This window comes from Mycobacterium sp. 3519A (genome assembly GCF_900240945.1).
In the GTDB taxonomy this organism is placed as follows: Bacteria; Actinomycetota; Actinomycetes; order Mycobacteriales; family Mycobacteriaceae; genus Mycobacterium.
This window is the reverse complement of sequence record NZ_OESG01000011.1, coordinates 55,986-112,190: the sequence shown is the minus strand read 5'-3', so window position 1 is coordinate 112,190 and position 56,205 is coordinate 55,986. Positions and strand designations below refer to the sequence as shown.

The window sequence follows — 56,205 nt, the reverse complement described above, 5'->3', positions numbered from 1 at the left end:
GGACATGGAGGTCAACCTCCTGATGGGCGGGCGCGGCGAGAACCCCGGCCTGTCGCAGGTGCAGGACGATCCGCCGACCCGCATGCTACGCGCGGTGGGCAACGCCAGGCGCACGCTGCGCGCGGGCTTCACCACTGTGCGCAACCTCGGATTGTTCGTCAAGACAGGCGGTTACCTGCTCGACGTCGCGCTGAGCAAGGCGATCGACGCAGGCTGGATCGACGGGCCGCGGGTGATCCCCGCCGGCCATGCGATCACCCCGACCGGTGGGCATCTCGACCCGACGATGTTCGCGGCGTTCATGCCAGGCGCGCTTGAACTGACGGTCGAAGAGGGCATCGCCAACGGCGTCGACGAGATCCGCAAGGCCGTGCGCTATCAGATCAAGCACGGCGCGCAGTTGATCAAGGTCTGCGTTTCAGGTGGGGTGATGTCGCTGACCGGTGAGGCCGGCGCACAACACTATTCGGACGAGGAACTGCGCGCCATCGTCGACGAGGCGCACCGCCGTGGGCTCAAGGTGGCAGCCCACACGCACGGTGCCGAGGCGGTCAAACACGCCATCGAGTGCGGCATCGACTGCATCGAGCACGGCTTCCTGATGGACGACGAAGCCATGAAGATGATGGTGGACAACGACCGGTTCCTGGTCACCACCCGACGGCTGGCGGAGGCCATGGACGTATCCAAGGCGCCAAAAGAGTTGCAGGACAAGGCCGCCGAAATGTTTCCCAAGGCGCGCACGTCGATCAAGGCAGCCTACGAGGCGGGCGTGAAGATCGCCGTCGGCACCGACGCGCCCGCGATCCCGCACGGCCGCAACGCCGACGAACTGGTCACGCTGGTCGAGTGGGGCATGCCCGCCGACGCGGTGCTGCGCGCCGCCACCGCGGTCGCCGCGGACCTGATCGACAAACCGGACCTGGGCCGCATCGCCGAGGGCAATCTCGCCGACATCATCGCGGTGCCCGGCGATCCACTGGCGGATATCAGCGTTACACGGGATGTCAACTTTGTAATGAAGGGCGGTAAGGTCTTCAAACATGAGCAGTCGAATTGAGGATCTGGTCGAGATCCAGCAGACCCTCGCCAAGTACGCGGTGACGATCACGCAGGGCGATATCGACGGGCTGATTTCGGTGTTCACCCCAGACGGCACCTACAGTGCGTTCGGCTCCACCTATACGCTGGCCCGCTTCCCCGAACTGGTCGACGCCGCGCCCAAGGGGTTGTTCATGACGGGCACCGCGCTGATCAACCTCGATCCCGACGACCCGGACGCCGCCACCGGAACCCAACCGCTGTGCTTCATCGAACACTCCAAGCACGACATGCGCATCGGCTATTACAACGACACCTACGTCCGCACCGAAGACGGCTGGCGGCTGAAAACCCGTGCCATGACCTTCATTCGGCGTAGCGGCGACCACGACTCCGGCCGCCCCCACGCGATCGGTAGGCCGGAAGCAGGATGACGGGCGACCTGTACGACCCCGTCGCATTCCGCACCGCACTAAGGGAATGGCTCAACGAGAACGACCTCACTCCCCCGCCGGGTGACGACTCCCTCGACGCGCACCAGACACAGCACCTTCGCGTGCTGAAGGCGTTGTACGACGCGGGTTGGATGCGGTACGGCTGGCCGGAATCGGCAGGCGGCCTGGGCGGCCCCGACATCCTGCGCGCGATCGTCGGCGAAGAGATCGTCGGACGCGGAATCGACCATCCCGGGCCGTATTCGATGCTCGACGTGCTGACCCCGACAATGATCGACTACGCGCGGCCGGAATTGGCCGCCGAGATGGTGCCGCGGCTGCTGTCCGGCGAGGAATCGTGGTGTCAAGGCTTCTCCGAACCGGGCTCCGGCAGCGATCTGGCGTCGCTGAGCACCCGCGCCATCCAAGACGGCGATCAGTGGATCGTCAACGGCCAGAAGGTGTGGACCAGCTTCGCCCAGTACGCCACCCGGTGCATCCTGCTGACCCGCACCGGTGACGCAGACACCCCCAACCACGAGGCACTCACCGCGTTCTTCGTCGATCTGGACAGTCCCGGCGTCACGGTGCGTCCATTGCGCACCATGCACGACGTCGACGAGTTCTGCGAGGTGTACTTCGACGACGTGGCGGTGCCCGCGAACCGGATGCTCGGCAACCCCGGCGACGGTTGGCGGCTGGCCATGGATTTGCTGCCCTACGAGCGCTCGACGTGCTTCTGGCAGCGCGTCGCGTACCTCTACTCGCGGTTCGACGCGCTGATCGACGAGGTGAAACGGCAAGGGCAGAGCGTGGATTCGGATCTGGGCGAGACGTATCTGGCGCTGCACACCCTGCGCTGCCGGTCCAGGGCCACCCAGCACCGACTCGGCGACGGCCACAAGCTCGGTCCCGACACCTCGATCGACAAGGTGTTACTGGGCAGCGCAGAACAGCGACTCTTCGACACCGCGCGCGATCTGCTGCCCGGCGCCGTTGAACTCGACGAAACCCCATGGCGCACCGAGTATCTGTACTCGCGGGCGGCCACCATCTACGGCGGCACCGCCGAAGTGCAGCGCAACATCATCGCCCGCCGACTGCTGGACCTCGGGAAGGAGTGAAGGTGACCGAGAACTCCGAACTCGATCTCCTCGAGGACGGGCTGCGCAAGACCATGCTCTCAGCGTCCGGCACCGATCTGGATGCCGCCCTGGCGGACATGGGCTGGGCCGACATGCTGTCCGACATGCCGGACGCAGCGATCCCGCTGGTGTTCCGGCTGCTCGGCGAAACCGGTTCGCACGCTTCGGTTATCAACGACGTGCTGCTCGAGACCATCGGCGGTCTGCCCGGCGGGACACCGCCCATGCCGTACGCCGGCGGCGGATGGGTGGTGTGGGAACGCTCGAACAGCGTCGACTCGACACTTGGCGGGCTGCCGCTACGACGCGTGCCCGACGGCGAGTTGATGCGGATGGGCGAAGCCCGCCGGGCGCTGGGCTGGTGGCTGGTGGGCTCGGCGAGGGCGATGCTGAGCCTGGCCCGCCAGCACGCGCTCGACCGGGTTCAGTTCGGTCGGCCGATCGCGTCGTTCCAAGCGGTCCGGCACAGGCTGGCCGAGACGTTGGTGGCCATCGAGGGCGCAGAAGCGACGCTGATCCTGCCGGGCACAGAGAGTCCCGACCTGAGCGCGATGCTGGCCAAAGCGGCCGCGGGCAAGGCCGCACTGACCGCCGCACGGCACTGCCAGCAGGTGCTCGGCGGCATCGGCTTCACCGCTGAACACGACCTGCACCGGCACGTGAAGCGGGCGCTGGTGATCGACGGATTGCTCGGCAGCGCAAAGGAACTCACCCGCCGGGCCGGGGCGGGGCTGCGGGCGCGCGGATCGGCACCAAGGCTGGCCGAGCTCTAACCCGTGATGTAACCCTTCCTGCGCGCGAGTGACCGTGTCTGTACGGCGACACGCCGGTGAGCGCGTACATTTTGGGGTCGCTCGGCGGGAGGGGCGAGGCTATTTGATGTTGGCCTTCATCTCGTCGAGGTTCACCAACACCGGCCACCCGCCGACACTCAGCGCGTTGCCGTGGCCGGTCTGGTGAATGTCGAACACCGACTGGATGGCCGCGTAGAACCCCTGCACATCAAGAGTCTGGTTGACGGCGCGCTTGGCCTGGCGCAGCGCGAACGGCGGCATCTTGGCGATCTGCTCGGCCAAGGCGCGGGTCTCGGAATCGAGCTCGGCCCGCGACACGACACGGTTGACCATGCCGGTGCTCAGCACCTCTTCGGCTGTCATCGAGCGGCCGGTGAACAGGATCTCCTTCGCCTTTCGCGGCCCCAATTCCCAAGTATGCCCGTGATATTCGACGCCGCCGATGCCCATCAGCACGACCGGGTCGGAGAACTGCGCGTCGTCGGCGGCGATGATCAGGTCACACGGCCAGCACAACAGCAGTCCACCTGAGATGCACCGGCCCTGGACCGCGGCGATCGACGGCTTGGGGACGTTACGCCAACGCAGGGTGTACTCGAGATACCGCTTGGCCTCGTGCTGGATGATGAAGTCGAGCGTGATCTTGTCCGGCACCGGCCCGCCGCCCCGCAGATCATGTCCCGCAGAGAAGTGCTTTCCGTTGGCGCGCAGGATGATCACCGCGACATCGGGGTCCTCGGCAGCGCGGGTCCAGGCGGCGTCGAGTTCGTCGAGCAGTTCCGGATTCTGCGCGTTGGCGGCTTCCGGCCGGTTCAGTGTGATGGTGCCGATGCGATCGGCGACCTCGTAGTCGATGTACACGGTCATTCCTCAATTTCGGGGCAAGCCCAGCCCTCGCTGGGCGATGATGTTTCGCTGGATTTCCGAAGTGCCGCCGGCGATGGTGCCGCCGAATGACCGGACGTAGCGCTCGAACCAGCCGCTGCGGTACAAGTCGAGATGGTGCGCGCTGTACGGGCCCGACATCGCGGGATGCACCAGGGCGTCAGCGCGCGAGGCGCTCATAGCGTGTTCGGACGCCGTCTGTGAGGCTTCCGACCCGAACAGCTTGAGCACCGACAGCGCGGCGGGATCCTCGTCGCCGCGCGCCGCGCGCGCCAACGCGATCGACCCCATCAACCGCAACGCCTGGTTGTCCATCACCAGCGTGGCGTACCGGTCACGGTTGAGGGCAGTGGCCGGCCGGAAGTCCTCCACCAACTCCTGCAGTCGGTCGGCGTAACTCAGCCACAACATGTTTCGTTCGTGCCCCAGCGAGCCGCTGGCCACCCGCCAGCCCTCGTTCAGCGGTCCGACCAGATTCTCGGCGGGCACCCGCACGTCGTTGAAGAAGACCTCGTTGAAGTCCAGATCGTCGCGGTCGCACGCGGACGCGAACGGGCGACGGACCACACCGGGTAGGTCCGTCGGAATCATCAGTGCGCTGATCCCCTTGTGCTTGGCGGCATTCGGATCGGTGCGAACAAAAGTCAGCAGCACATCCGCGTCGTGGGCACCCGACGTCCACACCTTCTGCCCGTTGACGACGAAGTGGTCGCCGTCTGACTCGGCCCGCGTGCGCAGCGACGCCAGATCGGAGCCCGCCCCGGGTTCGCTCATCCCCAGCGAGGCCGTCATCTCCGCGCGCAGGATGGGCACCGCCCACCGTTGTTGTTGTTCCGGCGTGCCGAAGGAGATCAGCGACGCGGAGATGATGCCGACGCCCTGCGGATTGAACGTCAGATATACGCGGCGACGTGCCAGTTCTTCCTGGTGCACGTACTGCTGCAACAACGTTGCGTTTCGGCCGCCGAACTCGGGTGGATAGCCGGGCAACAACCAGCCGTGGTCGAACATCAACCGTTGCCAGCGCCGCGCCCACTGCGGCACGTGACTGCTCGATCGCGACCGCGCCAGCGCCTCGGCCTCGGAGGGAAGGTGCTCGTCCAGGAAGGCCGCGAACTCCGCGCGGAAGGCCTCGACGTCAGCGTCGAAGGTCAATTGCACACGGCGCTCCCGGGAAGAAAAATCCAAAGGCTACTGTTATCTCCAAAATGAGAATACTATTCTCATGATGAGAAAGTTACAATCTCTGGCACGTAAACCGCGAGGGGGTCGAGGACCGCGATGGCAAGGCGTTCTCCGGTACAGTCAGTGCATGTTCTCCCCAATCGGCCTGGATCCGAGCCGCCGGTGACCAGTCCCAGCGAAGAACCCGCCTGGAAGCAACGCGCGGTCGAGCGATCGATCAAGACAGCGAAGCTCCGGGCCGCACAGCGCGTTCAGCGGTTCCTCGACGCCGCCCAGGCGATCATCATCGAAAAGGGCAGCACCGACTTCACCGTCCAAGAGGTCGTCGACCGTTCGCGGCAGTCCCTACGCAGCTTCTACCTGCAGTTTGATGGTAAGCACGAACTGCTGCTCGCGTTGTTCGAGGACGCTCTGAGTCGCTCCGCCGATCAGATCCGGGCCGCCACATCGAGCCAGAAAGACCCCCTCGAACGCCTCAAAGTCGCCGTCCAGCTGCTGTTCGAGTCCTCGCGGCCCGACCCGACGGCAAAGCGGCCGCTGTTCACCGACTTCGCACCCCGGCTACTTGTCTCCCATCCGTCCGAGGTCAACATCGCCCACGCACCGCTGTTGGCGCTGCTCACCGAGCTGATGGAAGCGGCGGCCGAGGCCGGCCAATTGCGCCAGGGCATCAATCCCAAGCGGATGGCCGCGATGACGATGCAGACCGTGATGTTCGTCTCGCAGCACAGCGGCGAGCCTGAGGACGGCGCCGGCCACCCGATCACCGCGGACGAAGTCTGGGACTTCTGCTCCCACGGATTCGCCGCCAGCTAGCGCGAGAATTACGTTCTCATAGCCGTAGAATCGGGCTTACACTGGCGTGCGTGTCCGATCTCTGGCCCGATCTGCTCGCGTGCCTTGATCTTGACCCGGTCACCGGCGGCGACGGGGTCACCGAGTTCGAGGGCCGCAATCAGCAGCTGGAATACCACCGGATTTTCGGCGGGCAACTGCTCGCACAGTTCATCCGGATCGCGTCGACGGTATGTCCGGACAAGGTCGTCAAGTCACAGCACGCGGTGTTCGCCCGCGAAGGCACCGCCGACGAACCCGTCCGCTATCAGGCCACCCGGCACCACGAGGGCCGCTCTTTCGCCACCGTGACCATCACCGCCCGGCAGAGCCGCGGGGTGGTCGCGACATCGTCGGTCTGCATGCACGTCGTGGAGGACGGCCCGTCCCGCCAATCCGTCGCCGACGCACCCGAAGTCCTGGGCCCCGAGCATCGAATCGCGCTCGACCTCATCCCGTGGGAAAGCCGAACGACGGTGGACCTCAACGCCACAACGACCGGTCCGCCGGAGTTCGAAGTGTGGATGCGCACGCCCGCCGTTGACACGGACCTGGCGCAGGCGCTGGCCGCCTACAGCACCGACCTCACTCTCATCGGCACGGCCCTGCGGCCGATGGCCGGGGTCAGCCAGCGCGGCAACGGAACATGGTTCACCTCCGCGGTCACGTCCCACACCATGTGGTTTCATCGCCCCTTCCGCACGGATTCCTGGTTCCTGCTGCGGCAGCACAGCCCGGTGCTGGCGCACGGGCGCAGCTTCGGCAGGGGCGACATCCTGACCGAGGACGGCACACTGGTCGCCTCCTACGGCCAGGAAGCCCTCCTGCGTTTCCCAGGCGAATAGGCGAACCCGTTGCGGCACAACACAACCCCCGATCACCCTGTTGAGAAGCGAATTCTTCTAAGCGGAGAGCTTAAGTTGCGAAAAAGGAGTCCGTTGTTGACACCCGCGGGGACCCGGTGCCAGAGTTGTGAGACAAATGCAGTACATATGTCTTACGCCTCCGGGATGCAGCGAAAGGCAACACCGTGACGATCAGTGCGGAGAACTCCGACGTGCAGGACACCGCGACAGCGGACGAGTTGTATTACGACCCGTACAGCGTCGACCTCAACATGAACCCGTACCCGGTGTTCGCCCGCATCCGCGAAGAAGCGCCGCTGTACTACAACGACAAGCACGACTTCTACGCATTGAGTCGTTTCGACGATGTCAACAAAGCGCTCATCGACCACGAGACATTCATCTCCGGCCGCGGCGCGTTGCTCGAGATCATCAAGTCCGGCATGGAAATCCCGCCCGGCACATTGATTTTCGAGGATCCGCCGATCCACAACATCCACCGCAACCTACTGTCGCGGATGTTCACCCCCCGCAAGGTGCTAGCCCTGGAACCACAGATCCGTGAGTTCACCGCCCGGTGCCTGGACCCGCTGATGGGCACGGGCCGTTTCGATTTCGTCAACGACCTCGGTGAGCAGATGCCCATGCGGGTGATCGGGATGCTGCTCGGCATTCCGGAAGAAGACCAGCGCCGGGTCACCGACCACGGTGAAGCCACCCTGCAGAACAAGGAAGTGGAACTGCTGGCCACCGGCGAGGTGTTCGCCGAGTTCATCGACTATCGCACCGAGCACCCCTCTGACGACATCATGACCGATCTGCTCAATGCCGAATTCACCGACGAGACCGGCACTTTGCGGCGACTACGGCGCGACGAACTGCTGATGTACCTGACCGTCGTCGCCACGGCGGGCGCAGAAACCACCACCCGGCTGATCGGCTGGGCAGGCAAGACGTTGGCCGAACACCCCGACCAACGTCGCGAACTGGCCGAGAATCCCGCGCTGATCCCACAGGCGATCGAGGAGATCCTGCGCTGGGAACCGCCCGCGCTCCAGATCGCGCGATACGTCACCCGCGATGTCGAGTACCACGGTCAGACGGTGCCGGAAGGATCCGCAATGCTGATGCTGGTCGGTGCCGCCAACCGTGACCACCGCCGCTTCCCGCCGGACGGCGACGTGTTCGACATTCATCGAGAGCAGCACTCGCACATGACATTCGGGGCTGGGACTCACTTCTGCATGGGCAATGCGCTGGCCCGTCTCGAGGGCCGTATCGCGCTCGAGGAGATTCTCAAGAGGTTCCCGACCTGGGAGGTGGACTGGCCGAACGCTCGTCCGTCGCAGACGACCGCCGTCCGCGGCTGGGAGTCCATGCCCACTTTCATTTGACAACCGACAGAAAACAACCATCAGTAAAGGGACGACAGACATGGCAGGACGTGTAGAGGGCAAGGTCGCTTTCATCACCGGTGCGGCACGTGGGCAGGGCCGCGCGCATGCGGTGCGGTTGGCCCAGGAGGGCGCCGACATCATCGCCGTCGACATCTGCAAGAAGATCGACACCGTCGACCTGATCGCCGCCTCCACGCCGGAGGATCTGGCCGAGACCGCCGATCTGGTCAAGGGCCACAACCGGCGTATCTATACCGCCGAGGTCGACGTCCGCGACTACGACGCGCTCAAAGCCGCCGTCGACACCGGCGTCGAACAACTCGGCCGCCTCGACATCATCGTGGCCAACGCGGGCATCGGCAACGGCGGCCAAACCCTGGACAAGACCAGCGAAACCGACTGGACCGCCATGATCGACATCAACCTGGGCGGGGTATGGAAGACCGTGAAAGCCGGTGTGCCACACATCCTCGAGGGCGGGCGCGGCGGCTCCATAATCTTGACCAGCTCAGTGGGTGGGCTCAAGGCCTACCCGCACACCGGCCACTACGTCGCGGCCAAACATGGTGTGGTGGGCCTGATGCGCACCTTCGCCGTCGAACTCGGTGCGCAGAACATCCGGGTCAACTCGGTGCACCCGACCAACGTGAACACCCCGCTGTTCATGAACGAACCCACCATGAAACTGTTCCGCCCCGACCTGGAGAACCCGGGCCCCGACGACATGAAGGTCGTCGGCCAGCTGATGCACACGCTGCCGATCGGCTGGGTCGAGCCCGAGGACATCGCCAACGCGGTGCTGTTCCTGGCATCCGACGAAGCCCGCTACATCACCGGCGTCACCCTGCCGGTCGACGGGGGCAGCTGCCTCAAATAACGTGCGACTAGCTCGCTGAAAGCGACACGATCTTGCCCGTCGCGGTGCTTCGATAGACCGCGGGGGGTGGAACGTGAAGCGACTCAACGGCATGGACGCCATGCTGCTGTACAGCGAAACGCCGAATCTGCACACGCACACGCTCAAGGTGGCCGTCGTGCATGCCGCCGAGTTCGACGGCGAGTTCACTTTCGACGTCTTCCGCCGCACCATCGCGCGGCGACTGCACCTGCTGGACCCGCTGCGCTACCGACTCGTCGACATCCCGTGGAAGCTGCACCACCCGATGTGGCTGCAGGACTGCCCGGTCGACCTCGACTACCACCTGCGACGCGTCCCGGTGCCCGCACCCGGCGGGCGCAGAGAGCTCGACAAGGTGATCGGTGAGATCGCCAGCACCCCGTTGGACCGATCGAAACCACTGTGGGAGTTCCATTTCGCCGAAGGCATGACCGACGACCGGTTCGCACTGATCGGCAAGGTGCACCACACACTGGCCGATGGAGTCGCATCGGCCAACCTGCTGGCCAGGCTGATGGACCTGGCAGGCCCGTCGCAGGACGAGCACGACGACTATCCCGTCTGCGAACCGCCCACCAGGCGCCGGTTGCTCTGGGCAGCGCAACTCGACCACTGCCGCAACATCGCCGCATTACCTGCGCTGCTGCGCGATGCGGCGCAGGGGGCGACGCGGGTCCGTCGAAGAGCACGCGAGCGCGACGACGATGCCGATATGGCCAAGATGTTCAAGGCCCCGCCGACGTTCCTCAACCACATCGTCTCCCCCGCACGGACATTCGCAACAGCATCGCTGTCGTTGGCCGACGTCAAGGAGACCGCCAAACACCTCGGCGTCACCTTCAACGACGTCGTGTTGGCGATGGCGGCAGGCGGCCTGCGCGAGTTGCTGCTGCGCTACGACGGACGCGCGGATCAGCCCATCCTCGCCTCCGTCCCCGTCAGCACCGACCGGTCCCCGGACCGGATCACCGGCAACGAGATCAGCGGCCTTGCCGTGTCGCTGCCGGTGCACATCGACGATCCGCTGCAGCGGGTGAAGTTGACCGCCCTCGCGGCGACCAGGGCGAAGGAAGACAACGAGTTGTTGGGACCGCGTCTGCACGGCCGGCTGATGGAGTATCTGCCGCCGCCGCTGACTCCAGCCCTGTTCCGATGGCAGTCGAGACGCGCGTCGCGCAACAAGATCATGAACGTCGCGGTGTCCAACGTGCCGGGGCCGCGACAGCGCGGGCACATCGGCGGCGCGCCGGTCAGCGAAATCTATTCCGTCGGAGTGCTTTCCGCGGCCAGTGCATTCAACATGACGTTCTGGAGCTACGTCGACCAACTCGACATCGCGGTGTTGTCCGATGACCGCACCTTCAACGACACGCACGAGGCGACGGACGCGATGATCCACGCGTTCGGCGAGATCCGCCGCGCGTGCGGACTGGCCGACGCGAGAACCGTCGACACCGCAATGGCCCCTGCGAAGGCAGGCGGCTAACCCAGCACCGGGAACCGGCGCTCGCGGGCGAGTTCGTCGAGCGCCTGCTGCATCACCGCGCGGACGTGCAAATCCACCTCGTCGATGTCCGGGTCGTCACCGAACTCGGCGGTGATGTCGATGGGATCGAGTACCCGCGTGACGATCTTCGACGGCAGCGGGAGGTTCGGCGGGAAGATCGCCGACAATCCGAACGGGAAGCCGAAGCTGATCGGCAATATCGCCATGCGCGCCTTTGTCAGACCCAACCGACGGGCAATGGAATCGCCTCTGGCGAGGAACAATTGGGTCTCCTGCGCGCCGATCGAGACCATCGGCACGATCGGCACCCCGGTTTGGATGGCGGTCCTGACGTAGCCCGTGCGGCCGGCGAAGTCGATCACGTTCTCCGTGAACGTTGGCCGGTACGAGTCGTAATCACCGCCGGGGAACACCAATACCAGGGCGCCGTCGCGCAATGCCTTGGCCGCGTTCTCCCGACTGGCTTCGATGACTCCGGCACGGCGCAACCAGTCCCCGATGTTGGCGATGAACACGCCGTAGTGCGCCAGCGTGTACACCGGCCGGTCGAATCCGAACGCGTCGTAGAACGCCGGCGCGAAGATCAGTACATCGGGCGTGAACATGCCGCCGGAGTGGTTCGAGACCAGCAGCGCCCCACCGGCCTTCGGGATCGACTCCAGACCACGCACCTCGGCCCGGAAGTACCGCTTGACCAAAGGCCCCAGTCGACTGGCGATCTGCCGAGTGAACGTCGGGTCCCACTTGGCGGTCTCTGGCTGGTTCCCCCGGCTGCTGCTCATGCCTGACCTGTTCCCCAAGTCGTTCCCCCAGAATCCGAGTATGCTACTCTCGCAAAAAGAGAATACCATATCCGCAGCTAGGAGCGCATTTGCCTGACACAGTGCTGGTCACGGGCGGCTTCGGACTGGTGGGCTCGGAAACCGTCAAGCGCCTGGCCGCAGACGGCCGCCGCGTGGTCGGCGCCGACCTCGATACGCCCGCGAACCGCAAAGCGGCCGCCAAGCTGCCCACCGGCGTCGAGGCCCGTTGGGCCGACCTGACAGACCCGCAGCAGGCGCAGCGCCTCATCGCAGACGTCGCCCCGGCGGCGATCATCCATCTGGCGGCGATCATTCCGCCTGCGATCTACCGCAATCCGAAACTCGCGCGACGCGTCAATGTCGATGCGACCGCCACCCTCGTCCGCATCGCCGAAGCGCAGCCGACGCCCCCGCGCTGGGTGCAGGCGTCGAGCAATGCGGTGTTCGGCGCGCGCAACCCCCATCGGTTCAGGGCGCCATTGGGCGCGGATGAACCCATGAAGGCGTCAGATCTCTACAGTGCGCACAAGATCGAGGCCGAGCAGATCGTCCGGTCATCGCGCCTCGACTGGGTCGTGCTCCGACTCGGTGGCGTGATGTCGGTCGACCCGTCCGCCATGCCGCTCGACGCCGACGCGGCGTACATCGAGAGCGCTCTGCCCGCAGACAACCATGTGCACATGGTCGACGTGCGCGATGTCGCGTTCGCGTTCGCCGCGGCGACCACCGCCGATGTCGTCGGCGAGATCCTGCTGATCGCCGGTGACGACTCGCACAAGATGCAGTACAGCGACGTCGGGTCGGCGCTGTCCGAAGCGCGCGGGATCAAGGGCGGTCTGCCCAAGGGTCGGCCGGGCAACCCCGACAACGACGACGACTGGTTCGTCACCGAGTGGATGGACACCACGCGCGGGCAGGAAGCCCTGCAGTTCCAGCATCATTCGTGGCCGGACATGCTCGCGGAGATGCGCGCGAATGCCGGATGGACGCGGTACGTGCTGCCGTTCTTCGCCCCCCTCATTCGGGCGGTCCTGCAGCGGCTCGGCGCCTACTGGAAGCAACCCGGGCAGTACGCCGATCCGTGGGGCGCGATCCGCCGCAAGTTGGGAGAGCCGGGCCCCGACAAGCCGTAGTGTTCGCGGCGTGGAGAGTTTCGAAGGGCGCGCAACAGTAATCACCGGTGGAGCGAACGGCATCGGCTTCGCCACGGCGCGAGAGTTCGCCCGTCGCGGCGCGCGGGTGATGATCGCCGACATCGACCGGGGCGCACTGGACAGTGCGGTGTCGACGCTGCGCGGGGACGGCGTCGACGCCCACGGCGTCGTCTGCGACGTGCGCAAGCTCGACGACGTGACCAATCTCGCCGACGAGGCGTTCCGCGTCTACGGCGAAGTGCACGTGGTGTTCAACAACGCCGGCATCGCGTACGCGGGCCCGATCGCCGAAACCAGCCACGACGACTGGCGGTTCGTCATCGACGTCGACCTGTGGGGCCCGATCCACGGCGTCGAGGCGTTCCTGCCCCGGCTGATCGCCCAAGGCGGCGACAGTCACATCGTGTTCACGTCGTCGTTCGCCGGGTTGATTCCCAACGTCGGGCTGGGACCGTACTGCGTGGCGAAGTACGGCGTCGTCGCGCTCGCCGAAACCCTGGCTCGCGAGGTGCGGCCGAACGGCATCGGGGTGACAGTGCTGTGCCCGATGATCGTGGAGACCAACCTGCTGGCCAACACCGAACGCGTGCGCAGTTCGGATTACGGCCCGGCCACGCCCTCGGCCGCCGAGTCGGTTCAGCAACTCGCCTCCGATCCCACCGACGACTCGGTGCTCGCCGTCGACGACGTGGCGCGGTTGACGGCCGACGCGATCCTGACCAACCGCCTCTACGCGCTACCGCACCGCGCGGCGCGAGACTCGATCCGGCGGCGCTTCGAACGCATCGACCGCACCTTCGACGATCAGAACGCCGACGGCTGGTCGCACTGACCTGATCCAGATCCCAAGCGCTGCACCGTTTTAGGGCCCGCAGCGGGTGGCACACCAGCGCGCGCATCGGGGACCGTCGTTTACATCGTTGAAACGATTTTCGTCGATTTTTGCGCTGTGAATGCTTGTATTCGACTTACCACGGTGTTTAGATGCCATAAATCGACCTACGAAGGGACGTTGCCCATGGCATCCGCCGCCGACCTGGCCACGACACTCGCAGCACAAGGCGTGCGATACGTGTTCGGCTACTACGTCGATATCCATGGCGTCCCGAAGAGCAAGTGCGTCCCCGTGACGTCGCTCGAGTCGATGGCAAACGGTTCGGAGCTCTACACGGTGGGTGCGCTGGAGGGCATGGGCGAGCTCGGACCACATGAAGACGAATGTCAGGGCTTCCCCGACCTCGACCGGCTCGTCGTGTTGCCGTGGGATCCGCAGATCGCACTCGCCCCGGCCACCCTCAAGTTGGAGAACGAGCTCTATTCGCAGGACTCCCGCAACGTGCTGCTCCAGCAGGTCGAGCGGGCAGCCGATATGGGCTTCGTCGCCAACGTTGGCATCGAGCCGGAGTTCTACGTTATCAGGGAGACGGAAACCGGTTGGGAGCCACTGGTTCCCAGCGACCGGCTGAACGAGCCGACGCGCGGCTACGACCTCGAGGCGACCATCCTGGCGCGGGACTTCCTCGACCCGATGGCCCAGTACATGGCCGATCTGGGGTGGGGCCTGTACTCATTCGACCATGAGGGCGGCGACGGTCAGTACGAGTTCAATTTCAACTACGCCGACGCGCTGACGATGGCCGACAGGATGGTGATCTTCCGTCTGATGGCCAAGCAGTGCGCGCGCAAACTGGGCTGCATCGCCACCTTCATGCCCAAGCCCTTCCAGGACGATTTCGGATCGGCTGCGCACATCAACATCAGCCTTGCCGACGCCACCTCGGGCCGCAACGTGTTCGCGGCCGCCGACGGCGGGGGTTACAGCGACCTGGCGCGGCAATTCACAGCGGGCGTCCTCGCTCACGGTGACGCCATCACTGCGGTCACCTGCCCGACGGTGAACTCCTACAAGCGGTTCACCAGCAAGGGCTTCATGGACGAAATCTCCTGGGCGCCAATCTATCGGGCGTGGGGCAACAACAACCGGACGCTGATGTGCCGGCTGCCGGTGAACCGGCACTGCCTCGAGGTGCGCACCGCCGACGCCGCGGTGAACTACTACCTGGGGATCGCGATGGCGCTCTCGGCGGGCCTCGACGGCATCGAGAACAAGCTCGATCCCGGTGAACCGCTGAACGTCGACACGTACAAGCTGGACCCCGCCGAGCTGCGGGATATGGCTCTGCCGAACACATTCGAGCGCGCGCTGGCGGCATTCGAATCGGACGACCTGGCGCAACGCACGTTCGGCAAGGACTTTCACCGAACGTTCTTCGACTACATGAGTCGCGAGTGTCACGAGTACCAGTCGGTGGTCACCGATTGGGAAACCCGCACCTACCTGCAGCGGGTCTGACGGCGATGACGACAGAAACGATGCCGCTGCCGTTGACCGAGAACGCCGAACTGCGGCGCAGTCGGGCGAATGCCACTGCGCTGGAACGCCTGTTGTCGGCCGAACCTGTGCTCGTCGACGTCGCCGCGGCCCGCGACGTCGTTCCCGGGATGACCGATGCGACGATCCTGACGTCGGGAGCGCCGCTCGAGTGGCCGCAGTACACCGGCGGGCAACGCCGGTCGATTCTGTATGCCGCGGTGTACGAGGGACTCGCCGATTCGCTCGAGGCGGCCGAGAAGGGACTCGACAGCGGCCGCATCGTCGTGCGCAGCACCCAGCAGCATCACTGCATCGGATCGGTCGCGGGTATCTACACCGCCTCCATGCCCGTGCTGGTGGTCCGGGACGACACCTACGGCGGCACCGCGTTCTGCAATCTCTACGAGGGCAAGAGCAGGCACCGCCTGAACTACGGTTCGTACAACGACGAGGTCCGGGACGGCCTGCGGTGGTTGGAGCACACCATGGCCCCGGTGCTGTCCGAAGCGCTGAAACTGCACGGGCCGCTTCCTTTGAAACCGATCATGACGCGGGCGCTGCGCCTCGGTGACGAGCTGCACAGCCGTAACACCGCCGGCACAATGATTTTCGAGCGTGAGCTGACGTCGTCCTTCATCAAAATGGGCAACACGCGCAGTGCGACCGCGGTATCCGACGTACTCGACTTCTTCCGGGAGAACGACTACACGTTCCTGCGGATGGGGATGGCGGCAGCAAAGGCCATCGCGGATGCCGCGCACGGCGTCCCTGCCAGCACACTGCTCACCGGAATGAACATCAACTGCCTCTCGTTCGCGATCCGCGTCAGTGGGTTGGGCGATCAATGGTTCACCGGTGTGCATCCGCGCCTCGACGGCAAGTTCTTCGACGGATTCGGCCCGGACGACGTCGAATGGATCGGCGGCGAGAGTTGCTTCACCGAAGTGGCGGGACTTGGCGCGTTCGCACAGGCCGCCGCGCCAGCGCTGCAGGCCTACCAGGGCGGCAGCTTCGAGAAGATGATGGCGAACAACGTTGCGCTCTACGACATCACGCTCGCCGAGCACCCGGAGTTCGCGATCCCCGCGCTGGGATTCCGCGGCACCCCGGTGGGCATCGATCTGATGGAAGTCCTGCGGCTACGACGAACACCGATGATCGACGGTGGACTCGCGGGCAGCTCCGGCGGGCAGATCGGCGCCGGCCTGCTGATCCCGGACCTCGACTGCTTCGAGTCAGCGTTCGCCGCCTACCGCGCCGAGTACGACACGGACGGTGCCCGATGACCGAGACCTCGCCGAAGCCCAAGCTGGATTCGGCAACCGGCCAGAGCTCCGCCCGGCCGAAAGGCATGGGACCGCTCGAACTGGCGTTCTTCGTCATCGCCGCCGCCGGCCCCCTGCTGGTCGTCGCGGGATACACGCCGCTGTCGTTCAGCATCGGCGGAATCGGCGCGCCGGGAGCGCAACTCGTGGCCAGCTTGGTGCTGCTCTTCTTCGCCGTCGGGCTCACCAAGATGGCGCTGCGCATACCGAATGCCGGCGCGTTCTACGCCTACATCGGTCAGGCTTTCGGAAAGATGGCCGGTGGCGGGGCCGCGGTCCTGGCCATGGTCTCCTACTCGACCATCGCCATCGGCGAGATCGCCGTCGTTGGGGCGTTCGCCGCGACACCGTTGGACAGGGTCACCGGCGCCGACATCCCCTGGTGGGTTTGGTCTTTGGCGGCACTGGCGATCGTGGCGTTTCTCGGCCACCGCCAGATCTCGATCAGCGCCAAGGTTCTCGGCGTGGCACTGATGACCGAGGCCGGTGTCCTGCTGATCCTCGGCATCTGCGTGTTGTTCCGGGGCGGCCCGGAAGGCATCGATTTCAGTTCGTTCGCGCCGTCGGCCATCTTCGCGGGCGGCGGCACGGGCGCCATGTTCGCCATCGTGTTCGGAGCGTTCATCGGATTCGAGTCGACGGCGATCTACGCCGAGGAGTCGCGGCAACCCGAGAAGACGGTGCCAAGGGCGATCTACCTTGCGGTCGGGTTCCTGGGTATCTTCTACACATTCATGGCGTGGATCATCTTCACGGCGTACGGCAAGACGCAGATCGTAGCGGCAGCAACCGCCGATCCCGTCCGACTCGTCTTCACCGCCATGGAGAGCTACGTCGGGCACCCAGCCGTCGTGGTCACCGAGATTCTGTTGGTCACCAGCGCGTTCGCGTCAGCATTGGCATTTCACAACACCGCAATTCGCTATCTGCACACGCTGGGCCGTGAACGCCTGCTGCCTGAGTCCACCGCGCGCGTGCATCCGATCCACCGCTCGCCGCACCGTGCGAACGTCGTGCAGACGGTTTTCGCGTTGTTGGTGATCGGCGCTTTCATCATCGCGGGCGCCAAGGATGCCTATCTCAACGTCTTCCTGCCGGTGGTCTCCGGCGGTGTGCTCGCAGTGATCGTGTTGCAGACCCTGTGTTCGGCTTCGATCCTGGTGTACTTCAACATTCGGCACACCGACCATGGACTGTCGCGGTGGAGCACGTTGGTCGCGCCGCTGCTCAGCCTTGTGGGTCTGCTGATCGCCTCGTATCTGGTGGCCAAGAACTTCGCGCTGCTGTCCGGGCAGACCGGCTGGATCAACACCGTGCTGCTATTGAGTCTTCCCGCGCTGGTTCTCGTCGGCGTGCTGCGTACCTACTGGTTGCGCATCCACAATCCTTCGCAGTACGAGCAACTGACGAAGATCAACGTCTACCGGATCGAGCAGCCTGCCACGGAATAGCGGACTACCACTCGAACGAGAATTTCTCGATCTTGAGGATCAGCGACGTCTCCACCGCGGTGATACCCTCCATCGCGCCGAGCACATCGGTGGTGAAGCTGAGCACGTGCGCCTGATCGGCGAAGAAGGCCTCGATGATGAGATCGAAACGGCCGGTTGAGTATCCGCAGTAGCGGACCTCGGGCAGCGCCGCGAGGTTTCGGCACACGGTGCGCAGACTGTGCAGTTCGGTGGAGATCCCGATGATCGCAGACAAGTTCAGTCCGGCCAGGCTCGGGCTCGGGATCGCGACGACTTCGATGGCACCGGTGGACAACAGCCGGGCGATGCGTTTGCGGACGGTGGTTTCGGTGACACCGATGGTTTTGGCGATGTCGACATTGCTGGCCCGTCCGTTTGCGCACAGCAAGCGGATGATCTGGCGGTCGGTTTCGTCGACGGTGGAAACCGAGACCTCGTCCGTGTCGGCGATCGCGGGATCCAGTGGGGACGTTCGCCGGCGGGCCGGACGCTTTCCACTTGCAGCCATGCGCCCATGATAGTTTGCCGCTTTTGCGCTCAGACCTTCGCGCCGCCCATTGCCGGCGCTGTGCCGATCACGCCCGTGGCTTCGAGATCGTCGATTTCCTGGTCGCTGAGTCCCAGTTCCGACAGCACCTCTCGGTTGTGCTGCCCGAGCAGTGGCGCGGGCCGGACATGGACGCGCTCGGGCCCGCGGGTCGACCGGAACGGCAACGTGCTGTGCGGTGTTGCCTCGTTCACCGGGTGCGCCACGTCCTCGAAGAAACCGCGCGCGGCCAACTGCGGCAGCTCCGATTGCCGGTGCGGTTGCATGACCTTGGCGACCGGAACGCCGCAGTCCCACAGCGCGTCGACGATCTCGTCGCCGGTGCGGGTGTCACACCATGCATTCAGCTCCTCGTCGATCAGGTCGTGGTGTCGTCGCCTGCCGTCTACCGTCGCCAGCGCGGGATCCGTCGCCCAGTCCGGATCACCAAGTGCTGCAGACAATCCCGCCCATTGCGCATCGGTGGTGACCGCGACGGCGACCCAACAGTCGCGCCTGCCGAACTCGTCGATCTCGTTGGTGCGGTAAAGATTTTGCGGCGCGGCCGTCGGACCGCGATTCCCGTCGCGCTGCAGCAGCGCGCGGTATGCCGAGTGCTCGATCACCTGCTCGGCGGCGACGTTGAGCGCGGCGTCCACCATCGCCGCCTCGATGTGCACACCGTGACCGGTCCGGCGGCGGTGCTCGAATGCGATCAGCAACGCGTTGAGCGCGTGCACGCCCGCGTTGGGGTCGCCCACGGAATACGGTTCGTACGGATTGCGGTCACGATAGCCGGTCAGCCAACTGATTCCGGATGCCGCCTCGATGACGTAGGCGAACGCCGAGTTGTCCCGCCACGGGCCGTCGAGGCCGAAGCCGGGCATCCGCAGCATGATCGCGTCGGGCCGGACCGCCTGCACGGCAGCGAAATCCAGCCCCATCTGGTCAAGCACGCGGGGGGTGAAGTTCTCGACGATGACGTCGCAGGTTTCGATCAGCCGCATCAGCAGTTCGCGGCCCGCTGCGCTCTGCAGGTCGAGCGTCAACCCCTTCTTGTTGGTGTTGAGCCCGGAGAAGATCGGCGACTTCTCCCACCACTGGTCCTCGGTGATTGGGATGCCCGCGATCAACCGGGTGCCGTCCGGGCGCCGCGTCGACTCGACATGGATCACCTCGGCGCCGAGCATGGCGAGCATGTGCGTGCACGAGGGCCCGGCCCAGAACGTCGTCATGTCGACGACGCGCAACCCCTCGAACGGCAACGCCGAAACGGACATTTGGGTGTGATTTCGGGCCTTTCTTCGACCCATTTGTCCGTTTCGGCGGTAGTGGTCGGTGTGCTCGCCGAGGCGGGGCGCCGGTTGCGGCGCTCGCAGCACGTCCGGCGTGGTGCGATACGGCGGCGCGGGTTGGGTGAACCCATCGCGCGGATTGCGCACGAACGACTTGCGCTCGACGAAATGGTCGAGGGATTCGACATTGGCACCGTTGGCGACCGGCGCGTTGGGGATCCGGAACGCGGTCGCGAGATCGCGGATCTCGTCGACGGTCTGGCCCTCGACCCAGCCATACAGTTCGTCGGCCTTCTCGTTGGCCTGTTCGGTGATCGACAGCGGCGACTCCTCGTCGATCCAGTCCTGGTGGCCGGTCATCGCGCACAGGTCGAACCACTGCTGCGCGGTTCCACAGCCGATGTCGATCAGCCCGTCCTTGGCCCGCGCGATACCGGGCACCGTGAGCCTGCGGGCGTCACGCCACGGCCTGCCGAGCATCTCGAAGTAGCTCACCGGGTAATAAGTGAGGCCGAGGATCTGGGTCTCGAGCATCGACAGGTCTATCAACTCGGCGGCGCCGCGCCTCCTCGATGCCAACGTCGCTGCGCTGGCATGCGCGCCCGCGAGGTATTCGCCGACCTGACCGCCGACGAAAACCGGTGCGCGGTCGGCCGACCCGCGCCCGAGTCCCACGATGCCGCCGGACCACGCCTGCAGGGTGAACTCGGTGGCGGGCCGGTCCGCCCACGGCCCGTCCAGACCGAACGGCGTGATGGACGTGACGGTCAGGTGCGGATGCGCCCGGTGGATCTCAGCGGGAGGCAACGCTTCAGCGACTGCCGAACCCCGCGACCACACCACCGCGTCAGCGTCGGCGAGCAACCCGTTGACGAAGTCCAGGTCGGTGTCGACGTCCGCGACGACGCTGCGCTTCGAACAGGCCAGGAAGCTGAACAGCGCACCGTCGTCACCCGATCGAATGTCGGCTCCCGAGGCCGACCAACGGCGCAGCGGGTCACCCTGCGGAGACTCCACTTTGACGATCTCCGCACCGCCGTCGGCCAGCAGCTTGGTGCAGTACGCGCCGGCGATGCCGCTGGAGAGGTCGACGACGATGAAACCGTCGAGCGCCGTCACTAGCTCTTCTTCTTGCGGTTCGACTTGCTCAACCGGAATTCCGGCGGGAACTTGCCGTCGTTGTCGTTGACGGCGTCGGCCAGTCCGCTGTCGATGGCATCCATCATGTCGAGGTCGTCGGTGTCGTCGTTCGCGACGCCGCTGCCCATCGACTCGAAGAACGCGGACAACAAGCTGCCCATGTACTCGCCCTGATGCTGCTTGTATATCTCGAAGAACATCTTCTGCTGAAAGACGGTGTCAACAGGCCGGTTCCGCGCGCAGGCCCGGGCGTACTTGTCGACCTCCGCCTCGAGCTGATCCCGCGGCACCACCTTGTTGAGAAAATTGCAGTCGTACATCTCGGCGGCGGTGAACGGCCGTCCGGTGAACACCATCTCCTGGAATTTCCGCAGCCCCATCATCTGCACCCACGTCCACATCCGCGGGCCCCAGCCGTAATAGCGGAACGACGGATGACCGAAAAGGGCATCCTCGGACGAGATCACCAGATCCGCGTCGGCGCACTGGTAGAAGTGCCAGCCGTAGCAGTAGCCCTTGGCTTCGACGATGCTGATCTTCTTGAGTTCCTGCAGCGGCCGGTTGCCCGCCTGCACATTCGCATACCACGCGCTGATGGTTGCCCCGCTGCGGAACGTGCCCGCAGGCGGGTAACTGACCTCCCCGACGCCCTCGTCCTCGAGCCGTAGTTCGGCCAGCCGGAGATCGGTATCGTCGTAACCCTCCATGAATTCCGGCAGATCGGCGCCGCTGCCGAGGTTGTCTCCGACGCCTCGTATCACCACGACCTTGACGTCGTTGTCGACGGTCGCCGCGCGAAGCAGATCCGCGTACCGCAGCCTGGCCGCCGAGGTGGGCGCATTGAGGAACTCCGGACGGTTGAAGGTGATCGTGGCGATCTTCGTCTTCGGATCCTTCTCGTAGAGAATGATCTCTTCGGGCTTGGGCCGACTTTTGCTGTCTGCCATCAGAACTCCTTCAGCTGATTGCCGCGCCGGCGCGACTGCTCCACGACGGGCTCGACGTCAACAGCTCCGGGCCGTCCGGCGTGATGAGCACCGCCTCGCGCCCGAACACCGCACCCAGCCCGTCCTGCGACACGTAACCGGTGACCGACAGCACCATTCCCGGCTCCAGAATTTCCTGCGCCGCGGTGGCCTGCAGTTGCGGTACCACGACGGGTGGGTCGAATCCCAGCCCCAAGCCATGGGCCACTGGCATCGGCGGCAGCGGCTCACCGGCGTCGTCATACGCCGTGAGCAGGTCCACCGCGTGCCGGCCCGGTTGACATGCCGCTGCGAGCTTGTCCCACAGCGTATTCCACCGGTCGTACAGCGCCGACGGATCGACCTCGCCGACCGGCCACGTCCGACCCACCTCGCCGACATAGCCGTCGCGCAGGACGCCCGCCGAGAGGGCCACCAGATCGCCGCTTTCGATCGGCCCACCGGCGCGCCGCGACGTGATCCACGCGCCGTCCTGGGTGGCGGGTGTACTCACCCCGCCTGCGGCCTGCGCCTCAAGCAGAATCGCCGTCAAGTCCTTTTCGGTGGCGCCCACCGCAAGCGCGCCGACCGCGGCGGCAAGGGATTCCTCAGCGACCTGCAGCGCCCCGCGCAGCGCGATCACCTCTTGCGGTGTCTTGATCCGCCGCGCGGTGCGCATGGCCAGTTCGCCGTCGACGAACTCGGCGTTCGGGAACGCCAGCGGAAGCAGGTTGGCGAATGACGGTGTGAGCGCGTCGGTTCCGACCCGACGTGCTGTCGACGCGCCGGGGATGGTTTTGAGCACCTCGATCAGCGTCATCGGGTTCCACGCCAACCCGTAGAGGTGGTCGTGCGGGATGTCGTCGGGCATGCCCTCGTCCCATGTGCTGTTCAAGTGGATGTCTCTACGCGAACGCACGACGGTACAGATCGGCCCGAACGGCCGGGTGCCTGCGACCCACAACTGCGGCGCGCCCGAGAAATACCGGACGTTAGCCTGTCTGCCGAGCACGAGCACATCGAGGTCGTGCGCTTCCATCTGGGCGAAGGCACGTTCGCGCCGACCGATTCGCAATGCCCGCTCGTCGGGCACGATCTCAGTCGCCATAGGGAGCATATGGGTAGTTGGTCAACGGCACGTAGCCGTCCTCGGTGATCACCACAATCTCCTCGCTTCGATAGCCGCCGGTGCCGTCCTCCCAGACCACCGGCTCGAGCACCAGCACCATGCCGGCCGGGAAGACGAAGTTGTCGTCGAATTCCTGGCCGAGATCCGTTCCGATCATCGGCATTTCGGCTGCATTGGTGCCGATGCCGTGGCCGAGATAGAAGTGGGGCAGCCACGGCTTCTGACCGCCGTTGGCAGCGATCGCGGCACGCGCCAGGTCGCCCGACGTCGCACCCGCCTTGGTCACCTTCAGCACCGCTTCGAGGATGCTGCGCCACTTCCGGAACTGGTCCTGCTGACGTTCGGACGGTGTTTCCCCGACCAGCCAGGTCCTGCCGAAGTCCGAGCAGAATCCCGTGTAGGTGATGCTGACGTCCGTCCACAGGACGTCGCCCTTGGCCAGTTCGCGCTCCGTGCTCAACAGCGGAAGCGCCAGGTCGCCGTGTGTGGTCCAGGTGCCCTCGGCCTTGGTGGCAGGCATGACCTGCCAGATCGGCTCCAGCATGCTGGCGGTGGCGCCGAGTTCAAAAGCGCGGCGGACGAATTCGGCCGACAGGTCGATCTGGCGGACACCGGGGGTGAGGGCCTTCTGCACGTCGACGGCTGCTTCGTCGGTGATGCGGCACGCCCGCCGGATACAGGAGATCTGGTCGGCCGTCTTCACCAGCTTGGCCGCACCCACGACAGGCGCGGCGTCCACCGGTGGGCCACCAGGGAACAACCGGTCCGCCGCCCGGCGCATCGCGCCGGTCAGTTCATCGACGCCGACCGTCGCTCCCGCCGGGATGAGCTCGGCCAATACCCGGCCGAAATGCTGCACCCCCTCCTCAAATTCGAGGTACAGCGGCGGATGCAGGTGATCGGATGGCACCTCCGTCTCCGATGCGTCACCACCCCGCTGCGGCATGAACAGGTGCGGATGCTCGTCGTCGGCCAGCACTATCGCGACGGGGCGTACGACGTGGGACAGTCCCGCATCCAGCAGCGGCCAGCTTGCGCCGGTGGCATACACCACGTTGCCGTTGCCGAGCAGTATCAGCGCGTCAACCCCGTTGTCCGCCATGGCTGCCCGCAGCCGGGCGCCGCTCTCGCGGTACATCCGGTTGCGGTCGGGCCAGTCCGGGATATCCAGCGCGGAGGTGACCGCGGTCAAGGATGCGGTCATCCGTCGAGTCCCAGGAACTTCTTGATGTTCGTGCTGACGATCTTGACCGCGTTCTGCTGGCCCACGGCGTCGACGACGGCCGCCAGCGACTTTTCCGAGTAGCCGAAGGTGCTTTCGTTGTGCGGATAGTCCGACGACCAGAACACGTTGTCGACACCGATCCGGTCGATCAACTGCAAACCGAGCGGGTCGACCATGAACGACGCCGCCATGTGGTTGTCCCAGTAGTACTGGACATCGTGGGCGAGTTCGTGGTTGAACATGTGCCGGTAGGAGGCCAGCATGTGTTCGGCGTCCTGCAGCGCCGTTGGCACCCAGGCGATTCCGCCTTCGAACCAGCCGATCTTCAGGCTCGGGTGGCGGTCCAGGATGCCGGAGAACACGTACTTGGCGAACTGCTCGCGGAACGAGTCGACGTTGATCATCATGCCGACGACGACGCTGTTGTTCTCACACGGGGTCTTCGGCGGGGTCTCGCCGATGTGGTGGGTCACCGGCAGCCCCGCCGCCTCGATCTCGTCCCAGACCGCATCCATCGCCGCGCCGCCGTAGTCGTAGACGTTGCCTTCGTCGTCCTTACCGGGATTCAGCGGCAGCAGGAACGTCTTGAGCCCCAACGCCTTCAGCTCCTCGAGCGTGCTTCTGGTGCCCTTCGGGTCCCACCAGTTGATCAGCCCGACGCCGTAGAAGTGGCCGTTCGACCGCTCCTGCAGATCGGCCATGTACTCGTTGTAGATGCGGAACACGCGTTCGCGCAGTGCCTTGTCCGGGTAGTGGAACAGCGCCAGCACGGCGTTCGGGAACGCCAGCTCCTTGTCGATGCCGTCCTCGGCGAGTTCCTGGATGCGCGCCTCGATGTTGTTGGATGCGGCGCCCGCGAGGTCGTCGTACTGCATCAGTACGCGACCGAAGTCGCCGCCGACCCACGACTTGCCTTTCATGCCGACCATGTAGGCGCCGTCCTCGTACCAGATACGTGGCGCTTGGCCCTTCAGGTCGTCGGGGAATCGCTCGAAGAAGATGTCGTCGGCGACCGAGATGTGGTTGTCGGCCGAGAAGATCTCGGTGCCCTCGGGAATTCCAGTGAGGCCGGCCTCCAGGGCGTGTCCCCTGCGGTTCTTGGGCGCGCCCCAGCCCTCGGCGGGATAGAGGGTGGCTGTTTGAGTTGGCATGGTCGACGCTCCAATCACCAGGTAACGGGAAGTTCGTAGACGCCGTACGCGAGGCGGTCGTGTTTGAACGGCACCTCGTCGAACGGGATGGCAAGACGCAGCGTCGGAATGCGCCGCAGCAGCGTGTGAAAGACGATCTGAAGCTCGGCCCGGGCGAGTTGCTGGCCCACGCACTGATGGCGGCCGTAGCCGAAGCCCAACTGCTGACCCGCGTCGCGGGTGAGGTCGAGCTTGTCCGGCTCGGCATAGGCGCTGGCATCCCAGTTCGCCGGAGCGAGGTCCAAGATGATGCCCTCGCCGGCGCGGATGGTCTCGCCACCGATCTCGATGTCCTCGATGGCGACCCGGCGCTGCCCGTTCTGGATGATCGACAGGTAGCGCATCAGCTCTTCGACGGCGTTGGCGATGAACTTCGGATCGTTGGAATCACGAAGCAACGCAGCCTGTTCGGGATTCTCCAGCAGCGCCAGCACCCCGATACCGATCATGTTGGCGGTGGTCTCGTGCCCTGCGATCAGCAGGCCGGTGCCCAGTTGTGCGGCTTCCTTGACGTCGATCTCACCCGCGTTGACCCGCTCGGCCAGGTCCGACACGGCGTCCTCGGACGGGTTTTCCATCTTCTTCTTGACCAGATCGATCAGGTAACCGGCCAGGCTCATCGCGCCCTTCTGGCCGTCCTCCGCGGTGGCGTACCTGGCCAGTCCGACGTTGGCGTGATGCTGAAAGAACTCGTGGTCTTCGTATGGCACGCCAAGCATTTCGCTGATCACCCGGGTTGGCACCGGCAGCGCCAGCTTGGTGACGATATCGGCGGGTTGCGGTCCGGCCAGGATGGCGTCGATGCACTCGTCGGTGACCTCCTGGATGGCGGGCCGCAGACCCTCGACCCGTTTGAAGGTGAACGGCTTTGACAGCATCCGCCGAAACCGGGTGTGCTCCTCGGCGTCGGAGGTGAACACCGAACGCGGCCGCTTGTACACCGTCGAGAGCATGTGCTCGTTCCAGTGCGGGAAGCCCTCGCGGCGGTCGTCGACACTGACCCGCGAGTCGGCGAACAGCGCCCGCGCGACCTCGTGTCCGGTGACCAGCCACGGCGTGCTGCCGTCCCAGATGCGCACCCGCGACAGCGGTTTCTCCACACCCATCTCGAGTACCTGCGGCGGCGGTGCGAACGGGCAGCGCGCGTCGCGGTCCATCGGGTATTCGGGAATGTCCAATTGGGTCAGGGTTTCCGACATGTCAGTCCTCGATGTCGATGGCCATGGCGGGGCAGGCCGCCGCGGCCCTACGGGCGTTCTCGGCCTGGTCGTCAGGCGGGTTGGCGGTCACGAGGATCACGACGCCGTCGTCGTCACGCTGCTCGAACACCTCACTCGCGTTCAGCACACATTGGCCCGACGAGACGCATTTGTCTTGGTCGACAGTCACTTTCATGTCAGTCGTGCTCCGAGACGGGTGCGCACCACAGCCCGACGATCGCGTCGATCAGGCCGGATCCAACAGCGTTCCAACTCATCCGGGGGACCTCGGCGCCTTCGGCGAACGCGCGCTCGAAGTCGGCGCAGGTGTGCATCATCAGGTTGCGGGCCATGATGTTGCGCTCGGCGACCACGGCCATCGGCAGGTTCGGCAGACACCGGGTGATGCCGTCGACGACCCGCGCCAGCGACGGCGAGGCCAGCGCGTCCTTGGTCACGATCTTGTGATACGCGGGGTCGGCCATCACCTGAGCGGCGAACCGCGCGTACCACGTCGGGTTGCCGAGTCGGGCCAGATGTTCGGTGAACGACTGCACCAGACATGCGATCCAGTCGCGTAACTCCGTCGAGTCACCGGTCTCGGCGACCATCGCGTCGAGCAGTCCCTCGATCGACGCGCGGTGCTTCTGCTCGATGGCCCGCACCAGGTCGGTCTTCGTCCCGAAGTGGTAGCCGACCGCGGCGTTGTTTCCCTGTCCCGCCGCCTCGCTGACCTGCCGGTTCGACACTGCGTAGACGCCGTGTTCGGCGTACAGGCGCTCCGCGGCCTTCAGTATCGCTTCTTGGGTGGAGCTGGCCCGATCGGCGCGCACGGTCCTGGCAGTGGTCACCTGCCTAGTCAAGCCCGTCGCCCGTCTTAAGTCAAGCGACTGATTTAAACATGTCACTTGCGCCGGATCACCTTGCCCGCGACGGTGCCGCCGTCCACCGGCAACACCGTGCCGGTGACGTACCGCGACCGGTCCGTGGCGAAGTAGAGGGCGGCTTCGGCGACGTCCCCGGCGGTGCCCTCGCGTTTGAGTGGGCGGTCGGCGCGCATCTGGGCGCGGATCTTCTCCTCGAATTCCGCCAGCTTCTCGCGGTCCTCCCCCGCCGCCGACTTGCGCACGATCGCGGTGCGGATGTTGCCGGGCGCGATGGCGTTGACCCGAATCTCGTAGTGCGCCAATTCGATTGCGGCCGACTTGGTGAACTGGATGACCGCGGCTTTCGATGCGCGGTAGGTCATCACGCCGCCGCCTGCCTGGATGCCACCGATCGAGGTGATGTTGATGATCGACCCGCCGCCGTGTTCCGACATGTGTCGTGCGGCGTCGCGAGTGCCCGCCATCACGGCGCCGACGTTGATCGCCATCACCTTGTGGAAGTCGGCGAGGTCGTCGTCCATGAAGCTTCGGTGCATGGTGCCGGATACGCCGGCGTTGTTGACCATGACGTGCAGGCCGCCGTAACTCTCGACCGCCGTCGACACCAGTCCCCCGACCTGGTCGAAGTCGGCGACGTCGGCCTCGACGAACGTGGCGTTGTCGCCCAACTCCGCCGCCAGCGCCTTACCACTGTCGACGGCGACGTCGCCGATGACGACCTTGGCGCCTTCCGCGGCGAACCGTCGCACCAGTCCTTCACCGAGGCCCGACGCACCGCCGGTCACGACGGCGACCTTGCCGCTCAGCTCGTTGACCATCGCATCGTCCCCTTACGCCGAAACGGACGTATCGCAGGAAAAGTTCGAGAGAAACGCGCCGAAACGTCGATCTCGGCGGAAGTACTTCATCCCCATGACGCAGGCACCTTTCGTTGCACCTCGTTCAGGAAGTCCACCAGCACGTGGTTCACCACCGATGGTTGCTCAATCTGAGGGCAGTGACCGGCTTTTGGCACTACACAGGACCGGCCGCCCGGGATCTTGGCTGCGATCTCCGCCGCCCACCCCGGCGCAAGGAGTTTGTCGCACTCGCCTTCCACCACCAGCGTGGGTACCGCGATGCGTTGATACGGCCGGTCACTCGACGGCAATGCAGGCGGCTCCAGTCCAGGGCGGCGGAAGCGTGCGGCCGCGAGCGCTTCCCATGCGCCTGGTGCGATGCTCGACTCGTAGCGCCGCCGGACGTAGGCGTCGTCGGCGGGGTATGCGGGGTCGTAGAACAGCGCCTCGACGATGCGTCGCATCCCGGAAAGCGTTGCGTCGTAGTCGTAGAGCGCGGCGGAGTGCTCGTTGCGCTGGATCTCGCCGCCACCGCAGATCATCACTAGAGTTCGCGCGGGCAACTGCGGGGTGTCCGAGGTGGCGTCGACGAACAGGTTCACCGCGCCCATCGAGTTGCCGACGAAATGTGCCGACTCGATGCCGACCGCATCACAGAATCGGGCGATGTGCCTGATCCGCATGCCTCGGCCGTCGTTGAAGTCGATCACCTTCGCCGAACCGCCGAACCCGAGCATGTCCAACGCGAACACGCGGTGGTGTGCGGCGAGCGTGGCGATGTTGCGTTCCCACCCGATCTCCGCGCTGACACCGAACTCGCCGCCGTGCAGCAGCACGACCGGATCACCCTGTCCCGCTTCGAGATACGCCGTGACCAATCCATCCACGAGGATGGTCTTGCGGGAGTAGTCGGTCACGCCGTTTCCCAGGCGGCGCGGGCGAACGCCAGCAGTTGAGTGGCAAGCATGTCGAGTTGGCCCTGCACACCGGTGTCGGCGAGCCGGCCCGCGTCGTCCCATATCTGGTCGGCCGAATTGATCGCGACGCCGAGCGGCGTCGGCCATGCGCGCAGGGCGTGGCCGATGCTGCGCAATTGGCCGAGCGTTCCGACCGCCGCCTGCCATCCGTAAGCGCAACTGATGCAGCCCCACGGGGTGTTGTCCAGGTAGACCCGCGGATCGTCGCGCAGATCCTCGATGTAGTCCAGCGCGTTCTTCACCAGTCCGGACACCGCGCCGTGGTAGCCGGGTGATCCGACGACGACCGCGTCGGCATCGCGCAGTGCGCTGACAAGTTCGAGCGCCTTCGGCGTGCGCTTCAGTTCATGCGGCGCGTACATCGGCAGATCGAGGTCGGGTCCGGCGAAGAACGTCGTCCGCCCGCCCTGTCGTTCGACGGCGTCCAGGCAGTACCGCAACGCGCGCTCGGTGGACGAGTTGGCCCGCAGGGTCCCGCCGAGACCGACGACCAGCGGCGCGCCGCCTGTGGTTGTGCTTGTAGTCATGTCCTACCTACTTGATTGCGATGGGGTTCACCGGGGAGCCGACGGCGCCGACGACACGCAACGGCGGTGCGATCAATTGGAATTCGTACACGCCGTCGGCGGCGCAGTCGGCCGCCAATTCGGTGAGGTTCCAGTACTCGCCGAGCATCAGCCCCATGTCGCGCAGACACAGCATGTGCATCGGGAGGAAGGTGCCCTCGACACCGTTGGCCGGGTCGGGGTCCTCCACCATCAGGTTGTCGGCGGCGACCGCGGCCACCTCGTTGTCGTGCAGCCAGGACGCGCAGGTCCAATGCAGGCCCGAGCCCGGTTCGGCGCCGTCACCGGTGGCGCAGAACCGGGTCCACCAGCCGGTGTGCACCACCACGATGTCACCTCGGCCGATGGTCACGCCCTGCGCCTTGGCGATGTCGTCGAGTTCGGCTGGGGTGACCGAGTTTCCGGGTTCGAGGAACACGTCTGCGCCGCGGTGACGGACCGCGTCGAGCAGCACACCGCGCGAGATGATGCCCTTACCGTCGACCTTGTCGATGCCGCAGTGGTAGGCACCGAAGCTGGTCACCGAGTCCGCAGGGAAACCGTTGTAGAGCTTGTCCTCGTAGTAGACGTGGGACAGCGCGTCCCACTGCGTGGCGGCCTGCAACGGCATCACGATCATGTCGTCGTTGAACCGGAATGGGTTGTCCACGAAGAACTCGCTGACTTGGTGCGCCACCGAATTGCGCAGCCACTGTGGCCCGAATTCGGCCAGCGTGTTCGCGTCGCCGCCGTCGACGGTCATCACGTGCGTGGGGTTCTGCCGGAACTGGAAGGCGCCCTGCGGGCCGCCCGAACCGAAGTCGCCGCCGAGCGAGATGACCTTGCCGCTGTTGACCAGCGCGGCCGCCTGTTGAACCTTCTCGGCGGTGATGAAGTTCAGCGTGCCGAGTTCGTCGGCGTCGCCCCACCGTCCCCAGTTGCGGACGTCGTCGGCGACGCGACGAAAGTCATTCAGGCTGGCCATGCTTTGCTTTTCGCTCGTCCGTCACGTCACCGAACACCCTTTCCGCCACCGAACCCCCGTCCACCCAGATCACTTGACCACTGATGTAGCGCGCGGCGTCGCTGTTGAGGAACACCAGCACACTGGCTTGCTCGTCCGGGCCTGCGACACGACCGAGCGGCGTCTGAAAGGAGTCGAGAAACTCCTGCCCGTACGCCGAGCGCAGTTGATCGAGGATCGGCGTATCGGTGACCCCTGGGCCGGTGCAGTTGATCCGGATTCCCTTGGCGCCCAGCGCCGAGACGTTGGCCATGCCGTAGAGGATCAAGGCCTCCTTCGACAGCCGATAGCCGCCGCCCTCGGCGACCGGCCCGGGGTTGCGCCGGCACCACTCGATCCCGTCAGCCATGGACGCGGTGTCGAGCAGGCCGATCGTGTCGACCGCGTTCTCGCGAAAAGCCGAGGCCGCCAACGACGACACATTCGCGATCGCCGACCCCGGCGGCATCTTGGGCACCATCGCCTGGATGAAGTGCCGCGTGCCGAGGAAGTTGATGGTCACCACCCGCAGCGGGTCCTTGATCCCCGACGACACGCCCGCGATGTTGAACAACGCATCGATCGGCCCGTCGATGGCTGCTGCTGCCCGGTCGATCGACGCCGCATCGCCGAGGTCGACCTCGTGGAACTCCTTGAGCTGCAACGCGGGATGCTTCACGTCCAGCCCGACGACCTCGGCGCCCAGTTCGGTGAGCTGACGTGCGACGTGCTCACCGATGCCCGACGCACACCCGGTGACGACGGCGCGGCGGCCGTCGTAACGCCAGAGTTCGTCGATGCTCACTTCTTGTCCGCAGAAGGATTCCTGCTGTCCCACCCCTCCCCCAACTTCAACTTCGCCGCAGCGGCTTCGATGCCCGCGTTCATCTCGTCCATCGCCAGCGACACCTCATTCGCGGTGTAGTTCTCGCGGCCGGTCGGCAGGCCGCCGAACGAGTATGTCTCGTCGAATTCCGGCGCGTTGGACCCCGGCCTGCGGGCCTCGGCCTTCTCTAGGATCGGCTCCATGCGCTTGGCCTTCTCGGCGGCCGACTTCTCGTGGCGCTCGATGAACTCGGGCAGCACCTCTTTGCCCATCAGTTCGATCGACTCCATCGTCTCCTCGTGACGGCGCGGAGTGAGCAGCAGAATCAGTTCGTCGACACCGCTTTCCTCGTAGCCGCGCAGAAACTCGCGCACGGTCGCCGGGCTGCCGATCGGGCCACGATCCGGGCCGTAGACGATGCTCGGATCCTTCTCGATCTCTTCGAGGTGCCGCTGCCACACGCCGGTCCGGCCCGGGGTGTGCATGCCGGTCATGTAGTAGTGCATGATGCCGAACGCGAAGAAGCCGCCACCCTTGCCGAGTCGTTCGATGGCCTGCTCGTCGGTGGGGGCCACCATCATCGACAGGTCGCCGCCGATCGCGAGGATGTTCGGGTTCATCTGCGGCGTGACAGGCACCGCGCTCTCTTCGAACTCCTTGTAGTAGCCGTTCACCCGCTCGGCCAGCGGGCCGGGACCGGTGTAGGCGAAACTCAGTGCGCCGAGGCCCTTCTGCGCGGCCATCGACACCGACGCCGGTCGGGTGCAGGCAACCCACACGGGCGGATGCGGTTTCTGCAGCGGCTTGGGAACCACGTTGCGCGGGGGCATCTCGACGTGCTCGCCCTTGAAGCCGGTGAACGGCTCTTCGATCATGCAGCGGATCGAGACTTCCAGCGCCTCTTCCCACATCTTGCGCTTGTCGGCGGGGTCGATGCCGAAGCCGCCCAACTCGCCGACCGAGGAGGACTCGCCGGTGCCGAACTCCACGCGGCCGTTGGAGAGCAGGTCGAGTGTCGACACGCGCTCGGCGACGCGGGCTGGGTGGTTGACGGCGGGCGGAAGATGCATGATGCCGAAGCCGAGCCGAATGTCCTTGGTGCGCTGGCTCGCCGCAGCGAGGAAGATCTCGGGCGCGGTGGAGTGACAGTACTCTTCGAGGAAGTGGTGCTCGGTCAGCCACACCGTCGAGAAGCCCGCCTTGTCTGCGGCTTCCACCTCGTCGAGTCCGTCCTGGAAGAGCTTGTGCTCGTCGTCGGGCGCCCACGGCCGAGGCAGCGGAAACTCGTAGAACAAAGAAACCTTCACTTGCTTCCTCCTTGGAAGATCGAGCGGTCTTGGTGATTGCTCTCGGTTGTGCGTGCGATGTGGTTGGCGGCCACGTAGCCGAATGTCATGGCAGGCCCGATGGTTGCGCCCGCCCCCGCGTAGCTGCGTCCCATCACGGCCGCCGACGCGTTGCCCACGGCGTACAGGCCTTTGACGATGCTGTCGTCCTCGCGCAGGACCCGCGCGAATTCGTCGGTGCGCAGCCCGCCCGATGTGCCCAGGTCGCCGAGGATGATCTGGAACGCGTAGTACGGCGGCTTGCCCACCGGGAACAGATTCGGGTTGGGCAGCGTCGGGTCGCCGTAGTAGTTGTCGTAGGCGCTGTCGCCGCGGTTGAAGTCATCGTCGTGACCCTTGTGCGCCAACTGGTTGAACCGGTCAGCGGTGGCACGCAGGTTGTCCGCGGGCACCCCGATCTTCGCCGCGAGTTCCTCGAAGCTGTTGGCTTCCTTGACCACACCGGATTCCAGCCACGCGTTGGGCACCTTCCACCCGGTGGGCACCGGTGCGAACGGAATCTTCGGGATCGGCAGGTGGCCTGCGACGACGTAGCGGTGAAACGACCGGATGTCGGTGATCAGCCAGCACGGGATGTGCGAAACACCGGAGCGTTGGCCGTCGATCATCGCGTGCGCGAAATCCATATAGGGCGCTGCCTCGTTGATGAATCGCTTCCCGTCCCCGTTGACGACGAACTGTGACGGCATCATCCGCTCGTTGAGCATGAACTGCAGACGGCCGTCGGGCCAGCAGATGGCCGGGAACCACCACGCCTCGTCGAGCAGGTCCGTCGAACCGCCCACCTTCTCCCCTGCCCGGATGCCGTCGCCCATTGCGGCGGGATTGCCGAAGCTCCAGTCCTTTTCGAGCACCGGCAAGTGCTGACGCCGCCAGGCCATGTCGTGGTCGAATCCGCCGCTGGCCAGGATCACGCCGCGGCGCGCGCGGATCCGAAGCGCTCCGCCGTCCCGTTCGACCACCGCACCGATCACGGTGCCGTCGACATCGGTGATCAGTTCGGTCATCGGCGCGTTCAGCCACAGCGGAATGTCCTGTTGTTTGAGCGCAAGGCGCAGTCGGACGGCCAACGACTGGCCGATGGCCGCCATCCGATCGCCGAACACCCGGGCCCGGAACATCCGCCAGATCAGCTTCAGCAGCACAGCCTTGCCGCGCCAGTTCTGCCGAACCTGATAGAACAGCCGAAGATCTTTGGGGGCGAACCAGATTCCCTTGGGCGCCAGCGCCAGCGGCTGCAGCAGATGCTGCTCCTCGTCGCCGAGCTTACGCAGGTCGATCGCAGGCACGTTGATGGTGCTGCCGAGTTGCGAGCCGCCGGGCAACTCGGGGTAATAGTCGGCGTAGCCCGGTTTCCAGACGAACTCGAACCACGGACTGAGGTTCTCGAGGAACTCCATCATCGCAGGCGCGCTGTCGACGTACTGCCGCAACCGCGCGTCACTGACCAAGCCGCCGGTGATCTGCTTGAGGTACTCGAAGACCCCGTCGGGGTCGGGTACGTAGCCCGCCTTGCGTTGGCTCGGGGCACCCGGTACCCAGATGCCGCCACCGGACAGCGCCGTGGAACCGCCGAACTGCGGCGACTTCTCGACGACGAGGGTGTCCAGACCCGAGGCGTCGGCGGCGAGCGCGGCCGTCATGCCGCCCCCGCCGGACCCGACCACCAGCACGTCGACGGTGTGATCGAACAGTTCAGACATCCAGCACCGCCGTTCGGATCGCGAACCCCGCGATCAATTCGGGAGCCGCCCGGTAGAAGCGGTCCTTCGTCGCGTACCGGCCGTGAGCGGAAAGGGCGCCGAATGCCGCCACCCAGGTGCGGATTTCGTGGGCCGAGTGGCCGGCCTCCTTTTCGATCCAGCTGTTCGACCAGGCGTCGACGTCGGCAAGCCGGTTGGTGTCCAGCAATTCGAGGAACGCGTGGTCCCAGTCCGGGTTGAGCGGCTGAAGGGGCCCATGGCCGCCCGCGAACTCACGCGCGGCCTCCATGACCGCGACCTGGCGGGCTTGCCGCTGCTCGGCTGTCATCGGCTGGCCGTGCACGATCCGGTCCAGTGCCGCGGGCGGCGCGGTGGCCAGCGTCGGCACCGGCGGATCATGGGACAGCCCACCGGATCCGACGAGCAATACACGCTTGCCGAGCGTCGCCGCGTATGTGCCGACGGCGGCACCCAGCGCACGCACCCGGCGCAGCGGGCCCAGCGGCGTTGCGACCGAGTTGATGAAGATCGGGATCACCGGCCGTGCGGTCGCGTCGCCGAACAGCTTCTGCAACGGCTGCACCGTGCCGTGGTCGACGTCCATGCTGGCCGAGATCGCCACGTCGACACCGGATTCCAGCACAGCCCTGGCGCATTCGGTCGCGATGTCCGCAGGCACGTCGAGCGGGCCGGCGTGGGTGCCGTAGTCGCCGACGCCCTGGGCCGCGGTGCCGATGCAGAACGGCGGCATCGTCCGGTAGAAGAACCCGTTGTAGTGGTCCGGGGAGAAGATGACGACGAGTTCGGGGTCGTAGGCGGCGACGAAGTCACGCGCCCTGGCGAGCGCGGATTCGATGTCGTCAAGGAGATCCTGCGACGGTCCCGGAAGATTCAGCAGTGGGCTGTGCGACATACAGCAGAGGGCGAGTGGCACCGTTACCTCCTCCCGGGGTCAGACAGAGAACCTTGAAAAGCGACTCGGACACATCGGCCGCGCGTTGGGCGATGCACGCTGCCGCGATGCAGCGGTCGGGCCGCAGGAACAACACGGAGTCGGTGTAGGTGTCGAACCATGACTTCAGCGCACCGGTGCGGTCCCCGACGATCACGACGTCGGGATCGTCGTGTCCGGTCCAGTGCAGTTGCGTCATCGGCCGGGCGGCAACGAATGTGGCTCCCAACGCTTTCCACCGGTCGAACACGTCGTCGCCAAGGAATGCGCGCGGATTGTTGCTCCAGCACAACACGGCGAACCCGGGACTGAGCACGTCGTCGAGCAGGACGTTCTGCGCGTCGCGGGTGTCCACCCGCGGCTGGATGAACAGCGTCCCCGTCGGCGAGGTCTCCCCGCCCGTGTGGAACACCGCGCCCTCCTGGTAGCGCGGCATCGGCTTGAACCGCATCTCGAGGATGTACCGCTTGAGCGTTGGCACCACCGAAGCCGCGTGGATGACACGGTCACGCAGCGCGGCCACCCGCCGATTCGTCGGCGAAATGACCCGCCCCACAAGGGTGGACAGGTCGATCATCGCGCGCGCGTGCTTGCGGCGTTCGACGTCATAGGTGTCGAGCAGCCCGTCGCCGGCGTGGCCGTTGACCACCGCCGCCAGCTTCCAGCCCAGGTTGGCGGCATCGCGGATGCCGCTGTTGTAGCCCTGCCCCTGCCACACCGGCATCAGGTGCGCGGCGTCGCCTGCCAGCATCAGCCTGCCCTTGCGGAACGCCCCGGCGATGCGGGAATGGTGGGTGTAGACGCGGTGCCGGATGATGTCGACGCGCTCCGGATGCGGTACCAGTTGCGAAAGCATGCGCCTGACGAAGGCCGGATCCTCGGCCATCGCGTCGGACTCGTCGGCGTGAATCATGAACTCGAAGCGGCGAATTCCGTGCGCGATCGAGATCGAGACGTATGGCCGCGCGGGGTCGGCACCCACTTCACTGTTGGGATGACCGAGCGGATCATTGGCGCAGTCGATGACCAGCCAGCGCGTCGACGATGTGGTGCCGTCGAACGACACCCCCATCAGATGCCGGGTGACGCTTCGGCCGCCGTCGCATCCGACGACGTACCGTGCGCGTACGGGCTCACTGCCGTCCGCGAATCCGACGGTCACGCCGTCGGTGTTTTCGCTGCAGGACTCCATCCGCCTGTTCCACCACACCTCGACGTGGTCAAACCGGTCCAGGCCGGAGAGCAGTTCGGCGTCCACCATCGGTTGCACGAAGCCGTTGCGCTTCGGCCATCCGAACCGCGCATCAGGTGGCGCCATCTCCGCCAACAGTCGGCGTTTGGCGTCGAAGAACCGCAGGATCTGGTTGGGCACGGTGTGCGGCAGGATGCGGTCGACCAGACCGATCGACTGGAAGGTGCGAATGGCTTCGTCGTCGAGTCCGACGCCGCGGGGGTAGTCGATCAACGACGGCCGTTCGTCGACCACCAGAGTCCGAACACCCTGCAGGCCAAGGATGTTGGCCAGGGTAAGGCCGACGGGCCCGGCCCCGACGATGACGACGTCCGCCCGGTTGCTCATCGTCAGCGCCCCTGCAGGAAGTCGAGATGCAGTGCGTTGAACGTCTTGGGATCCTCGTACTGGGGCCAGTGCCCACAGCCCGGCATGACCTCGAACCGGGCGCCGGGGATCATCGACGCGATGCGACGACCCTCCTCGACGTCGGCCGTCGGATCGTCACTGGTCCACACCACCAGGGTCGGCGCGGTGATCGACCCGTACTCGGCGGGGCCGAGCAGATTCCGCGCCCGGATCTCCGGATCCTGCAGCGCCATGATGTCTTTCATCGCCGCGGCGAATCCCGGCTGTCGATAGATGCGTTGCCTGCTCGCGACGATGTCGTCGTAACCCTTGGACTTGTCGGCCATCAGCCACTTGATGCGGGCCTGCACGGTCTCCCACGTGGGGTCCTCGGCGGCGGCCATCGACAAGGTGATGATCCGCTTCATCACCTCGGGGTCGGCTTGTGACCCGCCCGCGGTATTGAGCACCAGTCGGTGGATCCGGTCCGGGTGGTCGACGGCGGCGCGCGCGGCGACCCAGCCGCCGAGCGACTCGCCGCTGATGTGCGCACGCTCGGCGCCGATCGCGTAGAGGAACGCCATCAAGTGGTCGACGTAGTGGCTCACCTCCAGCGGGTGACCGGGCTTGTCGGTGTAGCCGTGGCCCAGCATGTCGATCGACCAGGTGGAGAAGTGCTCGGCGTGGGCCTCCAGATTGCGCACATACGCCTCGGCGTGCCCGCCCGACCCGTGCAGGAACACCAGTGCGGGGTTCGCCGGGTCACCGGCGTGCAGGTAGCGGGTGCGCACTCCGCCCGCGTCGAGGAACCCCTGCGAGAAGGGGACGCCCTGCAGGTCACTCCACACGCTCTCGTGCTCCGCCACTCGTCACCCTCTCTTGACTCCGAGAATGTGATTCTCGTATTTTGTAAGCACTCTGCTCATTTATCGCACAATCATGTGCACTATAGTCAGAGCATCACTCTCGCGGACTTAATCTGTCAAGGAAGGGGCCGCCATGGTCTCCGAGGGCCAAGCGCCCAACGGTGCGCCCGGCTCGCAGACCCTGGCCAGAGGGTTGGCCGCGCTGCAACTGGTCGCCGCCGCGCGAACTGGTTTGACGGTTCAGCAGGTCGCCGACGACATCGGCGTTCACCGCACGATCGCGTACCGGTTGCTCAACACGCTCGCGCAGTTCCGCATGGTGGCCAAGGGCGAAGACGGCCGGTACCGGTCGGGCACCGGACTGGCCGTGCTGGGGGCGTCGTTCGACAACAATGTCCGGCAGTTGAGTGTGCCGACGCTGCGCAAACTGGCCGACGAACTCGGCACGACGGTGTCGTTACTGGTCGCCGAGGGTGATCAGCAGGTGGCGATCGCGGTGATCGTGCCGAGCAACGTCTTCTATCAACTGTCGTTCCACGAGGGCAGTCGATATCCGCTGGAACGCGGCGCGGCGGGGATCGCGCTGCTCGCCAGCATGCCGCCGCGGCCTGGCGAACGGGATCTGGTTCCTCTTGCCCGTCAACAAGGTTGGGTGATCACCCACGGTGAGGTCGAGCCGAACACGTACGGGCTCGCCGTGCCGGTGCGGCGTAAGCCGCCCTCACCGCCGACGTGCATCAACCTGATCTCGCATCGTGAGGATGTCGTCATCGACGGCAGAGACGCCGTCCTCAAGGCCGCCGACGAACTATCCGCAATTCTCAGCTGAAGGGGTCGTCGAACGTGAGCTCATGTGTGAAATCTCGGAGATTTTTCGAACACAAGCTCACGTTCAGCATGCGTAACGAAGGGAGTCCGACGTGAACGACTGGGACGCCGACGTCGACGTGGTCGTGTTGGGCAGCGGTGGCGCGGGATTGACGGCTGCGCTGACCGCGGCGAGCAGCGGGGCGTCGGTCGAGGTGTTCGAGAAGGCGGCTACCGTCGGCGGTACGACGGCGGTTTCCGGTGGCATCGTGTGGATTCCGGCGCATTCGCGTTCGGCCGACGGTGAGTTGCCGGTCGAGGACGCGACGGCGTACCTGCGTGCGCAGTCGCTCGGCTATATGGACGACGAGCTGATGCAGACGTTCGTGCAAACCGGCGCCGATATGCTGGATTACGTCGAGGCACACAGCGAGTTGCAGTTCGAGATCGCCGAGGGCTTCCCCGATTACAAGCCGGAGCTACCCGGCGGTCGGCCAGGCGGCGGTCGATCGCTGAACGCCAAGCCGTTCGATCTGGCGCGGTTGGGCGACTGGCGCGACCGGATCACTTCGTTCCCAGCGGATTTCAGCAACGTCGGCATCGACGCGGAGACCAGGGCCCGTATCCATGCGGCGGTGGACAGCGAGTCCGGTGACTACTGCGTGGCCGGCACGGCGCTGGTCGCCGGGCTGCTCAAGGGCCTGCTCGACGTCGGCGTGGCACCGAAGACCAATGCCCGCGCCGTCGAGTTGTTCGCCGACGGCGCCGGCATCACGGGCGTACGAATCCAGCGGGACGGCAACGATATTCGCGTGCGGGCCCGCCGCGGCGTGGTGCTCGCCACCGGCGGGTTCGAGTGGGACAAGCAACTGGTCGAGGCCTATCTGCGCGGCCCGATGCGCGGCGCGGTGTCGCCGCCGAACAACACCGGCGACGGGTTGCGCATGGCGATGGCACACGGTGCCGACCTCGCGAACATGGGCGAAGCGTGGTGGGTGCCCATCGTGCAGTTGCCGGACGACACATTCCAGGGGCATCCGCGCAGTCGCAGCGTGCGCCTCGAGCGGACCCGGCCGCGAAGCATCATCGTCAACAGGGCGGGAAAGCGGTTCCTCAACGAAGCGGGTGAATACAACTCGATGGCGGGCCCGTTCCAGTACCTCGACCCCCGCAACGGGTACGCCAACGACCCGGCGTGGATCGTGTTCGATTCGCTGCATCTCAAGCGGTATGGCTTCCTCGGCGTGCTGCCCGGCGCGCAAGCCCCCGACTGGTTCTCACCGAGTGCCGGCCTCGCCGAACTCGGCGCCAAGACCGGCATCGACCCCGACGGTCTCGCGCGCACACTGGCGGCGTGGAACGACAACGTCGCACACGAGACCGATCCCGACTTCGGCCGCGGCTCAAGTGCTTACGACGGCTACTGGGGCGACGACAAGGCGGCCACCCCGGCAGGCAAGACGCTTGGCCCCATCGACACGGCGCCCTACTATGCGGTGCCGGTGTCGATCGGCGCGATGGGCACCAAGGGCGGCCCGCGCACCGATCGCGACGGCCGGGTGTTGCACGTGAACGGCTCGGCCATCCCGGGTCTGTTCGCCGCGGGCAACGCGATGGCGGGCGCTACCGGCAAGGCCTACGGCGGCGCCGGTGGCACGTTGGGCCCGGCGATGGTGTTCGGCTACCGCGCGGGCCTGGCGGCGGCCAATCGGGCCTAATTCTCCGCGCACTGTTCCAGGCGCGAGCAGACGCAAACTCGCACATTTTGTTGCGAGTTTTGTGCGAGTTCGCGTCTGCTCAGTGCAGTGAAACTTATCCACAGGCAGCGTTTCATCCCCACATTGAGCGTCTGCGGTGTCCCCTGCCGACGTCGGCACTGACGATCATGAGATGCGTAGCGCTGCCCTGAGATTGATGAAGGAGTGTGGCGGATTCGCCACAACAGCACAATTGCTGACGGTTATGACTCGGCAACAACTAGATGTTCGAGTTCGAAACGGCGATCTGGTTCGCGTGTGGAGAGGAATCTATTCCGCTTCGGAGCCAGGCCTCATCGGCCGGTTGGCGGCACTGGATCTACACATGGGGCAGAGTGCAGTCCCGTGCATGGGCACGGCCGCCGCGCTGTACGGCTTCGACCTCGAGAACACCCACGCGGTTCATGTCCTTGACCCGGGCGTTCGAATGCGGCCCACTGTCGGCCTGATGGTGCACCAACGGGTGGGCGCACCGCTGCGGCGGATTGCCGGCCGGTTGGCGACGGCCCCGGCTTGGACTGCAGTCGAGGTGGCTCGCCAGTTGAGCCGACCACGTGCACTCGCGACGCTGGATGCAGCCCTGCACGCTTCGGCCTGCAGCCTTATCGAGCTGGAAAGCGCTGTGCGAGAGCAGAAGGGCCGCCGCGGCATCGTTCGCGTCCGAGAACTGTTGCCATATGCCGACGGTCGCGCGGAGTCAGGCATGGAGAGCGAGGGTCGACTGATCATGATCGACTATGGGCTGCCGTTGCCTGAGCTCCAGTACGAGATCCTTGGACTCGACGGTGAAGTGTGGCGTGTCGATTACGCGTGGCCCGACTACCGTGTCGCCGCAGAATACGAGAGTATCGCCTGGCATGCGGGCCGGTCGGAAATGGTCAGAGACAAAACACGGCTCGCGAGTATTCAAGAGGCCGGTTGGACTCTCATCCCGATAGTCGTCGACGACATACGGCGACGACCATGGCGACTCGCGGAACGCATCGATCACCACCTGTCGCGGGCTGAGATCGCCAGTTGACGCGCGGCGAGCAGACACAAACTCGCATGTTTTTCACTCAAGATGTGCGAGTTTGCGTCTGCTCGCCGGAATCAACCGACCACCGCCGAGCCGATGAAGTAGCTGCCCAACAGACACACCGCCATCAGCACCACCCAGCCGTCGGTGAGGCGGCGCAGCAACACCGGGGCATGCCGGACTTCCATGAACTCGCGGAAGATGATGCGCACCTTCACCAAAGCGATGACGATCGCGCTGACCGTGACGACGGTGCTGGCCTTCAGCATCCCGTCGTCGTCGGCCGAGCGGTCCAACCACACGTACGCCAGCGTCATCACGGTGAGCACCAGCCAGACGACGGCCAGCCTCTTGTTGAATGTTCCGCTCATCGGTCACCTCACCACGTAGATCAACGCGAAGATCAGCACCCACAGGAAATCGACGGTGTGCCAATAGGTTGCGCATGTCTCCACCAGTTGCTGCGAGCGCCGCGCAGGGCTCCACAACTGGTACACGGCGACGCCCATCACGATGAAGCCGATCAGCAGATGGATGAGGTGGATGGACGTCAGGAAGAAGAAGTGCTCGAAGAACTCGTTCTCTGTGAACGTGTGGCCCAGCCGGATCTCCCTGGTCCACTCCACCACCTTGGACACCAAAAACGCCACACCCAGACCGATCGTCAGGAACGCGTCTCGGAGCGCACCGCGATACGCGCCCTCGCGAGACGCTTGGACACACCTGGCGATCGCCCACGAACTCAGCAGCAGCACAACGGTGTTGAAGATCCCGAAGCGCAGGTCGAGCGCGGCCTGGGACTGCAGGTACAGGTCGCGGTTCTGGATGCGACCGATGAGGTAGACCGAGAAATATCCGGTGAACAGCAGCGATTCGAACAGGACGAACACCCACATGTCCGGCTGGCCCGGCACGAACCGGCCCTGCTCGCGGTCGACCTGGTCGGTCGAGGAGTCTTCCTGCAGGTTCGTCATTGCAGTGCCCCCACCGAATCCGCCTGACTGCCCTCGGTTTTGGCGGGTAGGTCAGGCAACGGTCCGGTACCGAAGTCCTCGCGTTCGATCATCCTGCGCAGCAGCACGATGAAGCACGCGGTGTAGGCGACGAACACCACCATGTTGATCCACCACGCGATCGCTCCGTTCCAGGCGAAGACACCGCGTTGGAAGATCCACGCCGGCGCGACGACGACCTCGGTCAGCGCGTTGCACAGCCCCAGATAGCCGAACCACTTCGGAAACACCCCGTTCCTGTCGATCAGGATGGCGACCAACCAGACCACGGAGCCGATCATGAACACGCCCATGGTGCCGCTGAACGACAGGAAAGCGAAGTCGAACAGCCATCCGATGAGTTCGGGGTCGCGATCGGGTCGCAGGGCGCCGACAGTCATCGCGATGGCCATCACCAGCATGCCGGGTATCGCACTGAGCGAGTACATGATCAGATACGAGTATCCGAACACCTTGCTGACCGACATCCGCCGCATCGAGTAGGCCAGCAGCGCGTTCATCGGCGCGCACATGCCCGAGATGAGGAACACCACACCGAATCCGGCGAGGATTCCGTGGTGGCGCGCATCGAACCACTGCACGACCATCGGGGTGCTCCAGGCCGGGCTCGGTGGTGGCTGAACACGCGTGACAAGGAAGAACAGCACCCCGTAGAGCTGATAGAAGACCACCATCACCCACCACGCGAACCACAGCTCTCGCTTGGGATGGTGGCGGAAGTTCCACCACAACCGGCTCAGCGGTGCACTCATGCGGCGACCGGCTCCTCGACGCGTCGACGCAGAATCTGCTGTCCGAGAACGACTCCCATCACCACGATCCACGCGGCGATCGCGATGTTCTTCACCCAGAAGGACAGCAGGCCGTCCCACGCCAACGGCCCCGTGACGGCCAGCGCGGTGAATGCGGCAGGTCCCAGCGCGACCGCGATCAACAGATTGAAGTGCGCCACCCACATCTTGAAAACAGGTTGCTCCTGGCGATCCCAGTAGATGGCCAACGCGAGCAGCAGGCACTGCGCGATCAGGTACGGAACCAACACGGTGAACGTCACCCATGCGAGGTCGTTGAGCAACTGGGTCAACTCCGGGGCGCGCTCCGGCCGGAACGCGCCGAGGAGCCAGAACATGTTGGCGATCAAGAACAGACACGGCGGGCCGCCGGCGCAGGCGATCAAGCTGTAGGACGGGATCGGCGTGCGGTGCGCCATCCGCCGCACCTGCATCGCCAACAGGATGACGGTGGGGATCAGGCCGACGCCGAACCAGTTGAACAAGATCATGCTGTACCGGATCCGCGCGGTCTCGTCCCGGTAGAACTCGGCCACCGCGTCCGCCGACAGCGTCGGTGACATGGGGTGCAGGAAGCCGGGAAACAGGAAGAACGCGGCTACCCAGATGATCGCGATCGCGGGCAACGTCCAGAACAGAAGCAACTCGCCGTCAGGGCGTCTCATCGTCGAACCTCTTCAGCTAGCTCGGTTGCCGATCGGCAACTTGGACGGTAGCCGATCGGCAACCTGGCGGTCAATCCTGGGCTACCCTCGTCGCTGTGACGTCGACACAAGAGAGCAGGTTCAGTGCCATCACGCGCACGGCAGCTCAAACCCGTGTGCTTGACGCGGCGTTGAAACTGATCTCCGAGCACGGCGTCAGCGGGACATCGCTGCAGATGATCGCCGACGAGATGGGCGTGACCAAGGCCGCCGTCTACCGGCAGTTCAAGACGAAGGAAGAGATCGTCATCGCGATCACCGAACGGGAGATGAGCAAGCTCGAGGACGCGGTCGAAGCCGCCGAAGCGCAGGGGCACCCCTTGCGGGCGCGGGAAGTGTTGCTGGACAGGATGATCGAGCAGGCCATCGAACGTCGCGGCGAGTTCAGCGTTCCGCTGTTCGATCCGGTCATCATCCGACTGCAAGCCGAATACGAGCCGTTTCAACGGTTCATCGAACGCCTCTACGCCGCGCTGCTCGGCACCGAGGCCGGGGTACAGGCACGCCTGCATGCGGCGATGCTGTCGAGTGCGATCAGCGTGGCGGTGATGCACCCACTGCTCGCCGACGTCGACGGCGACACGCTGCGTGCGCATTTGAAGGAGATGACGCGCCGGATGCTCAATCTGCCGGCTTCGGATTGATCAGTTGCTCCGCAACGGTATACGGATCGTCGCTGCCCTCGGCCACGAGTTCTGCGAGCCGGTCCAAATCTGGATGAGTTCGCAACTGGGTCTGCGCCAACGACAGGATCTGCGCCCGCGCCCGCGCGATCCGTCGCTGGAGGCTGTCGGCGCGGTGGTGTTCCTCGATCGCCTCGACCAGTTCGGGCACCCCCTCACCTTGTGCGGCAATGAGTTTGAGGATCGGCGCCGTGGTCTCAGCGCGCAGGTCGCGGACCGTCTGGTCGGCGCCGTCCCGGTCGGCCTTGTTCACCACCACGATGTCGGCCACTTCGAGCAGGCCCGCCTTCGCGGCCTGAACCGCGTCGCCCGCACCGGGATTCAAGATGACGACGGTCGGATCGGCAACGGCCGCGATCTCGATCTCCGACTGCCCGACGCCGACGGTCTCCAGCACGATCAGGTCGTAGGCCAGCGCGGCCAGTAGTCGTATCGCGGCGGGCACCGCCGCGGCAAGCCCGCCGAGGTGGCCGCGGGTGGCGACAGAGCGGATGAGGACGCCGGAGTCGTTGATGTGAGCGGCCATTCGGATGCGATCGCCCAGCAGCGCTCCCCCGCTGTACGGGGACGACGGGTCGACCGCGAGCACCGCCACCCGCATGTCCCGGCCGCGGTAGGCGCCGACCAACGCCCCGACCGTCGTCGACTTACCGGCGCCCGGTGGACCCGTCACGCCGACGATGCGGGGCCGCGGCGTCGGCCCGAGCGCGTCGAGCACCTCGGTGCGGCGTTCACTTTCGACCAGGCTGAGCAGCCGACCGGCCGCCCTGGCCGATCCGCCGCGCGCCGCCTCGATGAGCTCGTCGATGGTCACCGGTGTCAGTTTAAGGAGCCGGCACCTCGATGATGGTGGCCGAGCCCATACCGCCGCCTGCGCACATCGCCGCGACCCCGATTCCGCCGCCGCGCCTGCGCAGTTCATGGACGAGCGTGACGAGCATCCGCGCGCCGGTCGCCGCGACCGGATGGCCGAGCGAACAGCCGCTGCCGCTGGGGTTCACCTTGTCCGGATCGAGGTCGAGCAGCTTGATGGTCGCCACGCACATGGACGCGAATGCTTCGTTGATCTCGAAAAGGTCGACGTCGGCGAGTGAAAGGCGAGCCCGGCCAAGTGCTTTCGGGATCGCCTCGACCGGCGCGAGACCCGTCGACGCCGGATCGACACCGACCGACGCCCACCCCTTGATCGTGGCCAGCGCGGGCAGCCCGAGGCGATCAGTGGCGATACCGAGAATCGCCGCGCCGTCGTTGCCGCCGCACGCATTGCCCGCGGTGATGGAGAACCCGTCGATCTCGGGATGCAACGGTTTGAGCGCGGCCAACTTCTCGATGCTGGTGTCACGCCGGGGATGCTCGTCGACCTCGAACAGGCCGTGCGGGGTTTCGATCGGCACGATCTCGTGTTTGAACCGGCCTTCGTCGATGGCCTGGATCGCCTTGCGGTGCGAGCCCAAAGCCCATTCGTCCATCTCTTCGCGCGATACGCCTGCCTTGACGGCGGCGTTCCACCCGACGGTGATCGACATGTCCATGTTGGGGGCGTCGGGCCGGTTGGGATGGGTCGGCGGGAACCAGTCGACCTTCTCGTCACCCCGCTGCCGCGTGAACCGCGGTGAGGTCGACGCGGAGTTCACGCCACCCGCGAGGATCAATTGGTCCATGCCGGCCCGGATGCTGGCCGCGGCGGCTTGCACGGCGGCCTGGCCCGCGGCGCAGTGCCGGTTGACGGCAAGACCCGGCACCGACGACAGGCCGGCAGTGATGGCCGCGTGGCGGGCCACCACGCCTCCGCCGTACAGGCCCTCGCCGAGGATCACATCGTCGATCGGCGCGCTGCCGACCTCGGATACCGCCGCGCCGACGACGTGTTCTGCCAACCGGTAGGCGTCGGTGTCGCGCAGCGTCCCCTTCACCGCGGTGCCGATGGGGGTGCGTAGTGCGGACACGATGACGGCGTCAGGCATGGGTGTCTCCGTTCTGATGAGAATGCTATTCTCTCAGTCCGAGAGTGCCAGTTGCAAGAAGGGGAACCACATGCAAATCGCAGGTAGCTCGGCGATCGTCGTCGGTGGGGCGGGTGGCCTGGGTGAGGCGACCGTGCGCCGCCTGCACGGTGCGGGGGCCAAGGTGGTTGTCGCCGACCTGGCCGACGACAAGGGCAAGGAACTCGAGAGCGAACTCGGCGTGCGGTATGTACGCACCGACGCCACCTCGGAGGAATCGGTCAACGCGGCCATCGCGGAAGCGGCGGCGCTGGCGCCGCTGCGCATCGCCGTCGACACCCATGGCGGCCCGGCGGGCGGCGGGCGGTTGGTCGGCAAGGACGGTTCGCCACTGAGCATGGAGGCCTTCGAGAAGACGATCGCGTTCTATCTGACGGCGGTGTTCAACGTGATGCGGTTGACGGCCGCCGAGATCGCGAAATCGGAGCCGCTGGAAGAAGGTGGCCGCGGGGTCATCGTCAACACCGCGTCGATCGCCGGCTATGAAGGTCAGATCGGCCAGCTCCCCTACTCCGCCGCCAAGGGCGGTGTACTGGGTATGACCCTGGTCGCGGCACGTGACCTGTCCCCGTGGGGAATTCGCGTCGTCACCATCGCGCCGGGAACCATCAACACACCGGCGTACGGTAAGGCCGCCGACCAACTCGAGCAGTACTGGGCCCCGCAGATTCCGTTCCCCAAGCGCATGGGCCGGTCGACGGAGTACGCGCAACTGGCGCAAAGCATCATCGAAAACGACTATCTCAACGGCGAAATCATTCGTCTCGACGGGGCGCTGCGGTTCCCGCCGAAGTGATGGCGCGCCGGGTGCTGGAAGGCCGAGTCGCGTTCGTCGCCGGTGCCAGTCGCGGCATCGGCGCGACGGTTGCCGAGGCGCTGGCACGCGAGGGCGCCGCGGTGGCGGTCGCGGCCCGCACCGAACAAGAAGGCAAAGTGCCCGGCACCATTCACGCCGTGGCCGAGCGGATCACCTCCAGTGGCGGCAAAGCGTTACCCGTGCAGTGCGACGTCACCAGCGAGGAATCCGTCGAAGCCGCTGTCGTGCAGACGGTTTCGGAGTTCGGCGGCATCGACGTGCTGGTCGCCAACGCGGGCGTGCTGTGGCTGGGCCCGATCGAGTCCACACCGCTGAAGCGTTGGCAGCTGTGTATGAACGTGAACCTGACCGGGGTGTTCCTGGTGACGAAGGCCGTGATCCCGCATGTGAAGGCGCGCGGCGGCGGGTCGCTGATCGCGATCACGACCACCGGCGTCGGCATGATCGAGCACGGCGCCAACGCCTACTGGGTGTCCAAGGCCGGCGTCGAGCGGTTGTATCTCGGTTTGGCCGCGGACCTTCGGCCCGACAACATCGCGGTGAACTGCCTGAGCCCGTCGCGCGTGGTGCTGACCGAGGGCTGGCAGGCAGGCGGCGGTGGCATGGAGATTCCGCCGGAGATGGTCGAGCCACCCGAGGCGATGGCGAATGCCGCTGTGCTGCTGGCGCAACAGGATTCCAGCGGCATAACCGGTACCGTGCAGCGGTCGGAAGAACTCGTCGCATGAGAAAGGCGCACGAATGAATCAGGTGTCGGTGATCACCGGTGGCGCAGGCGGAATGGGTCTGGCCACGGCCAAGATAGTCGGCCGAACCCACACGCCGATTCTTTGCGACGTCCGGCAGAACAGGCTCGACGATGCGGCCGCCGCCCTTACCGGCCTTGGGATTTCACCCATCGTCGTCAACTGCGATGTCACCGACCGGCAGGCGGTTGCCCGTCTGTTCGAGACCGCAGCCGGCGTCGGGCAGATCGCCTCGGTCATCCACACCGCCGGGGTGAGCCCCAGCATGGGCGACGCCGATTACGTGATGCGGACCAATGCGATCGGCACGGTCAATGTCAACGAGGCGTTCTTCGCGTCTGCGGGCGAGGGTGCCGCGATCGTCAACGTGGCATCGATGGCGGCCCACATGCTGCCGGAGGAAATGATTCCGACGGGCCACTTTTCGCTGGCCGTGCAGGACGAGGCCGCCTTCATGCATCACATGGCGACGGCGTGCGGCGTCGTGCCCGAGGAGATGCGCTCGGGCATCGCCTACGCCGTGAGCAAGAGCTTCGTGCGGTGGTACAGCACCTCGCAGGCCGAACGGTTCAACGGCCGCGGCCTGCGCATCGTCTCGGTGTCACCGGGGTCCATCGACACCGAGATGGGCAGGCTCGAGGAGCAGGCCGGTGCGGGTGCGATGGTCGCCGACGCCGCGGTCCCACGGTGGGGCACCGCGGAGGAGATGGCCGAACTGCTGGCCTTCTGCGCCGGCGACAAGGCCGGCTACCTCACCGGCACCGACATCCTCAACGACGGGGGCGTGATCGCGTCGATGAAGGAGCGCGCCACGCGCAGCGCCGCCACCTAGGCGCGAGCGACCGCAAAATGCCAACAATCCGCGGCGTGTCGGTGTACAAACACGGTCGCTCGCGGGAAAGGAGAGGACAGTTACTTGCCCTTGGCGATCAGGCCGTCGACGATCTTGTTGAAGTCCGCGGTGCCGAACGACACGTACTCCGCGAGGTTGGCGTAGTCCAGCGACGCCATCACCGACTTCTCCAACTGCAGATTCATCAGCCGCTTGGTGGCCTCCACCGCCTGCTGCGGCAACTCGAGTAACTTCTTGGCGCACGCGATCGCCTCGGCCAGCGGATCCTCGACCACGTGGTTGGCCAGTCCAAGTTCGACGGCGCGCTGCGCCTTGATCCGCACGCCGGTCAACGCGAACTCCTTGGCCTGCAGCAGGCTGATCTGCGAGCCCCACACCAGCGGGCCACCGTCAGCGGCCACCAGACCGATCTGCACATGCGGGTCGGCGAAGTGCGCCGTCTCGGCGATGTAGACGACGTCCGATAACGCCGCCAGGCTGCAACCGAGCCCGACGGCCGGGCCGTTCACGGCGGCGATCACCGGGATGCGACACCGCACCATGCCGATGACGATGTCCCTGCCGTGTTTGATCGTCTTCTGCCGCAACGCTTCATCGTTGCGAAGCTCGTTGAGATAGTTGAAGTCACCACCCGCTGAGAACGCCCGGCCCGCGCCGGTGATCACCGCCGCCCGCGCGTCGGCGTCCTCGTTGAGGGCATCCCAGAGCTTCGCCAACCCGACGTGCAGGGCGTCGTTGACGGCGTTGAGCGCATCGGGCCGGTTCAGCGTGATGATGCGCAGGGCGCCGTCGGCAGTGACGTCGATTTCCTCTGGCATGTCATACATTCAGGGCTCTCCGTTCGTCGCGCGAGCGCTCATCACACTCCCAATCCGAGAATGCGCGATGCGATGATGTTCTTCTGGATCTGACTGGTGCCGCCCATCACGCTCTGGGCGCGGCTGTACATGTACGCGCCGAACAGCTCGTCGTCGCTGGTGCCGACCGTCTTCAGCGCGGCGTGGCCGACGGACTGCTCGACCCACGTCATCAGGAGCTTGTCGAGTGAGCCCTGCGGGCCGTGCGTGATGCCGTCGAGTTGTTCCGACAGCCTCCTGCGCACATGCAACCGCAGCATCTCCGTCTGCACCCACGCCCAGGACAACTCCTCCGGCGGGTCGCCCTCGGCACGGGAGGCCAACTGTCGCACCAGTTTTCCGTAACGCGCCGAGAAGCCCAGCGTCGACGGCTCACGCTCGTGGCTGACGACGGTCATCGCCAGCTTCCAGCCCTCACCGGGTGCGCCAACCATGTTGTCGGCGGGCACCCGCGCACCGTCGAAGAGCACCTGCCCGAATTCCTTGGTCACACCGCTGATCATCTTCAGTGGCCGCTGCTCCATGCCCGGCTGATGCATGGAGATGATGAACGCCGAGATGCCCCGGTGTTTGGGTACGTCCTTGTCGGTGCGCGCCAGCAGCAGACACCAATCGGCCACATCCGAGTAGCTGGTCCAGATCTTGTGCCCGTGGATGACATACTCGTCACCCTCGCGGGTGGCCGTGGTGGTCAGCGACGCCAGATCGGAACCCGCGCCCGGCTCGCTGAAGCCCTGGCACCACCGCTCCGAGCCGTTGATCATGCCGGGCAGGAACCTGTCCTGCAGTTCCTTGCTGCCGTGATGACCGAGGCCGACGACCAGGTAGCCCAGGCTCGGCCGGGCCGGTGCGCCCGCTTTCGCGATCTCCTCGTCGACGATCACGTCGTAGACTGGCGGCAGGTCTTGGCCGCCATACTCTTTCGGCCACGACGTGCCGAAGAACCCGGCCTCGTACAGCGCGCGATGCCAGTCGCCCTGCTTGGCCCAGTACTCGTCACCTGAGGTCGGGAACTTGCCCTTCTGGTCGGCCAGCCAGCCACGCAGTCTGTCGCGGAACGCTGCTTCGTCCGGTGAGTCACGAAAATCCAATGGTCAACTCCTCCAGCTTCACCGGCCACAATTCGGTGGCGGCCAGTACCCGGCGCAGGTACACGTGCGCGAGGCATTCCCACGTGTTGCCGATGCCGCCGTGTACCTGGATCGACGTCTCGCACACCGTCAATGCCGCACGGGCGCAGTAGATCTTGGCCACTTTCGCGGCCTCGATCGCCTCGGCGGCCGGCAGTTCGTCGACCGCCCACGCCGCGTGGCGCAGCACGCTGACCGAGCCCTCGATCAGCGCCAGGCTCTCGGCAAGCAGGTGGCCGACGGCCTGATACGACCCGATGGTCGCGCCGTACTGTTCGCGGACCTTGGCATAGTCGACCGCCAGCGCGTGCGCGCCGCGCGCGGCGCCCACCAACTCGGCGCAGGTGACCGCGAGCGCCAGCGCACGCCAACGCCCGGCGTCGTCCTCCGACAACTCGCTCAACTCGGCCGGCGACTCCACCGCTCCGACAAAGCTTCCCGTCAAATCGACGGTCTGCGGTGTCGCGGCCGGGATCGACGGCTGCACACCGAGCCGCTGCAGTTCGTCGGCGAGTACCGGTCCCACGAACGGCACGTCGACCAGCCCCCGCGCGAACTCCTCGGCGACGATGGCGACTTCCACCCCCGACGCGCCGTCAGACCGAAGCGTCCGAAAACCTGTCCCTGCGACGGCCTTCTCCAGTCTGGCGATCCGGTTCGAATCCTCCAGATCGGCAACCGATCCCGGGCCCAGATCGTCAGCCAATTTGGCCGCCGCCTCCCGAAGCTGCTGCTGTTCAGCAGTCAGACGGACGTCCACAGCCGCTCCTTCAACACTCGACGCAACACCTTTCCCGATGGCAGACGCGGAACCTCATCGACGAACACCACGCGGCTGGGCCGCTTGTAAGAGGCGAGCCGCTCGGCCACGAGGCCGATCAGCTGCTCCGCCTCGACCGGCCTGTGCACCTTGACGGCGGCGACGATGGCCTCGCCGTTGGCCGCATCGGGTATACCGAACACCGCGCAGTCGTCGACCGCCTCGTGCCCGTGCAGAACGGCCTCGATCTCGGCGGGTGCCACCTGGAATCCCCGCACCTTGATCATCTCCTTGGCGCGATCGGTGATCCGCAGCCAGCCGTCGGCGTCCAGGTAGCCGACATCGCCGGTGCGGTACCAACCGTCCGAAAACGCCTGTGCCGTCGCGTCACTGGGCAGATAACCGGCCATCACGGAATCCGAGCGCGCCTGTATCTCGCCGACCGCCCCCGGCGACAGCGGTGCACCGTCGTCGAGAGACACGATCCGTACGCGCACCCCCGGAACCGGCCTGCCGACCGTGTCCAGGCGCGCGCCCTCGATTTCATTGCACGCGATGACCGGCAACTCGGTGGTGCCGTAGGCGGTCACCCAGTTGACCGCTGCTCTGTCGGTGATCGCCTCTGCGACGCTCCGCGTCACGGGCGTCGCGCACCACATGATGTAGCGCAGCGACGACAGATCGTGACGTTCCAGATCGGGATGCGCGGCGAGGGCCAAAGCGATTGGCGCTACGGCCATCTCGATGGTGATCCGGTCCTCTTCGATATGGCGCAGCATCAGGTCGATGTCGAAGCGCCGGTGCAGCCGCAACCACGTGCCGGTATCCAGCGCCATCATGATGTTCAGCAGCCCGAGGATGTGTGACGGCGGCGTCATGATCTGGATGCGGTCGGCCGCGGTCAGATGCAGCGCGTCGCGCCAGTGGCGCACCGCGACGGCGAAAGATCCGTGGGTGTGACGCACCGCCTTCGGCAGACCGGTCGTCCCTGAGCTGAACACGAACAGCGCATCACTCGACGGGTTCGGCGCTTCGAACGCGCGCTGCCCCGGTGCGATCGCCTCGTCGAGTGACAGCATCGGCATCGCCTCGGCGAGCACCGGATGGTCGCCCACCGCGTGCGACGGCCCCGTCAGCGCCAGCGCATTGTCGACCTCGGCGCGCTTCCACGCCGGACTCAACAACACCGCCGCCGCCCCGAGCCGCCAGATCGCCCATACCGCGATCACGAACTCCGGTCGATTCGACGACATCAGCGCCACCCGGTCGCCCGCCCGCACGCCGCGGTGTTCCAGCACGGTGGCCAGTCCGTTGGCGAGGGCATCGAGTTCGCGCAGCGTGTACTGCCGTTCCTCGAATGCGAGCGCGGTCGCCTCACTCACACGCTGTCCTTACCCGGGGCCAGTGGTACACGCTGAGAATAGCGTATCACTTATCGAGAATGATATTCTCGGAATATCAGAACCCATATGCCAGGAGAGGCTGATGACGGCAGAACCGATGCCGCCGCCCGATGCAGGCGGCCAGGTGACGATCGTTCTCGATCGTAAGAAGGTGTCGGTGCCCCGGGTGGCGAACGAGACACTTCTGGAGAGCGCCCGGCGCGCCGGGCTGTCCCCGCCATTCTCCTGTGAAGCAGGCAACTGTGGCACCTGCATGGGCAAGCTCACCGAGGGCAGCGCCACGATGCGCGTCAACGACGCCCTCGAGCAGGACGAGATCGACGACGGGTACGTGCTGACGTGCCAGGCGGTTCCGGATACCGATTCGATAAGCGTCACCTACGACGATTAAACCGACGCAGCGCCGTGCTCGTCGAGGCTTGGCGCAGGGCGGTATTCGGGCTCGTATCCTTCGATGTGGATCGGGCTGCCGACCAGCTTGAACTCGCCCGCGGTGACGAGCGCCTCCGGCGTCGCCTCCAACGCCTCCGGCAGGGTGCGCACGGCCGCCACCGGAATTCCCAAGGGCTGCAGCCGGGCTTGCCAACTCACCGCGGTGTCGGTGGCCAGCGCGGCCGTGACGACGGCGAGCACCTCGTCGCGGCGGGCGGCGCGTTCGGCCATCGTCGGGAAGCCGTCGATCTTGGCCTCTTCGGCGAACGCTTTCCAGAACGCGTCGTGGGTGATGAACAAGGCGAGATAGCCGTTCGCCGTCGGAAACAGCTGCGCCGGAACATAATACGAATGCGCGCCGAACGGGTAGCGCTGCGGTGCCGCGCCGTCGTTGAGATACGCCGACGCGCGATAGTTCAACTGGGACAACATCACGTCGCGCAGTGACACGTCCACCTGCCCGCCGCGGCCCGACACGATCTGCGCAAGCAGGCCCAGCGCCGCCGCCAATGCCGTCGAGTTGTCGGCCGACGAATACCCAGGCAACGTCGGCGGGTCGTCGGGATGCCCGGTCATCGCTGCCACACCGGTGGCGGCCTGGATGACGTAGTCGAACGCCGGGTCGTCGCCGCCGTTGAGGCCGAACCCCGTGATCGCAACGCAGACGATCCGCTCGTTGTACTTGCGCAGCGCGTCGTACGTCAGGCCGAGCCGCTTGATGGCCGACGGCTTCATATTGACCAGCAGCGCATGCGAATCCGCGACGAGCTCACCGAGCCGCTGCCGGCCAGCGTCAGAACGAAGATCCAGGCACACGCTCTGCTTGTTGCGGTTCAGGCTGGCGAAATAGCTGTCGCTGACCTGCCGGGAGATCTCGCCGCCAGGCGGTTCGATCTTGATGACCTCGGCGCCGAGATCGGCGAGCAGCATCGTCGCGTAGGGGCCTGCCAGCATCACGCCGACCTCGAGGATCCGGATACCGGAGAGCGGGCCTTGGTTCATCTGTTCTCTCGGCTCTTCGCGCAAGCGCTCATCGCACTTCGTTGGCCAGCTGTGAGATCACCTCGCGCGTCCGGTATTTCGAGGCGATCAGTTCATCGCGATTCTCGCCGATCGGCAACAGCCGAACCGAGAGGTCGGTGACGCCGGCGTCGGCGAAGCTCCGGAATCGCGCGAGGATTGCCTCCTCGTCACCGGCGGCGGTCAGGTCGCCGACGTCGCGGGCGTCGCCCCGATCGAGCAGCTTCTGATAGTTCGGCGACGTCTCGGCCTCGGCGAGAATGCGATTCGCGCGTTCCTTGGCCGCGTCGATCTCGGAGTTGGCGCACAGGCACACCGGGATGCCTGCGATGATCCGCGGCGCCGGACGTCCCGCGTTGTCGGCCGCCTTGGTGATCCGCGGCGCAATGTGATCGCCGATCGCCCGTTCGTCGGCCATCCACAACACCGTGCCGTCGGCGAGTTCACCTGCGATCTGCAGCATCACCGGGCCCAATGCGGCGACCAGCACCGGCATCGGCGTCTGTGCGCCAAGCACAGTCGGGTTGTGGACGGCGAACGAGTCGTTCTCCACGTCGACGTCACCTGGACCTGCCAGCGCCTTGTTGAGCACCTCGAGATAGTCGCGGGTGTATGCCGCCGGCTTCTCATACGGGATGCCGAGCATGTCACGGACGATCCAGTGGTGCGACGGCCCGACGCCGAGCGCAAGTCGCCCGCCGGTACCCGCATGCACGGACAGCGCCTGCCGTGCCAGCGCGATCGGGTGCTGCGCCTGCAGCGGCACCACCGCGGTGCCCAGTTCGATCCGGGAGGTGCGCGCGCCCATCAATGAAACCATGGTGAGACAGTCGAAGTCGTTGGGCACCTGCGGCATCCATGCGGTGTCCAGCCCCGCGGCTTCCGCCCACTCGATGTCGTCGAGCAGCTTCTTGAGCTTGCGGGTCATGTCACCGCGCTCAGCCCCGATCATCACGCCAAGCCGCATATTATTCAGCCACCCTCTCCGCGGTCAGCTTGCGCACCTCTGCGACCAGCGTGTCCAGCGGTGTGCCGGTCGGGAACACCGCCGCCGCACCGGCGTCCAACAGTTTCTGGACGTCCCCCTGCGGGATCGTGCCGCCCACCACGACGGCGATGTCCCCCG

General features: G+C 65.8%; 57 protein-coding genes (2 of these 57 running past the window's edge). 22 read left to right on the top strand and 35 right to left on the bottom strand.

Annotated elements, in window-relative coordinates; genetic code table 11:
• The 4 genes in view from C1A30_RS00690 to C1A30_RS00675 are tightly spaced (at most 53 nt apart) and all read left to right on the top strand, a layout consistent with a single transcriptional unit that may run on beyond the window.
• On the top strand, positions 1-1,060 hold the 3' portion of the coding sequence (locus tag C1A30_RS00690; RefSeq protein ID WP_101946370.1) for an amidohydrolase family protein. Its footprint begins 161 nt before the window's first position; only the last 1,060 of its 1,221 coding nucleotides appear in the window; its start codon lies beyond the left edge, outside the window; it ends in the stop codon at positions 1,058-1,060.
• Positions 1,044-1,475 (top strand): nuclear transport factor 2 family protein, encoded by a 432-nt coding sequence (locus C1A30_RS00685; protein ID WP_101946369.1) that lies wholly within the window; start codon positions 1,044-1,046, stop codon positions 1,473-1,475. Before C1A30_RS00690 ends, C1A30_RS00685 begins: the two co-directional genes overlap by 17 nt.
• Positions 1,472-2,599, top strand: a complete 1,128-nt coding sequence (locus C1A30_RS00680; protein WP_101946368.1) for an acyl-CoA dehydrogenase family protein — start codon at positions 1,472-1,474, stop codon at positions 2,597-2,599. The genes C1A30_RS00685 and C1A30_RS00680 overlap by 4 nt, the downstream gene beginning before the upstream one ends.
• Before the next feature lie 53 nt (positions 2,600-2,652).
• Complete coding sequence (locus C1A30_RS00675; protein WP_101946604.1) at positions 2,653-3,393, top strand: acyl-CoA dehydrogenase family protein; 741 nt, start codon at positions 2,653-2,655, stop codon at positions 3,391-3,393.
• Between the two features lie 99 nt (positions 3,394-3,492).
• Here the strand turns inward: C1A30_RS00675 and C1A30_RS00670 are convergent, their stop codons facing one another.
• Positions 3,493-4,275 (bottom strand): enoyl-CoA hydratase, encoded by a 783-nt coding sequence (locus tag C1A30_RS00670; protein WP_101946603.1) that lies wholly within the window; start codon positions 4,273-4,275, stop codon positions 3,493-3,495.
• Between the two features lie 9 nt (positions 4,276-4,284).
• The gene (locus C1A30_RS00665; protein ID WP_101946367.1) at positions 4,285-5,460 is read right to left on the bottom strand and encodes an acyl-CoA dehydrogenase family protein; all 1,176 of its coding nucleotides are present in this window, start codon (positions 5,458-5,460) and stop codon (positions 4,285-4,287) included.
• 186 nt (positions 5,461-5,646) lie between these two features.
• Between C1A30_RS00665 and C1A30_RS00660 the strand changes: the two genes are divergently transcribed.
• The 5 genes from C1A30_RS00660 to C1A30_RS00640 all read left to right on the top strand — a co-directional run bounded on the left by C1A30_RS00660 (position 5,647) and on the right by C1A30_RS00640 (position 10,944).
• Positions 5,647-6,300, top strand: a complete 654-nt coding sequence (locus C1A30_RS00660; protein WP_200828118.1) for a TetR/AcrR family transcriptional regulator — start codon at positions 5,647-5,649, stop codon at positions 6,298-6,300.
• Between the two features lie 50 nt (positions 6,301-6,350).
• On the top strand, positions 6,351-7,163 hold the full coding sequence (locus C1A30_RS00655; protein WP_101946365.1) for an acyl-CoA thioesterase II: 813 nt from the start codon (positions 6,351-6,353) through the stop codon (positions 7,161-7,163).
• Between the two features lie 272 nt (positions 7,164-7,435).
• Entirely contained in the window at positions 7,436-8,557 is a 1,122-nt protein-coding gene (locus C1A30_RS00650) for a cytochrome P450 (protein WP_369974088.1), read from the top strand.
• A 40-nt stretch (positions 8,558-8,597) separates the two neighbouring features.
• Positions 8,598-9,437, top strand: a complete 840-nt coding sequence (locus tag C1A30_RS00645; protein WP_101946363.1) for a mycofactocin-coupled SDR family oxidoreductase — start codon at positions 8,598-8,600, stop codon at positions 9,435-9,437.
• Between the two features lie 73 nt (positions 9,438-9,510).
• Positions 9,511-10,944, top strand: a complete 1,434-nt coding sequence (locus C1A30_RS00640) for a wax ester/triacylglycerol synthase family O-acyltransferase (RefSeq protein ID WP_101946362.1) — start codon at positions 9,511-9,513, stop codon at positions 10,942-10,944.
• On the opposite strand, the gene C1A30_RS00635 is transcribed toward C1A30_RS00640, so the two are convergent.
• Positions 10,941-11,747, bottom strand: a complete 807-nt coding sequence (locus tag C1A30_RS00635; RefSeq protein WP_101946361.1) for a lysophospholipid acyltransferase family protein — start codon at positions 11,745-11,747, stop codon at positions 10,941-10,943. The two genes, C1A30_RS00640 and C1A30_RS00635, sit on opposite strands and share 4 nt — an antisense overlap.
• Before the next feature lie 89 nt (positions 11,748-11,836).
• Here C1A30_RS00635 and C1A30_RS00630 point away from each other — a divergent pair, with 89 nt between their 5' ends.
• The 5 genes from C1A30_RS00630 to C1A30_RS00610 all read left to right on the top strand — a co-directional run bounded on the left by C1A30_RS00630 (position 11,837) and on the right by C1A30_RS00610 (position 18,072).
• The gene (locus C1A30_RS00630; RefSeq protein WP_101946360.1) at positions 11,837-12,901 is read left to right on the top strand and encodes an NAD(P)-dependent oxidoreductase; all 1,065 of its coding nucleotides are present in this window, start codon (positions 11,837-11,839) and stop codon (positions 12,899-12,901) included.
• Between the two features lie 10 nt (positions 12,902-12,911).
• The gene (locus C1A30_RS00625) at positions 12,912-13,754 is read left to right on the top strand and encodes an SDR family NAD(P)-dependent oxidoreductase (protein ID WP_101946359.1); all 843 of its coding nucleotides are present in this window, start codon (positions 12,912-12,914) and stop codon (positions 13,752-13,754) included.
• A gap of 186 nt (positions 13,755-13,940) precedes the next feature.
• The gene (locus tag C1A30_RS00620; RefSeq protein WP_101946358.1) at positions 13,941-15,275 is read left to right on the top strand and encodes a hypothetical protein; all 1,335 of its coding nucleotides are present in this window, start codon (positions 13,941-13,943) and stop codon (positions 15,273-15,275) included.
• Between the two features lie 5 nt (positions 15,276-15,280).
• Positions 15,281-16,582, top strand: coding sequence for a DUF1116 domain-containing protein (locus tag C1A30_RS00615; protein ID WP_101946357.1), 1,302 nt, complete (start codon positions 15,281-15,283; stop codon positions 16,580-16,582).
• Complete coding sequence (locus C1A30_RS00610; RefSeq protein ID WP_160112665.1) at positions 16,579-18,072, top strand: APC family permease; 1,494 nt, start codon at positions 16,579-16,581, stop codon at positions 18,070-18,072. The genes C1A30_RS00615 and C1A30_RS00610 overlap by 4 nt, the downstream gene beginning before the upstream one ends.
• Positions 18,073-18,076: 4 nt before the next feature.
• Here C1A30_RS00610 and C1A30_RS00605 read toward each other — a convergent pair whose 3' ends face one another.
• From C1A30_RS00605 to C1A30_RS00515, 19 genes are all read right to left on the bottom strand, one after another.
• Entirely contained in the window at positions 18,077-18,601 is a 525-nt protein-coding gene (locus tag C1A30_RS00605; protein ID WP_101946355.1) for an Lrp/AsnC family transcriptional regulator, read from the bottom strand.
• Between the two features lie 29 nt (positions 18,602-18,630).
• Entirely contained in the window at positions 18,631-21,033 is a 2,403-nt protein-coding gene (locus C1A30_RS00600; RefSeq protein ID WP_101946354.1) for a CoA transferase, read from the bottom strand.
• The gene (locus tag C1A30_RS00595; protein ID WP_101946353.1) at positions 21,033-22,001 is read right to left on the bottom strand and encodes an enoyl-CoA hydratase/isomerase family protein; all 969 of its coding nucleotides are present in this window, start codon (positions 21,999-22,001) and stop codon (positions 21,033-21,035) included. The genes C1A30_RS00600 and C1A30_RS00595 overlap by 1 nt, the downstream gene beginning before the upstream one ends.
• Positions 22,002-22,011: 10 nt before the next feature.
• Positions 22,012-23,127, bottom strand: a complete 1,116-nt coding sequence (locus C1A30_RS00590; protein WP_101946352.1) for a Xaa-Pro peptidase family protein — start codon at positions 23,125-23,127, stop codon at positions 22,012-22,014.
• Entirely contained in the window at positions 23,117-24,352 is a 1,236-nt protein-coding gene (locus C1A30_RS00585; RefSeq protein ID WP_101946351.1) for a Xaa-Pro peptidase family protein, read from the bottom strand. Before C1A30_RS00585 ends, C1A30_RS00590 begins: the two co-directional genes overlap by 11 nt.
• Positions 24,349-25,524: an amidohydrolase family protein gene (locus tag C1A30_RS00580; RefSeq protein WP_101946350.1), complete on the bottom strand. Its 1,176-nt coding sequence runs from the start codon at positions 25,522-25,524 to the stop codon at positions 24,349-24,351. The genes C1A30_RS00585 and C1A30_RS00580 overlap by 4 nt, the downstream gene beginning before the upstream one ends.
• Before the next feature lie 14 nt (positions 25,525-25,538).
• Positions 25,539-26,762: a cytochrome P450 gene (locus C1A30_RS00575; RefSeq protein WP_101946349.1), complete on the bottom strand. Its 1,224-nt coding sequence runs from the start codon at positions 26,760-26,762 to the stop codon at positions 25,539-25,541.
• Position 26,763: 1 nt separating this feature from the next.
• Positions 26,764-26,958, bottom strand: a complete 195-nt coding sequence (locus C1A30_RS00570) for a ferredoxin (RefSeq protein WP_101946348.1) — start codon at positions 26,956-26,958, stop codon at positions 26,764-26,766.
• Between the two features lies 1 nt (position 26,959).
• Positions 26,960-27,670, bottom strand: coding sequence for a TetR/AcrR family transcriptional regulator (locus C1A30_RS00565; RefSeq protein WP_101946347.1), 711 nt, complete (start codon positions 27,668-27,670; stop codon positions 26,960-26,962).
• A complete protein-coding gene (locus C1A30_RS00560) occupies positions 27,667-28,467 on the bottom strand; it encodes an SDR family NAD(P)-dependent oxidoreductase (protein ID WP_101946346.1) in 801 nt (266 codons plus the stop codon). The genes C1A30_RS00565 and C1A30_RS00560 overlap by 4 nt, the downstream gene beginning before the upstream one ends.
• Positions 28,468-28,553: 86 nt before the next feature.
• A complete protein-coding gene (locus C1A30_RS00555) occupies positions 28,554-29,405 on the bottom strand; it encodes an alpha/beta fold hydrolase (RefSeq protein ID WP_235009592.1) in 852 nt (283 codons plus the stop codon).
• Positions 29,402-29,992 (bottom strand): NADPH-dependent FMN reductase, encoded by a 591-nt coding sequence (locus C1A30_RS00550; protein WP_101946344.1) that lies wholly within the window; start codon positions 29,990-29,992, stop codon positions 29,402-29,404. The genes C1A30_RS00555 and C1A30_RS00550 overlap by 4 nt, the downstream gene beginning before the upstream one ends.
• Positions 29,993-29,999: 7 nt before the next feature.
• On the bottom strand, positions 30,000-30,995 hold the full coding sequence (locus C1A30_RS00545; protein WP_200828117.1) for a cyclase family protein: 996 nt from the start codon (positions 30,993-30,995) through the stop codon (positions 30,000-30,002).
• Positions 30,979-31,818 carry a coniferyl-alcohol dehydrogenase gene (locus C1A30_RS00540; protein ID WP_101946343.1) on the bottom strand — a complete coding sequence of 280 codons (840 nt, stop codon included), beginning with the start codon at positions 31,816-31,818 and terminating at the stop codon, positions 30,979-30,981. Before C1A30_RS00540 ends, C1A30_RS00545 begins: the two co-directional genes overlap by 17 nt.
• Complete coding sequence (locus C1A30_RS00535) at positions 31,815-33,146, bottom strand: LLM class flavin-dependent oxidoreductase (RefSeq protein ID WP_101946342.1); 1,332 nt, start codon at positions 33,144-33,146, stop codon at positions 31,815-31,817. Before C1A30_RS00535 ends, C1A30_RS00540 begins: the two co-directional genes overlap by 4 nt.
• Positions 33,143-34,888 carry an FAD-binding protein gene (locus tag C1A30_RS00530; RefSeq protein ID WP_101946341.1) on the bottom strand — a complete coding sequence of 582 codons (1,746 nt, stop codon included), beginning with the start codon at positions 34,886-34,888 and terminating at the stop codon, positions 33,143-33,145. The genes C1A30_RS00535 and C1A30_RS00530 overlap by 4 nt, the downstream gene beginning before the upstream one ends.
• Positions 34,881-35,801, bottom strand: coding sequence for a 3-carboxyethylcatechol 2,3-dioxygenase (locus C1A30_RS00525; RefSeq protein ID WP_101946340.1), 921 nt, complete (start codon positions 35,799-35,801; stop codon positions 34,881-34,883). Before C1A30_RS00525 ends, C1A30_RS00530 begins: the two co-directional genes overlap by 8 nt.
• Positions 35,749-37,419, bottom strand: a complete 1,671-nt coding sequence (locus tag C1A30_RS00520; RefSeq protein ID WP_101946339.1) for a bifunctional 3-(3-hydroxy-phenyl)propionate/3-hydroxycinnamic acid hydroxylase — start codon at positions 37,417-37,419, stop codon at positions 35,749-35,751. The genes C1A30_RS00525 and C1A30_RS00520 overlap by 53 nt, the downstream gene beginning before the upstream one ends.
• Positions 37,420-37,421: 2 nt before the next feature.
• Positions 37,422-38,285, bottom strand: coding sequence for an alpha/beta fold hydrolase (locus tag C1A30_RS00515; RefSeq protein WP_101946338.1), 864 nt, complete (start codon positions 38,283-38,285; stop codon positions 37,422-37,424).
• Between the two features lie 133 nt (positions 38,286-38,418).
• Between C1A30_RS00515 and C1A30_RS00510 the strand changes: the two genes are divergently transcribed.
• From C1A30_RS00510 to C1A30_RS00500, 3 genes are all read left to right on the top strand, one after another.
• Entirely contained in the window at positions 38,419-39,114 is a 696-nt protein-coding gene (locus tag C1A30_RS00510; protein ID WP_101946337.1) for an IclR family transcriptional regulator, read from the top strand.
• 91 nt (positions 39,115-39,205) lie between these two features.
• Entirely contained in the window at positions 39,206-40,810 is a 1,605-nt protein-coding gene (locus tag C1A30_RS00505) for an FAD-dependent oxidoreductase (RefSeq protein ID WP_101946336.1), read from the top strand.
• A 172-nt stretch (positions 40,811-40,982) separates the two neighbouring features.
• Positions 40,983-41,870: a hypothetical protein gene (locus tag C1A30_RS00500; protein ID WP_101946601.1), complete on the top strand. Its 888-nt coding sequence runs from the start codon at positions 40,983-40,985 to the stop codon at positions 41,868-41,870.
• Between the two features lie 71 nt (positions 41,871-41,941).
• Here C1A30_RS00500 and C1A30_RS00495 read toward each other — a convergent pair whose 3' ends face one another.
• Genes C1A30_RS00495 through C1A30_RS00480 form a run of 4 tightly spaced genes read right to left on the bottom strand, consistent with a single transcriptional unit; the run spans position 41,942 to position 44,336 of the window.
• Positions 41,942-42,238: a cytochrome C oxidase subunit IV family protein gene (locus C1A30_RS00495; protein ID WP_101946335.1), complete on the bottom strand. Its 297-nt coding sequence runs from the start codon at positions 42,236-42,238 to the stop codon at positions 41,942-41,944.
• A gap of 3 nt (positions 42,239-42,241) precedes the next feature.
• Positions 42,242-42,841 carry a cytochrome c oxidase subunit 3 gene (locus tag C1A30_RS00490; protein WP_101946334.1) on the bottom strand — a complete coding sequence of 200 codons (600 nt, stop codon included), beginning with the start codon at positions 42,839-42,841 and terminating at the stop codon, positions 42,242-42,244.
• Positions 42,838-43,632: a hypothetical protein gene (locus C1A30_RS00485; protein ID WP_101946333.1), complete on the bottom strand. Its 795-nt coding sequence runs from the start codon at positions 43,630-43,632 to the stop codon at positions 42,838-42,840. Before C1A30_RS00485 ends, C1A30_RS00490 begins: the two co-directional genes overlap by 4 nt.
• Positions 43,629-44,336 (bottom strand): hypothetical protein, encoded by a 708-nt coding sequence (locus C1A30_RS00480; protein WP_101946332.1) that lies wholly within the window; start codon positions 44,334-44,336, stop codon positions 43,629-43,631. The genes C1A30_RS00485 and C1A30_RS00480 overlap by 4 nt, the downstream gene beginning before the upstream one ends.
• A gap of 95 nt (positions 44,337-44,431) precedes the next feature.
• Between C1A30_RS00480 and C1A30_RS00475 the strand changes: the two genes are divergently transcribed.
• Entirely contained in the window at positions 44,432-45,019 is a 588-nt protein-coding gene (locus tag C1A30_RS00475) for a TetR/AcrR family transcriptional regulator (RefSeq protein WP_101946331.1), read from the top strand.
• Here C1A30_RS00475 and meaB read toward each other — a convergent pair.
• Positions 44,997-45,872, bottom strand: a complete 876-nt coding sequence (meaB, locus tag C1A30_RS00470) for a methylmalonyl Co-A mutase-associated GTPase MeaB (RefSeq protein ID WP_101946330.1) — start codon at positions 45,870-45,872, stop codon at positions 44,997-44,999. The two genes, C1A30_RS00475 and meaB, sit on opposite strands and share 23 nt — an antisense overlap.
• A gap of 10 nt (positions 45,873-45,882) precedes the next feature.
• Positions 45,883-47,022 (bottom strand): thiolase family protein, encoded by a 1,140-nt coding sequence (locus C1A30_RS00465; protein ID WP_101946329.1) that lies wholly within the window; start codon positions 47,020-47,022, stop codon positions 45,883-45,885.
• 70 nt (positions 47,023-47,092) lie between these two features.
• On the opposite strand from C1A30_RS00465, the gene C1A30_RS00460 reads away from it, so the two are divergent.
• From C1A30_RS00460 to C1A30_RS00450, 3 genes are read left to right on the top strand one after another with little or no spacing between them, the layout of a single operon-like run.
• A complete protein-coding gene (locus tag C1A30_RS00460; RefSeq protein ID WP_101946328.1) occupies positions 47,093-47,857 on the top strand; it encodes an SDR family NAD(P)-dependent oxidoreductase in 765 nt (254 codons plus the stop codon).
• An 11-nt stretch (positions 47,858-47,868) separates the two neighbouring features.
• A complete protein-coding gene (locus C1A30_RS00455; RefSeq protein ID WP_235009591.1) occupies positions 47,869-48,606 on the top strand; it encodes an SDR family NAD(P)-dependent oxidoreductase in 738 nt (245 codons plus the stop codon).
• Between the two features lie 13 nt (positions 48,607-48,619).
• Positions 48,620-49,456: an SDR family oxidoreductase gene (locus C1A30_RS00450; RefSeq protein ID WP_101946326.1), complete on the top strand. Its 837-nt coding sequence runs from the start codon at positions 48,620-48,622 to the stop codon at positions 49,454-49,456.
• Positions 49,457-49,536: 80 nt separating this feature from the next.
• Here C1A30_RS00450 and C1A30_RS00445 read toward each other — a convergent pair whose 3' ends face one another.
• From C1A30_RS00445 to C1A30_RS00430, 4 genes are read right to left on the bottom strand one after another with little or no spacing between them, the layout of a single operon-like run.
• Positions 49,537-50,304 carry an enoyl-CoA hydratase/isomerase family protein gene (locus C1A30_RS00445; protein ID WP_101946325.1) on the bottom strand — a complete coding sequence of 256 codons (768 nt, stop codon included), beginning with the start codon at positions 50,302-50,304 and terminating at the stop codon, positions 49,537-49,539.
• Positions 50,305-50,336: 32 nt separating this feature from the next.
• Complete coding sequence (locus tag C1A30_RS00440; protein WP_101946324.1) at positions 50,337-51,425, bottom strand: acyl-CoA dehydrogenase family protein; 1,089 nt, start codon at positions 51,423-51,425, stop codon at positions 50,337-50,339.
• Entirely contained in the window at positions 51,412-52,224 is an 813-nt protein-coding gene (locus tag C1A30_RS00435) for an acyl-CoA dehydrogenase family protein (protein WP_101946323.1), read from the bottom strand. The genes C1A30_RS00440 and C1A30_RS00435 overlap by 14 nt, the downstream gene beginning before the upstream one ends.
• A complete protein-coding gene (locus C1A30_RS00430; protein WP_101946322.1) occupies positions 52,209-53,606 on the bottom strand; it encodes a class I adenylate-forming enzyme family protein in 1,398 nt (465 codons plus the stop codon). Before C1A30_RS00430 ends, C1A30_RS00435 begins: the two co-directional genes overlap by 16 nt.
• A gap of 103 nt (positions 53,607-53,709) precedes the next feature.
• Between C1A30_RS00430 and C1A30_RS00425 the strand changes: the two genes are divergently transcribed.
• The gene (locus C1A30_RS00425; RefSeq protein WP_101946321.1) at positions 53,710-54,018 is read left to right on the top strand and encodes a 2Fe-2S iron-sulfur cluster-binding protein; all 309 of its coding nucleotides are present in this window, start codon (positions 53,710-53,712) and stop codon (positions 54,016-54,018) included.
• On the opposite strand, the gene C1A30_RS00420 is transcribed toward C1A30_RS00425, so the two are convergent.
• The 3 genes in view from C1A30_RS00420 to C1A30_RS00410 are tightly spaced (at most 28 nt apart) and all read right to left on the bottom strand, a layout consistent with a single transcriptional unit that may run on beyond the window.
• Positions 54,015-55,061: a CaiB/BaiF CoA-transferase family protein gene (locus C1A30_RS00420; protein WP_101946320.1), complete on the bottom strand. Its 1,047-nt coding sequence runs from the start codon at positions 55,059-55,061 to the stop codon at positions 54,015-54,017. The genes C1A30_RS00425 and C1A30_RS00420 overlap by 4 nt on opposite strands.
• 28 nt (positions 55,062-55,089) lie before the next feature.
• Complete coding sequence (locus tag C1A30_RS00415) at positions 55,090-56,046, bottom strand: LLM class F420-dependent oxidoreductase (protein WP_101946319.1); 957 nt, start codon at positions 56,044-56,046, stop codon at positions 55,090-55,092.
• A gap of 1 nt (position 56,047) precedes the next feature.
• On the bottom strand, positions 56,048-56,205 hold the 3' portion of the coding sequence (locus tag C1A30_RS00410; RefSeq protein WP_101946318.1) for a cobalamin B12-binding domain-containing protein. Its footprint extends 271 nt past the window's final position; only the last 158 of its 429 coding nucleotides appear in the window; its start codon lies off the right edge, out of view; the stop codon is at positions 56,048-56,050.

Coding starts and splice junctions, on each gene's coding strand:
- C1A30_RS00685 (WP_101946369.1), top strand. CDS start 1,044: ATGAGCAGTCGAATTGAGGATCTGGTCGAGATCCAGCAGACCCTCGCC.
- C1A30_RS00680 (WP_101946368.1), top strand. CDS start 1,472: ATGACGGGCGACCTGTACGACCCCGTCGCATTCCGCACCGCACTAAGG.
- C1A30_RS00675 (WP_101946604.1), top strand. CDS start 2,653: ATGCTCTCAGCGTCCGGCACCGATCTGGATGCCGCCCTGGCGGACATG.
- C1A30_RS00650 (WP_369974088.1), top strand. CDS start 7,436: ATGAACCCGTACCCGGTGTTCGCCCGCATCCGCGAAGAAGCGCCGCTG.
- C1A30_RS00645 (WP_101946363.1), top strand. CDS start 8,598: ATGGCAGGACGTGTAGAGGGCAAGGTCGCTTTCATCACCGGTGCGGCA.
- C1A30_RS00635 (WP_101946361.1), bottom strand. CDS start 11,747: ATGAGCAGCAGCCGGGGGAACCAGCCAGAGACCGCCAAGTGGGACCCG.
- C1A30_RS00620 (WP_101946358.1), top strand. CDS start 13,941: ATGGCATCCGCCGCCGACCTGGCCACGACACTCGCAGCACAAGGCGTG.
- C1A30_RS00615 (WP_101946357.1), top strand. CDS start 15,281: ATGACGACAGAAACGATGCCGCTGCCGTTGACCGAGAACGCCGAACTG.
- C1A30_RS00610 (WP_160112665.1), top strand. CDS start 16,579: ATGACCGAGACCTCGCCGAAGCCCAAGCTGGATTCGGCAACCGGCCAG.
- C1A30_RS00605 (WP_101946355.1), bottom strand. CDS start 18,601: ATGGCTGCAAGTGGAAAGCGTCCGGCCCGCCGGCGAACGTCCCCACTG.
- C1A30_RS00595 (WP_101946353.1), bottom strand. CDS start 22,001: ATGGCAGACAGCAAAAGTCGGCCCAAGCCCGAAGAGATCATTCTCTAC.
- C1A30_RS00590 (WP_101946352.1), bottom strand. CDS start 23,127: ATGGCGACTGAGATCGTGCCCGACGAGCGGGCATTGCGAATCGGTCGG.
- C1A30_RS00585 (WP_101946351.1), bottom strand. CDS start 24,352: ATGACCGCATCCTTGACCGCGGTCACCTCCGCGCTGGATATCCCGGAC.
- C1A30_RS00580 (WP_101946350.1), bottom strand. CDS start 25,524: ATGCCAACTCAAACAGCCACCCTCTATCCCGCCGAGGGCTGGGGCGCG.
- C1A30_RS00575 (WP_101946349.1), bottom strand. CDS start 26,762: ATGTCGGAAACCCTGACCCAATTGGACATTCCCGAATACCCGATGGAC.
- C1A30_RS00570 (WP_101946348.1), bottom strand. CDS start 26,958: ATGAAAGTGACTGTCGACCAAGACAAATGCGTCTCGTCGGGCCAATGT.
- C1A30_RS00560 (WP_101946346.1), bottom strand. CDS start 28,467: ATGGTCAACGAGCTGAGCGGCAAGGTCGCCGTCGTGACCGGCGGTGCG.
- C1A30_RS00550 (WP_101946344.1), bottom strand. CDS start 29,992: ATGACTACAAGCACAACCACAGGCGGCGCGCCGCTGGTCGTCGGTCTC.
- C1A30_RS00545 (WP_200828117.1), bottom strand. CDS start 30,995: ATGGCCAGCCTGAATGACTTTCGTCGCGTCGCCGACGACGTCCGCAAC.
- C1A30_RS00530 (WP_101946341.1), bottom strand. CDS start 34,888: ATGTCTGAACTGTTCGATCACACCGTCGACGTGCTGGTGGTCGGGTCC.
- C1A30_RS00525 (WP_101946340.1), bottom strand. CDS start 35,801: ATGTCGCACAGCCCACTGCTGAATCTTCCGGGACCGTCGCAGGATCTC.
- C1A30_RS00520 (WP_101946339.1), bottom strand. CDS start 37,419: ATGAGCAACCGGGCGGACGTCGTCATCGTCGGGGCCGGGCCCGTCGGC.
- C1A30_RS00510 (WP_101946337.1), top strand. CDS start 38,419: ATGGTCTCCGAGGGCCAAGCGCCCAACGGTGCGCCCGGCTCGCAGACC.
- C1A30_RS00500 (WP_101946601.1), top strand. CDS start 40,983: ATGCGTAGCGCTGCCCTGAGATTGATGAAGGAGTGTGGCGGATTCGCC.
- C1A30_RS00495 (WP_101946335.1), bottom strand. CDS start 42,238: ATGAGCGGAACATTCAACAAGAGGCTGGCCGTCGTCTGGCTGGTGCTC.
- C1A30_RS00490 (WP_101946334.1), bottom strand. CDS start 42,841: ATGACGAACCTGCAGGAAGACTCCTCGACCGACCAGGTCGACCGCGAG.
- C1A30_RS00485 (WP_101946333.1), bottom strand. CDS start 43,632: ATGAGTGCACCGCTGAGCCGGTTGTGGTGGAACTTCCGCCACCATCCC.
- C1A30_RS00480 (WP_101946332.1), bottom strand. CDS start 44,336: ATGAGACGCCCTGACGGCGAGTTGCTTCTGTTCTGGACGTTGCCCGCG.
- C1A30_RS00465 (WP_101946329.1), bottom strand. CDS start 47,022: ATGCCTGACGCCGTCATCGTGTCCGCACTACGCACCCCCATCGGCACC.
- C1A30_RS00460 (WP_101946328.1), top strand. CDS start 47,093: ATGCAAATCGCAGGTAGCTCGGCGATCGTCGTCGGTGGGGCGGGTGGC.
- C1A30_RS00450 (WP_101946326.1), top strand. CDS start 48,620: ATGAATCAGGTGTCGGTGATCACCGGTGGCGCAGGCGGAATGGGTCTG.
- C1A30_RS00445 (WP_101946325.1), bottom strand. CDS start 50,304: ATGTATGACATGCCAGAGGAAATCGACGTCACTGCCGACGGCGCCCTG.
- C1A30_RS00425 (WP_101946321.1), top strand. CDS start 53,710: ATGACGGCAGAACCGATGCCGCCGCCCGATGCAGGCGGCCAGGTGACG.
- C1A30_RS00420 (WP_101946320.1), bottom strand. CDS start 55,061: ATGAACCAAGGCCCGCTCTCCGGTATCCGGATCCTCGAGGTCGGCGTG.
- C1A30_RS00415 (WP_101946319.1), bottom strand. CDS start 56,046: ATGCGGCTTGGCGTGATGATCGGGGCTGAGCGCGGTGACATGACCCGC.